We start from the raw sequence: 41,997 nt of genomic DNA, 5'->3' as shown, positions 1-41,997 counted from the left end.
TTCATCATTTAAATCTCCGTTGACCAATATTCTGCTGCCGCCCAATCCATATCGGTGCCCGTGGTCCCTAACGTATTTAGATTATTCGCAACCATGAAAAGCACCTGACATGAGCACATTAATTAACTATAAAAATTAATTAGTTAACTAAAAATTATTGAATGTATTTTCAATATAACACGATCTAGACTAAAGTCTAAACAAATTAAGGCGGGGAAGTAAGAGAAACAACTAAGATTAATCAAACATAAACATTCATTAATCAATGTTAAAACAATATGCCATTCATTTATTAATATAACAAACAAAATGCAACAATATAGGCCTCTTTCAAATAAAGATAAAAACAAAAAAACAGATAGAAATCAAATAAAAAACCTTAGACACGATAAATCTAAAAAGATAATTAAAAATAGAAAAAATAAAGAATCACCTCATACCACTAAATCTTCCAAAGTATCATATCGATAATATTCGCTAACATCTAATACATCCCGTGGTGAAACACGTTCATTAAAAAAAGTGTGCATAGGATCATCCAAACGGTGAAATAAATAATCATCACTTTCTGCATTAGTCGGCTTATAAGTCATGTCAGACTGCTGTGTTTGCCATGCGGCCCACACCTTATCAATAAAGCAGTGATGCAAGAAAAATGTTGGGTCATTGGGAGAGGTTGATAATACCATGTCCCCATACATTGGCGCATCTTGCTCGCCATCGCGCCCTCCTACAGACAAGTGAATATTATTATGTAATCGATTATCCCCTACCCAACCTTCTAGAAGATTACGAAAACTGAAAACAGACTCATTATAAGGTGGAACATCATATTGACTTTCAGAATGAATGAGCGCCCTTAATGTGGCTTTATTACCAATTTCAACATTTGGCCATTGGCCTAAAAAACGTCGCATTGGTCGACTCAATGGCCTCGGAAAAGGAGTGCTCCCAAAAGCATTTTGGTCGAGGCGAATAGCCCAACGCTCATCCATAAATTGCCCTAGATAATCTCCAGACCAAATGAGAGACTCAGACATATTATCGGCATCTTCAGACCAATCCCAATAAGGTAGTCTAAAATCTGCATCATTAATCGCTTCACCCAACATGCGTTCTAATCTTAAGAGCATATAACGATGCCAAGGTAAAAATACCGGACCACTGTGAGCCGCATTTCGTCGCATCTGCTCAGGCGGCGTCGATAACATCATGGCTCTGTGATGCCAAAATACAAAGAAGTCATACAAAGAAAATTGGCCCTCTTGACCCGGCCAAGGCGACTTATCTAAATCTTTCAATACCCAAATAGCCTCAAAATATTGCTCCGCTGCATGCGAGTCTTGTAGCACATTATGTCTTATCATGGTTCTTCCCTTTACATCTACTTGTAAACAAACACCTCAAAGCATCACTCATGTCCATGGTGAGGTTTATGTTTTTGACTCGCCATCTTCTCGAGTTGAACAGCTTTCATCTGTGAATGTTCTTCATGCTCACGATGGCCACCGGCAGAAAAAGTATCCTTATTATCAATAGAGTGAGAAGTCGAAGAGAATGCTTCAGCGTGATGATGAGAGTGCTCTGATTGAGTAGGGATCGCTTCTTTAGGGGTATTATTAATCAAAACCTTAATTAATGACTCCACCGACAGAGCCCTTGTATAAGGCGTATTGTGACATTGCAGTTGACCATCAGCGTCAAAATTGGCATGCAGCATGACCACCTGTCCGTTCACCTTCACGCTGATTTCTTCTACTATTTCGACCAACATCCCTTTATGCTCAAAGGTCTTAGTTTTTTTCAATTTTGAATGGTGGGCCTGATGCCCAGTATATTGAGGATACTGATGAGTGATCCATTCGGGTTGTGAATGCGCTTCATCAAAGGGATCGACCAAACATAAACTAGCTATCTCCCACTGACCTTCCTTAGTCCATTTATCATCCATAATGAGTGACTCCTTAACGACCTCACTGATAATTGCAAGCTTAAGTGCCAACTCGCAACAATCAACAATCAACAATCAACAATCAACAACTGCAATCATTAATGGTAGTCAACACTTCGCAAAAAATCACTTCCTTTACCCCCCCTCTTCTTTAAGTCAGCATTAAGTATCACTGGAATCCTAATCCAACAAAAATGTTAACCTTTCATCGGCTTTTGAGGGCACGATTTCTATAATCTCAGGTGTGACGATATGCTCTTTCACAAAAGGATCTTCTTGAAGTAATTTATCTAACCCCTCTCGCGTAATCTTATGTGCGATGATCCCGCCACCTAACTCAGGTTGTAGACTACCGGACACCAAAAACACGCCATTATCATAGCCTCGCTGAAGCCAATCGAGGTGTGCTGGCATAAAACGTTTGGCTTTGCTTTCTGTCTCACTATGATCTAAATTCTGCGCAAGTGAAAAAGATAACTTAATAATAAACATAACGGATCCTTATTTTATAGGGGGGATTATGGTGCTATTAATGCTCTCTCAAGGTGGTTAACTCAACATCACGCAGCTAATCGACCCCGTATTATGATCCATGTCATTTCTCAACCATTTGCCGTATAAAAACCAACGATTATCCAGTCGTTCATAACGGATCACTTCAACACCATTCACCGTTTTTTTATTGGGAAAATGTAAATTGTAAGATAAAGACAAGGTTTCATTCTGCAAAATGGCCACAGCTTGAGCATTAATCTCTTGGCCATTTAAACTATAAACCCATTTAATATCATAAGTTTGGTATCGACGACTGTTTCCAGACGTTAAAGATAACGTCAATTGTTTATTGGTATGAATTTCTTTGATGTCTTTATGATTGGTACTGATGCATTCATATTGGCCTGATAAATCAAATTCTTGTGTTAATCGCTCCTCTACCGCGTGGATCTTTCCGTGTGCGGCCATACTGGATAAACACAATAAAACGAATATCGCTCCCTTGTTCAATATCATGAATCATCCTCTATCGGTAAATGATTACTCAGCGTTTAAGCTGAGCAGTCACTTCAATCATACCGATAATCATTGACATAATGCAGTCCCCAAAAGAACTAAATCACTCAAATTTCCCCATACAGAATTGATACATTGAGACTAAGTGCATTAATACTCAGTAATACTCAGTGATGAGATTCTTTTATGCTATCAAACTGTAATTCACATAAACGTTGATACAACACTGAACTTTTCAATAACACTTGATGCGTTCCCGTAGCTACGATTTCTCCTTTATCCATCACCACGATAATATCAGCGTGAACCACAGTGGATAAACGATGAGCAATGATGAGTGTCGTTCGGTGCTGCATCAAAGTTTTTAATGCCGCTTGAACATGATATTCACTGTCTGCATCTAATGCACTCGTCGCCTCGTCAAGCAAAAGCACTTGAGGATCTTTTAAAATTGCCCGAGCAAGGGCAATCCGCTGTTTTTGTCCCCCGGATAGTCGCACCCCCTGTTCACCTAAATAGCTTTGATAGCCTTGAGGTAACCGCTCAATAAAGTCATGAGCATGCGCTTGTTTGGCTGCCATAATGACTTCCTCATCTGTGGCATCAGGCTTACCATAACGTATGTTATGCCACACATCGGTGCTAAACAGTACAGGTTGTTGTGGCACCATGCCCATGGCTTGCCTTAATGCCTCCAGTTTAAGCTCAGTCACGTCAACCCCATTAAACAGCACTTGGCCCTTTTGGGGATCATAAAAACGCTGAAAAAGTTCAAACAAGGTCGTTTTACCCGCGCCAGAGGGGCCCACAAACGCCACAACTTTACCTTGTGGTATTTGCAAATTAATCTTCTTAAGCGCGGCAATCTCTGGCTGAGAAGGATAATAAAAATCCCCATTTTTAAACTCAAGCACCGTTTTTTGCTGCGCTTTAACCAATATAGGGTTGTCCAATTCTTGAATATCGCTACTCACTTTTAATAGCTCAAGTAGCCGTGTAGCAGAGCCTGCAGCGCGTTGTAATTCCCCATACACTTCACTAATCGTGGCGACTGACATCGCCACCATAATGGCATAGAAAATGAAGGCGCCAAGCTCCCCGCCAGTCATCTGCCCAGCTAAAACATCCATTCCCCCTACCCAAAGCATCATGCTGATGGCGGCAAACGTAAAAAAAATCACCACAGCAATCAGCAAAGATCGTTGTTTCACGCGGCGTTTAGCCACATCAAATGCTTTTTCAACTTCCCGACCAAAAGCCAATTGCTCAAGACGTTCGTGGGTATAGCTTTGCACCACTTTAATATTTTGGATAATCTCACCGGCATATGTGCCAATGTCAGCAATAGCATCTTGACTGCTGGCCGCTAACGTCCTTACTTTTCGACCAAAAATCATCATAGGGACCAGAATAAGTGGCATGCAAATAATCACAAATAAAGTCAGTTTAAAGCTGGTGATCAGCAGCATGATTAACCCCCCTACGAGGATAAAAAAACTGCGCAGGGCCATGGAAAAAGACGAGCCTATAATAGATTGTAGCAATACGGTATCTGTCGTTAACCGTGACATGATCTCCCCGCTACGATTTTCTTCAAAATAACTGGGATGCAAGGTAACAATTTGATTAAAGACGGCCTTTCGAATATCACCACTGATCCGCTCTCCCAACCAAGACATTAAATAAAAACGAGTAAAGGTGCCCACAGCCAACAAACTAATCATCCCCATTAATACATAAATAGCCTGACTTAATTGCGCTTTAGAGCCTGCAATAAATCCATTATCAAGGATGAGTTTCACGCCTTGTCCTAAAGAGAGACTCACCGCCGCTGTGATTATCAAGGCTAATAAGGCAAACAAAGCCATCACTTTATAGGGACGGATAAATGCCAATATAGGCAATAAACTCCTAAAAGCGCTGGGTTTTGTTGCATTGTGTTGACTATTGTGAGTTTGATTGACGTGAATGTTTTCAGATGTACCTGTCGCCGCTACGCCTTGCTCATTCAATACGTTATGCTTATTATCCAAAGCTTACTCGATTATTTGATAAAGAGATAAAAGACATGGTTATTCATTGTCCGTAATTCAAGTCCACGGAGGTAATAATTTCAGAAATAACAAGCCAAAAGTAAGCCCACTTATTGTATAATATCGCCAATATTGAGAACAAACATAGGGCGTCACAAAGGAGTACCCATGAAGCCTAAAATTACCATTCACTACTGTGTTCTATGCCAATGGCTATTAAGAAGTGGTTGGCTCGCTCAAGAATTGCTATCCTCCTTTAGCGACGAATTGAAAGAAGTCTCATTAGCACCTGCGAGCAAAGGCACCTTTAGAATTTACTACGACGACACTCTCATTTGGTGCCGAGAACAAGATGGTGGTTTTCCTGAAGCGAAAATATTAAAACGCCGTGTCAGAGATCAACTCGATCCCGAACGGAATATGGGTCATATCGATAGTTAACGGATGCTCTACTCCTGATACGACTCCAAGGTGCAAGCGTCATAACACAATAAAGCGCTTGCTCAACAGCAGTCCTAATATAAGTTCATATAAGTTCATCGGATTATGTCGATATAACCAACCGACGAGCTCAATCGACCAATGTAATATCCAAGCTCTGTAACAGGTTCAGCGCCTCAAACCGTGAAAACTTGGCATGAGTGAGTGTATTATTCAACATATTGATATCAATGTGAACGGAATCGGTAAAATCGACAGCCCCCAACTGAGTTCGCATAAAAAGACTCTGAAATAAATCACAATTGGTTATTTTGGAATCTGTAAAATCCCCTTCACGAAAATCCACATCTCGAAGCTGACATGAGTCAAAGACTAACTCATTTAAAACAAGCCCAAAGAAAGAAGCACCGTTTAACATGCAGTGTTTAAAGGTCAATTCAGGATCTCGTCTAAATGTCGGCCAATCCGCTTGGGTCCAATCCACGCCTATTAACTTGCATTCAATAAAATTCACATCAAATAGCTCTGTATATGGCCACTTCACGACACTCATCTGACAACGGTTAAATTGACAATGAATAAATTTGCAGTCTTTAAACTGAGTCTCATTGAAATCACAATCATTAAAAGTGCAATCCTCAAACTGTATACCTGAAAAATGCTGCTGACTTATGTTTACCGCTTCAAAAAGACAATCAACATATTCACCATGACTCGCCCATTTTCCCTGGCTATTATCAGACTCGCGCATTTCATCCCCATTATTTTATCAACACGATTAATCATATCATCACCCAAGAAATATCACTGTATAAAATAACAGTAATCAATACAAGTTAAACGCATATATTTAGGTTTATCCGTTGCTTTTCTAACGAGGAAGTGAGGTCGATAATGACACAACCCCCAGTAATGTTCTTCCCACGGGGCCTTAATTGTTGAAATAACCAGATTTCATGATTTAACCGCATATGGTTATGTATACCGCCCCCTCAAACGCCATTTTACGGTACTTGTTTATGACATACTCGACTGGCATCAAAAGAAGCATACCCTTTTATCGGCGCCACAGGAACGAGAGGCTCTGAATAATACCAAACCGCATTTTCATGTACTATCCCATTCACAGTAATACTATAATAACTCGCCTCTCCCTTAATAGGGCAAAAGGTATGCAAATCGGTTCTCGTTAAATATCGGTCATTGATATCTGTTACGGGAATATACCATACAGGAGGTAATTCCCCTTTAGGCGATATTTCATTGACTATGATTGCTTGCTCGCTCTCAGCTATCACCACATCATCTACAATGAGTTGAATATGCTGACTAGCAGGAGTTATTTTGGCATAATGCTTTAGATCGCTCACAATGTTTATCCTCATTTCATCATAAAATTGATTGAATTAATTCTCACCTTCTACTTCTTTTAAAATGGACCAAAATTCATTCTGCAAGGCAAGATCATTCAACGCAGGATTCATTGGAATTTGATCCATCAATGCACCTAATGTCTTGCCTTTAGGCGCACCAATAACCTCACCATTTTTACCCACCTTTCCCAGTAAGCAATCAACAAATTTTTGCGCGCCTTGTTGAGGACTCTGCGCTTTTCCTAATAACTGCATTAGTTTGAACATGATATTTTCCATTACCCAACGCTTAACTATAGGCAAGTCCATTAACCCGTCCGTACCGTAAGTGAGCCCAGGAGAAAACCAAATAACCTCCATATTAGCTTCTTTTTTCGCAAGTGCCATCGTCCATAGCGCCCCCATAAATTTAGACACGCCTATTGCATTCATAGGATGATATTGCTCAGTATTTGATTTATTGAAAATATATTCACGCAAGGCGTTAGCAGAAGTAAAACTGGGCACTTTTATCATGCCGGGGATCCCTCTAGCCCCTTCTCCACCGGCATAAACGACTCTCACATTAGGTGCTAACTTTTGATATTTTTTCAAAAAAAATAACGTAATATGAGCACCAATGACATTTTGAAAAATCGTTTTTTCGATAACATGTCCATTCCATTTCACTGTTTCATAATCTTTAGAAAAGACGACTCCTCCTGCTTGCAGAAAAACCACATCAAATTGAATATCATCAGGCAAGGCTTTAATCGCCGCTTCAATTTTATCAGGGGCGTTCATATCAAAATCCCCTTTTGCCGCAATTAACTGAGTGGAAATGTGAGAACCTAAGGCCTGCATCTTCAACAGTTCATCACGGGCAAGAGCCGCTTTGTTCGCATCACGCGCCGCCATCACAATACTGGCCACTTCTTTTTGGCATAATAAACGTGTCACTGCTTTACCCATGCCGCCATTCGCACCGGTCATAAAAACAGATAATGCTTTATTCTCACTCATCTTTACTCTCCACACGGATCTGTTTGGTAAAAACACATCATGAACCTATTGGTACAAGAAGTCAAATACTTACAATAATGAAGAAAAAATGAGGTGAAACTCATCATTATTTAAATGATAAAACGATAAAATTGAACACAAAAAAGCCCCTTACGGGGCTTTCGTTTCTTATAATATCCTATTCAATCATCAACTGAACAAATATTGGTATAATAAAATGCCATCAACAAGGTTTATGTTTATTCTCTTTCACCTCATAATCCATTAAATTCCCTTGATTATCGAGTTGCATATGACAGCAATCATCAAAGACTTTACGCAGCTCTGAGCGCGCTTTTTTCACTCTCGACTTAATCGTTGAATAAGGAATACCCTTTTCCGCCGCATAATCCTTTTGTGACCGACCTTCAAGCTCTATCGCAGTCAACAACTGATTATTATCCTTTGACAATGCATGCACAAAAGGCTCAATACACTGGGCTAACTCTTGCTTAGTTTCCTCGTGTGTACCTTCCTGATTGTCCTTTTTTCCTGTATTTGTGACAATATCCCCTTTCACGTCGCTAAAAAAAGGGTCATCCCAATCAATATGTTTAACCTTAGCATTGCGGCGATAATAATCAGTGATGGTATGACTCGCAATTTGAAATAACCATGATTTTATCGCTTTCTCGCTGCGCACCGTATGCAAATGCTGGTGGGTCTTAATTAAAATATCTTGCAATAAATCCTCGACATCCGCCTCATTAGACACCTTAAAATGTAAAAAGGCTTTTAAACTGGTGCGATATTCATCCCATATTTTCTCTAACGTCACGCTAATTGACCTCAAATTGATCCATCTATTCATTATAAGTAAGACGCTCAAACAAGCAAAAAGACGAAAAAATGGTAATACTAAAAAATATGTCGTCTTTTTCAAATTCAGTGCGTCTTAATGGATAAATAACATTTTTAGAGACAAACCCCATGAAAGAGTTCACTCAAGAAACCCGCTTAACTCACTATTTAACCGAGCAAGACTTTAACGTAACGTTACCTACTGCTGAGTCATTGAATGAAGTCGATAACACAGCCAATGTGAGTACTACTTCGAATATAACACCCCCTCATAAACCAAGAGTATTGATGTTATATGGATCATTACGTCCACGTTCTTTTAGCCGATTAAGCGCAGAAGAAGCTGGCCACATTTTAACAGCGATGGGCGCCGAGGTACGCTTTTTTAATCCAGAAGGGTTACCTCTATTTGACGGCGGAGGTTCGGTAGATCACCCTAAAGTGCAAGAACTGCGCGAGCTCGTCATTTGGTCTGAGGCACAAGTTTGGTCATCACCCGAAATACACGGCAATATGTCCGGTTTACTGAAAACACAAATTGACTGGATCCCCTTATCTTCAGGTGCAGTCAGGCCAACACAAGGCAAAACACTCGCAGTGATGCAAGTGACAGGAGGATCACAAAGTTTTAATGCCGTGAATAATATGCGCATTTTAGGCCGCTGGATGCGCATGCTCACCATTCCCAATCAATCATCCATTGCCAAAGCGTATAATGAGTTTCATGAGGATGGCAGCATGAAAGCCTCACCTTTTCGCGATCGCATTGTCGATGTGATGGAAGAGCTGATGCGCTTTACGCATTTAACCCGAGATCACAGTGATTTTTTGGTGGATCGTTACAGCGAACGTAAAAAAGCCGCTCTGGATGAAGCAACACGTAAAGCCCAAGAGCAAACTTTCACACGGGCGGTGGGGGAATAAGGTCCCCCGCCAGACCTGTTCTCATTATCAGGCTTTATACCCAAACCACTTGAAAGTGCATGTTTTCAGAGCCCGTAAAAGGGCTTAATTCAAGGCGCATTAGTGAAAGAATGCTTATTGCCTTGTGAGATCATGCAACGCAGAAGTTAGCGTTTTTACGGACTCCCAACGGGCTGGTTTAAAACACTTTTATACTGCGTTACTGAGTATCAACTTAGAATGACTAAGCCAGAAACTCAATACCTTGCCTAAAAATGTTTTAATTCCAGCTGAATCCTGCATCTTCAATTGGTTTGGGTATAAATAGCATTCAATTAAGCACTTTTTTATCAATATGTGTCATCGATAAAATAGTGCTTATTAACTCAAGAAAAATGATTAAGTTCTCCTTGTACTTAATCTCCTCCATGCCTGCTTTAAACCTAGGGCATAAGCCATTCCAATGAATAAGCAAATTTTCAATTCGTTAGTTCAAAACGATAAGAAATACCTCACCTCTAACTTAAACGAAGCGAAAATGCATTTAAGACTGACTCACCTTGGAACACAACTTTAGTCTCAGAAACCCTCAATGTTAAAGAGGCTATCTCAAACTGACCGTCTTCTGGATGCGGTATGATTCGATGCTATATCATTCACAGCAACACAAATAGCCAAAGACTGAAACTCAACAATGACAGTATGGTCGACAGTACCACACTACTGGCCACAATATCTTGCTGCTGCTTAAGTTGCGCGGCAATAAGATATGCATTCACCCCTAAAGGTGAAGCGCTCAATAGCACCACAAGGTTTAATGATGTTGCATCCATGTGTAAAATTTCATTGCCGAAAACATACACTAAACTGGGTAAGAGTAATAGTTTAACCATACTTGCCCAGAATGCAGCCACCCACCCTTGACGGATCTGGTAGCGACAAAGGTTGGCGCCTAATACAAATAAAGCGCAAGTAAGCGCCGGTTTTGCCAACAGATCTAAGGCGGTGAATAAAAATGACCAAAGTTGGAACCCACTTAAATTTACCAACAAACCTAAACCTATACTCAACACGATATTATTGAGCAGAACACTTTTTAGAAACCCCGACCATGACATGCTGCCTTGCTGAGCATTCGCTCCACTATTCGCCTCACAAAAGTAAGTCAAGCCAAATAGCAGCGCACTGTGAAACGTCATAATCGTAAACACTCGGCCTATCATGGTCTCACCTAAGGTCGCAATAATGATCGGCAAGCCCACCAGCACAGTATTAGAATAACTGCAGGCCAAAGCATAAACCCCACTGGCAGCCATCGACGGTTTTCTTAGGAAGGGAAATGGGGTTAACCTTGTACTGTCGACAACATTATCTTGGCATGGCAGCCCTTCTTTAACCTGCCCTCGTAGGGCTTGTTGGGGGAGTCGATAAAGCATCAATCGCCACAATCCAAAGCCAATCATATACACACTCACCACAGGTACATAGAAGGCAATGACACTTTTCATGTCGAAACTGGCCTTAAGATCGGCCTGATACATGTTTAGAAATAAAAATACAGGCATACTCAAAGAGAAGGTAAAACGGCTTATCCCCGTGATTTGCGCTTTAGTCAAAAACACTTTATAGCCACAAAGGTAGCCAAGAGAGATAATAAACAACAAGGGGAAAATAACCGTAAAAATAAATGAGATCACTAACGCTTTCATCCACAATATCAAAACAAGCTACAGTATACAGCCCCATTCACGAGAGTCACAATCACGATAACAATGCCTTTTCATTGAAAGTATGACTACATATTGAACAACTCCCGATATTGGAACAGCTTTTACTTTGCGTAAGCCCTTAACTCCTCTACAATCGCCACTTTGTTAATTCCACTTTGATTTAATGTTTAGTTATGGATATAAAAAACATTCAAGCGTTATCAATTCGCTTACGTAATAATAAAATTTTTGAACTCTTTGTCGTCAGTATTATTATTCTTTCGGCCCTACTCATTGGCGCTAAAACCTATAATATGCCCAGCTTGATCGTGGGGATGGTGAAAGTGCTCGACATGGCCATTACGGTCATTTTCCTGTTTGAAATTTGTGTCCGTTTTTTAGCAGAAGAAAATAAAAAACGTTTCTTTCATAATGGCTGGAATGTCTTCGATACACTCATTGTCATCATTAGTTTAATTCCTATTGAAAATGGTGAAATGGCCATTATTGGTCGACTGGTACGCATTTTCAGAGTCTTGCGTATGATCTCCATTATTCCTGAATTGCGCCTATTATTAAACTCCCTGCTGCGCGCCTTACCGCAGCTGGGTTATGTGTTGTTGTTGATGTTTATTATTTTCTATATTTATGCTGCCGTTGGCGCCACCTTCTTTGCTGAAATAAACCCCGTGCTTTGGGGGGATATCTCCATTTCACTGCTGACCTTATTTCGGATCATGACCTTTGAAGATTGGACTGATGTCATGTATGAAACCATGGCCGTTTATGGCTTTAGCTGGATTTATTACCTCAGTTTTATTTTCCTTACCGCGTTTGCTTTTCTCAATATGGTGATCGGCATTGTGGTCAATGTATTAGAAGATGAAAATGCCAAAGCACAAGCCGAAAAAGATAAAGCCGAAGGCAAAGTCACACTCGATGAATTGGCATTAGAAATTCGTCAATTGAAGGCATTATTAGACCCCAAAGCATCAGGCAAACTTGAACCCTCAGTCCACAGGCACAATAGTCCCCAAAAAAAAGCCAGTAATTAACTTAATGGCCAACAAAAAATAGCAACCAAGCTTTTTATATTCTGTATGCTTTTTATATTCTGTATGCTTTTTATATTCTGTATAATAGCCCCATAAAAAGCTTGGTTTTTGATAAAAAATAAAGCCACTATTCCAACCATAGCCCATCAAGATACACCGGCTTGCGATCCCACTGGTAACGCCCGTAATCTTTCAAGAAAAACAGCCGTCTTCTGAGTGTTCTCTATGAGCGCCCAAGGTGCAAATTCTTTATCTGTCTGAGCAATATAAGGCCCCTCCTTGATTTCTAATGCCAATGTTCCCGCTTGTTTTGCCACATAAGTAGCCAAGTATTCGCGGGTAATAGAACCACGCGTGTTGCCGTTGAACTCATGTGTATGCGAGACAATAATTCCCCTTCGTCATTAAAAATGAGCACATCAATTTCCCCCGAAAGCAGCATAAACATTCCCCATTTATGACTGTCAACATGGCGGTGAGGGCAAATATACGTCCCAGGCTCCATCGCCATTAGCAAACGTTGTACATTGGCATTTGACGTTTCATGAAGATTGAAATGTGCCCTCTTTCGTTCAACCTAACTCGCCTTTTTTGTTAACGTATTAAAATCATCTTGTGTCACCGTATTTATCATCGCTTCCCCATACAAGCCACTGATCGTTGATTCAATGTATTGCCTTAAATAAAAACACTGTTAAATAAAAACACTGTTTTCTATCCCAATAAAACCCTGTTCTACTGTGAATTGTGAGTGATTATCACCATCAAATCACATCATTGTTAGAAAAAAGTGTTATCAAAAAGTTTTTATAATGTTATAAATAATGGTATTGATACACAATGTTAAAAGACGCAAGTTAAAAGAAAAAGACAAGCACTAAAACAAGGAAGGTTTACAAAACACAATGGAAATGCGCTTATTCAAGTCAATTGATAAGATGTTTATGAATTAGGATGTTTATGAATAAAGAATTTTTACCATTGTGCCGACCAGCGTTGGATGACAATGATATTAATGCGGTTATCGAAGTGCTTCAAAGCGGCTGGATCACAACAGGTCAGCAATGTCATGCCTTAGAAACCTTAATCACCCAACACACAGGCGCTGCCTATGCCGTCACACTGAGCAGCGCCACAGCAGGCATGCACTTAGCCTTATTGGCACTGGGAATAGGCCCAGGAGATGAAGTGATCACCCCGTCGTTAACTTGGGTATCCACCGTTAATATGATCACATTATTGGGCGCTAAGCCCGTTTTTGTTGATGTGGATCCCGATACCTTAATGACCGATGCCGAGCGAATTGGTTCACTCATTACTTCAAAGACAAAGCTCATTATTCCGGTACATTATGCCGGAGCGCCGCTGGATATTGATGCGCTTTATGCTTTATCAACACGCTATAACATTCCCATTCTTGAAGATGCTGCTCATGCCCTAGGCACATACTATAAAGATCGCCCCATAGGCCAAACTGGGCATTGTATTTTCTCCCTACACGCTATCAAAAACATTACCACCGCAGAAGGGGGCATATTCACGACACAAGATAAAGCCCTTGCCGAACGCATTCGCCGTTTGCGTTTTCATGGTTTAGGCGTCGATGCCTTTGACAGAGAGCACCAAGGACGTCGTCCACAAGCAGAGGTTATCGAACCGGGTTTTAAATACAATATGCCCGATCTCTGTGCCGTGTTAGCAATTGGTCAACTACAACGTATTGATAAAATAACTAAAAAACGTCAACAACTCGCCAAATTATATCAAGATAAGCTCCAGTCTATTACGGGGATCACACCTTTAAGTGTGCCTCATTATCCCCATACCCATTGCTGGCACCTTTTTATTGTGCGCATCGACCCCTTGACTTTCGGCCTCAATAGAGATGATTTCATTGAAGCACTCAAAACACATAACATAGGCACGGGTATCCATTTTAAAGCGTGTCACAGTCAACACTATTATCGCGAATTACACCAAAATTCGCTGAATGATATTGAGGACAGATTATCTAACACCATCATAAACAGTGAACAAATCTGCTCTTTACCCCTTTTCCCGAACATGATCCCTGATGATGTTAACCGGGTGATCAGCGCCATCATCCAGATCTCGGAGCAACACCATGAAGCATAATCAAGCTATTACATTCATCTCCATTGTTATTCCGGTATACAATGAACAAGCGTGTTTACCTGAGCTCATTCACCGCACCACCGCAACCATGAGTCAACTGAATAAAAAGTACGAAATTATCCTGATTGATGATGGCAGCCAAGATAATAGCGCCGAACTCATTGAAGCCGCCTCATCGGCACCTCACAGTCACATTGTCGGTATCATGCTTAATCGTAATTATGGTCAACACAATGCCATCATGGCAGGTTTTGAACATGTCCGTGGCGATCTGATTATTACCTTAGATGCCGATCTACAAAACCCACCAGAAGAGATCCCCAAATTAATTGCCAAAGCAGAAGAAGGCTTTGATGCCGTCGGCACCATCAGAAAAAACAGACAAGACAGTATACTGCGACGCTTTCCTTCTAAAATCATCAATCACATCGTTAAACGATCCACGGGTGTTGAAATGAATGATTACGGCTGCATGTTAAGAGCGTATCGCCATCACGTAGTGCAAGCTATGCTAGCCTGCCATGAAAGAAGTACTTTTATTCCTATTCTTGCCAATGGCTTTGCTCGCCGTACCGCTGAAATTGAAGTCGCTCATCATGAACGTATTCAAGGGGATTCAAAATATAACTTTATGGCCCTGATTAATTTAATGTTTGATTTACTCACGAGTATGACAACCGCCCCATTGAGACTGTTAAGTCTTATTGGCGGTGGCATTGCCTCCATTGGCGTATTATTCGGTTTGGGCTTATTCTTTTTGCGCTTTATCTATGGCAGTGAATGGGGCGTCGATGGCATTTTCCCCTTATTTTCCATTCTCTTTATTTTTATTGGCGCACAATTTATCGGTTTAGGATTATTAGGTGAGTACATTGGCCGCATTTACTCCGATGTGCGAGCGCGACCACGATATTATGTACAAGAGATCCTCATTGGAGAAGCGAGCCAACAAGTCAGAGAGCAAAACCAAACGGTGATCGCTATAAAACAAACTCCATAATGAAAACCATGTTCTGATGTAATAGCAAAGCCAAATAAACAAAACATAAACGAAGTCGAATATTAACCATGCGACTAATCCGCCTAGTGACATTGACCGTCACACGATGTTGGGTGACTTCACTTTTATACAAGGATGCAATATGAAAGCCGTTGTATTTGCTTACCATAATATCGGTTGCGCCGCGATTCAAAGTTTACATGAAGCGGGCATCGAAATCTTAGCTGTTTTTACTCATTTAGATAATCCCAAAGAACAGGTTTTCTTTGGATCCGTTGCTAAGCTCGCGGCCAGCTTTAATATTCCCGTGTTCGCACCGGATGATGTCAACCATCCACTGTGGGTAGAACGTATCCGTCAGCTATCACCCGATTGCCTATTCTCTTTTTATTACAGACACCTGCTCTGCCAAGATATTCTCGATGTTGCACCACAAGGCGGGTTTAATCTTCATGGATCCTTACTGCCCCGCTATCGTGGACGCGCGCCGATTAATTGGGCGCTCATTAATGGTGAAACACAAACCGGTGTGACATTACATACCATGACAAATAAGCCTGATGAGGGCGATATCGTCGCAGCCGCTTCTTTACCTATCACCCTCAGTGATACCGCAGCGAGCCTACACCAAAGAATGACACAATTGAGCAGCGAGTTATTAAGAGACGTCTTGCCTAAAATAAAGCAAAACACCCATACATTAACACCACAAGATCATAGCCAAGCCAGTTATTATGGCCGCAGAACCCCCGCTGATGGCGAAATAAAATGGGCCGAACCACCTCTTCGTATATTTAACCTTATTCGCGCAGTGACCGACCCCTTTCCCGGCGCATTTTCTTTTTTAGGCAATAACAAAGTCATTATTTGGCAAGCCAGGCCCATTAATACCCCTACAGAGGCCTCGGTCGGTACCATCATAAATACCGCGCCACTGACTGTCGCCTGCCATCAAGGCGCCCTAATTATTGAAGCGGGGCAGGCAGAAAGCGGGTTATACCTCAATGGCGATCAACTGGTCAATGATCTGCACTTAGTCAAAGGTATGCGCTTTGGCCCCCAAGCCAGCGCAATGCTATCAGCCAAAAAACGAAAAAAAGTCCTTATCATGGGCGCGAATGGCTTTATTGGTAATCATCTCACTAAACGCTTACTCGATGATGGCCAATATGAAATTTATGCCATGGATATGAGTTCAAGCCAGATAAAACAATATTTAGGGGATCCTGACTTTCATTTTGTCGAAGGTGATATCACCATACACAGTGAATGGATTGAATATCACATCAAGAAATGTGACATTGTTTTACCTTTAGTCGCCATTGCAACACCTATCGAATATACCCGTAATCCGCTGCGAGTATTTGAACTGGATTTTGAAGAAAACCTCAAGGTCGTTCGAGCCTGTGTAAAATACAACAAACGCATTATTTTCCCATCGACATCTGAAGTTTATGGCATGTGTAGCGACGAAGAGTTTAATGAAGATACCTCATCATTGGTCACAGGCCCCATTAATCGACAACGTTGGATTTATTCAGCATCAAAACAGCTACTTGATAGGATCATTTGGGCTTACGGTAAACAAGATAATTTATCATTTACCCTTTTTAGACCCTTTAATTGGATGGGCCCAAAATTAGACAGCTTAGACTCTGCTCGCATTGGTTCCAGCCGTGCCATCACCCAATTGATTTTAAATTTAGTGGAAGGCACGCCCATAAAACTCATCGACGGCGGCGAACAAAAACGATGCTTTACTGATATTTCTGAAGCTATCGAAGCCTTATTTCGAATTATTGAAAACAAAAATGCAGTCTGTAATGGACAAATCATTAATATTGGTTCCCCTGAGAATGAAGCCAGTATCAAGCAAATGGCCGAGATCTTAGTGGATAAATTTGAGCAACACCCACTTCGCAACCAATTCCCGCCTTTTGCTGGCTACAATTTAGTTGAAAGTCAGTCTTTTTATGGTGACGGCTATCAAGATGTTCAGCACAGACGACCCAGTATTCACAATGCCAAAAAACTGCTGAATTGGGAGCCCCATATAAAAATGGAGCAAACTATTGAAAAGACGTTAAATTTCTTTTTAAAGTCCGCAGTAGAAGAACAAGCTTGGATCCCTGAAATTATTCGACGTTCAGATAAAGATGCTGAATTGACATTAGTCATAGGGACGGAGTGATCATCGCCATATGCTAAAACAAGCCCCCATTAAAGTCGGTCTACGCATCGATGTGGATACCTATCGAGGAACCCGTCTGGGTGTGCCAGCATTATTAACACTGCTGGCCCAATACGGTGTGTCTGCCTCATTTTTTTTTACTGTAGGGCCTGACAATATGGGGCGTCATATTTGGCGCCTGCTTAAGCCACAATTTCTCAAAAAAATGTTACGCTCTAAGGCAGCCAGTCTTTATGGCTGGGACATTTTACTGAAGGGAACATTATGGCCCGGCCCCATTATTGGTCAAAAGCTGGGTCGCATTATCCAACAAACCCATGAAGCCCAACATGAAATTGGGCTGCATGCTTGGGATCATCACAAATGGCAATGTCATACCGATACCATGAGCCCAGACGAACTCTTTGATGAAATTGATAAAGGTTATCAACTTCTCTCGAGGCTCACCAATAATCCAATTCGTTGCAGTGCGGTGCCGGGTTGGCGCTGCAACGCATCCACATTAGCACAAAAACAACGCTTTAATTTTCATTATAACAGTGACTGTCGAGGACACTCTATTTTTAGCCCTGAAAAAGGCATGGCTCCCCAGATCCCAGTCACCCTACCGACCTATGATGAGCTCATTGGCCAAACAGGCATAACGCCACACAATTATAACGATGAAATCATTAAACGCATTAAACCTCATCAGCTCAATGTGTATACCATACATGCCGAAGTGGAAGGCATTGCATTAATTTATTTATTTGAAGACTTGCTTCAAAAAGCGCAAGCTCACAAACTTCAATTTGTTCCCCTATTTCATTTATTGGATAAGGCACCAGAACAATGGCCCATTGATACGATTCAAAACCTGTCTATTCCCGGACGTGAGGGTTGGTTAAGTTTGCAAGGTTCAAGTCCTCAACCTTTAACATGAAACTGATCCTAATGATAAGAATAGCACTTGTTATTTTTCAACACCCACAACAGTGGAGTGATTTTACCTTGATAGTGAGCGATAATTTATGATGCAAAACCCACTGGTGATCGGTGATGTTAATCTCACTTTTCCCAAAATAAACTTAGCCGTCACCATTCCACTTTTTTTCGTTTTATTGTATTTATTACCATTGGGATTAAGGGATCTTTGGTCTCCAGATGAACTCAGGCATGCTGAAATCGCGCGAGAAATGGTACAAAGTGGTGATTGGATTGTGCCAAGATTCAACAATATTCGTTATTTCGAAAAGCCCATTATGGGGCATTGGATGAATGCCACTTCACAAGTACTTTTTGGCGAAAATAACTTTTCTGTTCGCGTGGCATCGGCAATGAGTACATTAGGCAGCGCACTGTGTTTATTTTTATTAATTAGGCATTTTTACACTAATACTCATGCACTAGTTACTGCCGCTATTTTTTTAAGCCTCTTTCTTGTCACTAACTTGGGCACCTATAGCTTAGTCGATAGCATGCTCAATTTTTGGCTCACAGCCGCTTTTTGCAGTTTTTACTTTGCTTCTCAGAGCACAGCCACGTCGAAACGGTTGTTATCTTATTCTTTAGCCGGACTTTTTTGCTCCTTTGCCCTGCTCACCAAAGGCTTTATTGCCCTCGCCTTACCCGTTATTGTGGTTGTCCCCTTTATGATTTGGCAACAAAAATTGAAACAGATTATAGGTTGGGGCCTTTGGGTTATCGTTATTGCGGCGTTATTCACCTTACCTTGGGCCTTGGCCATACATCGTGCAGAGCCTGATTTTTGGCATTATTTTTTTTGGATTGAGCACATTCAACGCTTTGCTACTGATGAAGCCCAACATCATGCTCCTTTTTGGTATTATTTACCGTATTTATTACTCGCCAGTTTACCTTGGCTGTTTCTCGTTCCTAGCGCTGTTAAACATCTTTCACACCAATGGAAACAGCCTCTCATCCGCTATGCATTATTATGGGCCCTGCTGCCCCTTATCTTTTTTTCTGCCGCCAATGGGAAAATTGTCACTTATATTCTCCCTTGTATGCCTCCATTAGCCATTTTACTGAGTTTTGGTCTCATTCATGCCATTGAAAAAAAAGCACCTGGGGTTTATCTCGGCTCCATAGCCAATGCCATTACCCTAACCTTCATTCCTATTGTCATTTTAGTGCTTTATTACGCAGGTGCCTTACCCGTCAATGTCAATGAATCTCATCGCCCCTGGCTATTAGCTTTAGTCTGCTTTTATTGGGCAATATTGGCGCTCATTTCCATTAAAGTCTCTAGTCTTGACAGTAAAATCAGTTGTTACATGGTCATGCCCTTAGGCATTTTTATGCTCGCATGGGCCATAATTCCCGACATCAGCACCCACTCAAAAATGCCCGCTCAATTTATGGCTCAAATAAAGCCCTTAATCAATGATCAAACCCTCTTGATCGCCGATAATCCCGATACCATGTCAGCCTATAATTGGTATTTAAAACGACAAGATGTCTATTTGTCTCATTCAAAAGGGGAGCTTAAATATGGTCTCAACTATAAGGATGCTCAGCATCGATATATTCACCCCGAAGGCCTCACTGACTTTATTCTCCAACATCAACAAACCCATCGCATCGCTTTTTTTAGCCGCTCACGAACACAACCTAAAGGGCTACCAAAAGCGGATAACATTATTCGAAAAGGCCGATATCAATTGTTTCTTTATCATAAGTTAAATACATTATGATGGCATGGGGTTTATTTATACTGTCTGTATGCGCCAGTACATACAGTCAGTACTGGCAAAAGAAAGCCGCATTATTATTTGTCTCCAAGCCTCAATTAACTAGGCGACAAAAACTGTTCTCCCTGCCCATTATATTCAGCCTATTATTCTTAGGGCTTGCCGCTTTCAGTTGGCTGTTTGTATTACACTTCTGGGATGTTTCTCAAGCTTATCCGCTACTCAGTATCAACTTTGTCGCAATATTAATGCTGTCTCACTTTATCTTTAATGAACCCATCACTCAAAAACAACTCTTAGGCAGCGGGTTCATTATCATTGGGATCGTTTTACTAAGCGGAGGATCCCAATGAAAAGTGGTCAACACATTAATCAAGGTGCCTTGCATTTACCTTTTATCGACAGAATAAATTGGCCGATAACCATGGCGTTAAGTTGCGTTTTACTGATCTCAATCGCGCAGATCAGCATGAAATGGGGGGTCATGCAATTCAGTCACTTTCCACCTGAGTTAGTCTCACCTTGGCAGCAAAGCTCACTTTTTGAAAGTGCGTTAACCGACGTAATAACACAAAATAAACCATTATTTCAATTCTCTTTTATTCCACTGCTATTCATTTTCACAGGGTTAATGTGTTACGCATTATCCATGGCCTGTTGGATTGTTGCCCTCAAGCAGCTGCCTTTATCCATCGCCTACCCACTTTTAAGCCTCAGTTATATTATCGTTTACTTTGCCGCCATTAGCCTACCTGGGTTAAACGAGACATTTAACGGCATTAAACTGCTCGGTATTATCTGTATTCTAGTGGGACTTTATTTAATGACTCGACAAAATAACTCGTCAACGACTCAAAATACTCAATAAAAAATAACTATTGAGACATGAACATTATTCATTTAAATAAAAATTGATGCGATATAAACGATTAACCTGACTCACAATCCCACCTTTTTTTAAAACTGAAATCCAAAACACATTCTTTTCCTCATCATTAAGTATAAGCCACAAAAGTCCAATATTTTATTATAAAAAACAATAATAAAATAAGTGAGTTAAATAATACTACGGCATTAATGACAGCACAGTTTGTCTATTCATAATACAGCGTATTTAGCATTAAAAATAAGTTAAAGCTATAAAGAGAAAAATATGACAAGAGAAGTCGGTTCAATACCTGCAACAAGTACAACACAATCCATCGAACATCATGGGTCTCAAAGTTCTAGCGATACAAAAGCACTGACTCATTCAAATAGTCCTCTTAATCAAGCCCGTTGGCCTGGCACCAAGCTGATAGGTAACGTGGTGGGAGAAGTAGGCTCTACCACTAAACTCATCGGCAGTATCGCTTTAACGGGCTTGATGGCTACCGTACCCTACAAATTAGGCGTGTTAAACTCACCCGCTGCAGCCGCCTTATCCATGATGCCAGCGGCACAAAGATTCATTACAGGCTTTGACACCTCCATTAGTGGGCTTTTTAGCAGCGAAACAAAAGATCAATATCCGTTTATCACCAATATAGTGGGTAAATTACCCACTTATGCCTCTTACATACCTAATGTGGCCGCTATTGGAATGATGATAGGTCAAGTTCAACCTCTTATCATGGTCGTTGTTAACCCATTACTCATTGATTTAGTAGGAAAAGAGCTTGGTGGCGTTATCGCAGGCCACATTACAACTGGCATTCCATTTGTCACCGATTTGGCTCTGACCGCAAGTCCCTATGTAGCCTACCTTCCTCTTATTATGGCTGGGGTGGGCTCAGCTATCTGCCTATGGAAATGTTTACAAGAACTTGAAGATGGTATTCACAACATGAAAACGAATTTCAATGACTTTTGCGGATCTTTTAGCAAAAAACCTGACACTCACATTCATGTTTAACCCCTAATATCCATAGCTTCCTAGGCGCTTAGATTGATTAATGATTGATTAATAGCGCTGGGAAATCAATGCAGCCTTTATGCGTCATTTGCTCGCTGTCAGTGACTCACAGAATGGATGAACTATCTCGCGTAAAGGCTTTCCTCTTTTAAACAATAAAACAGCATCAACTTCATTTATGACAGTAAGTAATAACACATCCGTAACCGATACCTTCGATCAGCTCATTGAGCTCAGTATTGAAAAAATGGCGGAAGCAGAGCAAGCAGAACACCCTTATAAAAATGCTACTCAAATCAAAGCGCAACTGACGCAGAATGTGTCACACAGCATGCAAAAAATACAAATAAATCTCAGTCGCAGTATTGAACTATGTCAAGCTTTTCTCAGCCAAGAACATATTCAGCGGATTTTTTTACCCATACTCAAGGCTTATAACAGCTCTCCAGAAGCAATAGAGCAAGGACAAGTGACCAATGCAAAATTGACCAATGAAGAATATGAGTTAATTTTATCCATCGCAGAACAAGTTTATCAGAATCAATCTTTTGATGATGCCATTAGTGTCTGTAGCCTGCTAGAACTGCTCAAACCTGAAGATATTCGTGCTTATATTCAACATGCCTGTGCGCTTGAAGCACAAGGGGATATTGCCGCAACCACTCAGTATTACCAGAATATGACCCAAGCACTCAATAATCCCGTGCTAAATTTTCATGCCGCCCAGTATTTGTTAAATATTGGGCAAACCTTTGACGCCAAAGAAAAGCTCAACCAAGCTATTCATGCATTAAACAGTGCCAACACCGATTCACCTGAGTGCGCTGAATTCCTTATCATGCTACAAACCTTTAAAAATGAGCATCAATTGAATTAATATCCTTGCTTCAAAAAAAGCATATCACATCGAACAAGTACTGAGCAGCATAAGAATAAAACTCAATATAAAAAGTGCTTATTCCATTTTGGCAATAAGCACTGGTTCATTTGTCACCCACCCTGTTCTTTCTCGTGCACATCAGGATTAATATTGCCTGTTCCTGTTAACGCTTTTCCCAGTGGCGCCTCACTGTAAATGGCCTGTTGAGTATAAGTTGGGGCATCATCAATATAAAACACCCCTTTGACCACTTGCCAAGTCACTGCTAAACCGCCAATGATAAACACCACATCCCCTATGGTGCGAACCCACCGTAACGTTTGCAATAAATCGCTTTGCATGAAGGTTTCACTTCGCGCATACCAAAATCCATTAGAGGCGCTGGCAATGAATTGAAGCACCCCGATGGGCAATAAACTGGTAGCCAACATGAGGACTAAGCCTGTATTCATCCACCAAAAGGCCGTTTTCATCAGTTTCTCATCGAATACTAATTTAGGGCGAATATAGCGTAAAATCAAAATCACGAAGCCTAAGGCTAAGAAACCATAAACACCAAATAACGCCGCATGGGCATGAGTTGAAGTCGTATTCAGCCCTTGAATATAATAAAGTGAAACCGGTGGATTAATCATAAAGCCAAACACGCCCGCACCCAACATGTTCCAAAATGCCACAGCAACAAAGAAGAGCAAAGGCCATTTTATTTTTGCCATCCAAGGGGCTTTTTGCTGTAAGCGCCAGTGCTCAAACGCCTCATAACCCAGCACAATTAACGGCACAACTTCTAATGCACTGAAGGTTGCTCCAACCGCCATGACAGGCGTTGTGGTACCCGCAAAATACATATGATGAAAAGTCCCAGGGATCCCGCCAAGCATAAATAAGGATGCTGAGGCCAGTGATGCCGCTGTTGCCATTTTCTTAGAGACCAGTCCCATACTGCAAAAAATAAAGGCCAGTGCCGTGGTCGCAAACACTTCAAAGAAACCTTCAACCCATAAATGGACTATCCACCAGCGCCAATATTCCATGATAGAAATATGGGTACGTTCGCCATAAAAGAAACCTGCACCATAAAATAAACCAATGGCAGCAATTGAAGCGGTTAATAATGCCAGTAGATTTTTGTCACCGCCTTGACGCAGTGCTGGCACAACACCTCGTAACATCAATACTAGCCAGAGTACAATACCGGTGAACTTACCGATTTGCCATAGACGGCCTAAATCGACATATTCATATCCTTGATGCCCAATCCAAAAACTCCATTCAGGTGGCATGATCTGCGCGATGGCAAAATAGTTACCTGTAAATGAGCCAACAACCACCGCGACGAGTGCCCAAAATAAAATGTCCACTCCCAGTTTTTGGTATTTTGGATCTTTTCCTCCATTGATAATGGGCGCTAAGAACAGTCCTGCCGCTAAAAAACCTGTTGCAATCCAAAATAGCGCCGCCTGAATATGCCAAGTACGCACTAAGCTATAGGGAAACCACTGAGAGGTTTCGATACCGAAAAAGCTCTGTCCCTCGACAGTATAATGCGCTGTAAAGCCACCGATAAAAATCTGAAAAGTAAAGAGTCCAACCACCAGTAGTAAATACTTCCCTAATGCCTTTTGCGATGCCGTCAGTTGAAAGAGGGTTAATGGATCCGTCTTCGGTGCCTGCTGCTCATCTTCTTCTTTTCGTAAAAAAGCCCAAGCCCACACTAATCCACCGATCCCCGCGATCAGTAAGACAACACTCACAACAGACCAAATAATATTCTCCGCTGTAGGGACATTATTAATTAAAGGTTCATGGGGCCAATTATTGGTATAGGTCGCTCCCCCATCATGTCGCTCTGTCGCAGCAGCCCACGCGGTCCAAAAGAAAAATTCTGTTAACCGCTCGCGCCTTTGTACATTGGGCAGCGTCATTTCTTTCATTGCGTAATGTTGCCGTGTCAATTGTAACTCAGGTGAATCACCAAATAAGTCCATATAATAATCTGCCGTTAACGCCATCGCGGCCAAACGACGATCACTTAACACTAAGCTATCGGTCGTTTTATCGAATGTATTGGTTCGATAAGCTTGAGTCAGCTGATATTGCAAAGCATTTTGTTGCTCGCCCGATAACGACTCATAGGATTGAAAATACAATTCCTCTGCGGCTAGATTAAGCCAATTCATCAACTCTCTATGTAACCAATCCGCCGTCCAATCGGGCGCTTGGTATGCGCCATGGCCCCAGATACTCCCAAGCTGCATGCCACCAACCGACTGCCAGGCAGTTTGTCCATCAAGAATACTGTCTTTGGTCATCAATAACTGACCCTGCTCATTAACAACTTTGCCAGGTATGGGTGGCGCTGAGCGATAAATTTCTTGACCAAAATACCCTAATACACCAAAGGTAATACCTAAAATGATAATAAGTATCCACCATAACTTATAATACTGACGCATAACCATCCTCCAGAGAAACTGAATATCGAGCAAATAAAATATTATTTTCTATATCAATATGCTGCTGTAAATCTTCTTTCAATATGGCTATCCCTAAATACAGGCTTCGCCATTCTTGGACACTATCTTTTAAAGGAACCTCATCCTTTGGCAACGTAAACGCGTGAGTCAGTACATCTAATGTTTGTATTGATTCGATATGCTCTTCATGCCCTGCTCGCATGACATCAATCGGGCCGAGAGCCAAATGACCTTGGCCACTTTCTAACATGGGAAATAAAATATTCTCCTCTTTTTGCATATGTTGCTCTAACGTTTGCTGTAAATGGATTAAATATTCCGTTAATCCATGGGGACATAAAGGGTGAGTATCATTAAGCGCTTCAACATATTGGGCAAGGCGAATAAGTTGAGCAAGTTGCACTCTATGAACTTGATGGGATCGGATCAGAATATAAGTAATGACCTCACTATCATTGGCCTGTAGCCAATAACCTTTTGGTACCCAATGCACCTGAAGTTTGGCGAGTAATGATGTCACTTTAGTTTGATTGAGTTGACCTTTTTCTATGGCTTGCTTTAAGGTTTTTTGCTCATCCTTACAATCCACTGCATAATGTTGAAATACCCTTTTAGAACCTGAAATTTCGCGCATGATCTGGCCTATACTCGTTTCAAGAATAGACATAGTCATTCTCCCTAAATATTTTTAAGCCATTTATTTTCAAACTCTTTATTCTCAAACAACCTAAAGATGTATTTATTTTGCATCTTTAGGTTGAGTTTACTGCTCACTCAATAAGATGTAAACTATAAGCATCTTATAAATGTGATCTCGATCTAAAATTAGATTTCAAATGGCTGAAGCCATTCTCCAATGTAATAATCAATAAGGAGTTCATACTGTGCAAATCACCCGTTATACTGATTATTCATTGCGAGTACTGATTTATTTAGCCGTTAATAATAATGAGTTATCGACAATAAAAGACATTGCCAATAGTTATGACATCTCTAAGAATCATTTAATGAAAATCGTACAAGATCTCAATATCAAAGGTTATATACTGGCCACACGCGGTAAAAATGGGGGTATTAAACTCAACCGTCGCCCCGTGGATATCAATATTGGGCAGCTGGTACGACAAACAGAAAGTAAAAGTACCTTAGTGGAATGTTTCGGTAATGATAATCATTGTGTGATCACTCCCGCTTGTCAGCTCAAATCGATGTTTGCTAAAGCACAAGACAGTTTTTATAACACGTTAGACACTTTTACTTTAGCCGATCTCATTGGGAATTCGAGCGAAATAATCACTATTCAAAAATTATTGCTCCCAGATGAATGAACAGAACTATTGAACCGCGTTCTTCCATTATTTGGTCACTCTTACTCATGCTAATTGAACGAAGACTTTCACGCTCATCTGAACCTAAACTGAACCTAAACTGAATAGGTACAATTGACATATTTCGCTACAAATGAAAGGTTTTTTTATCATTAAAATCCAACTATCCTTACTGACATTCTAAACATATTGACACTTTTTATTTACCTTGTGACTTGTAGAAAGCCATTCATTAATAGAAAGTCCAGCTATTTACAAAGTCCAAAATTAAGAGAATATTGAGATATGAGTATCTATATTACCCCACATAGTGCAATTGTTAAGTCAGTTTCTGGGTTATTAAAAGTGAAAGATCATCACGGAAAGACTTTATCTCTGCATGAAACCGATTATATCAATGAAGGTGAAATGCTCTTATATAATCAAGATTCTATTTTTTCATTAACCTTGAATAATGGGCATGAGCTTTGTCATAAAAGAATAAAAACACAGCATGAGCGGCTGAACACCACTGCCAACACAGAATTAACCATTCATGACATTACAACGAACAATATCATTAATATTATTGACGCATCAAAAGATATTAACGTCTCTGGAAATGTTGAAGGAGAGATTAATCCTAATGGAAAAATAAGTATTTATATTAAGGACAATCAATACAATACCCACTTAGACCATAATGGCGATTTCAATGTCGATATTCCAGGCTTTGTCCTAGCAGAAAGTGATCATGTTATCGCCCGCTATAGCATTGAAGATAAACAAAATAATATCTTTTGCACCAGTAAAGTCAAACAATACAACGTCATGCTGGTCGGCCCTTATATTGATCTGATGTTATACCCCATTCATATTAACAAGCAGCCCCCCTCAAAATTAAAACATCATAAAATCACAGTAAAAGGCATAGCCAAATATCAATTCTCTGAAGATGATAAAGTCATTATTACTGTTAATCATCATCAATATCTAACAAGAATCACCAAGCAAGGTCACTTTTACCTTGATATTGACTATCAAGACATCCTCGCAGCAAAACGAGTCACAGCAACACTGACAAGCTATGACATCGCAGGCAATCATTCTTCAATTTCTACCAGTCAGCCTATCCATTATGTAAAAGAATACACTTAATCAGCCCAGTGACAGTGATGAATTTAACTCATCACTGTCAAATCATTATCTTGTAAACTAAGCGTATTTAAAGCAATATCAATAATATTATTAGATATTTTCGTTTCACAATCATTAACAGCAACTTCCACCTTTTGTAATTTTGCTGATACTTCATCTACGACGGTCACTCTTTGTTGAATTTCTGTCACTCCCGCTTTAACTTCCGTGATTGAAGACTTTAAGTCACTATTCACTGTTGTTACTCTATTATTAACCGCTTCAATTTGCTGAGTAATAAGCCGCATATAATCCAACATCGCTTGAAGCTCAGATGCTTTGACACTGCTATCTTCGGCGATTGCCTCAAACTTATTTGCCACAATCGCCTTAACTTCGCCCTTAAACTCCTCTTCTTGAGCAATAAATTTCCAATTTTTTAGTGTATATACATTATGCCAAATTGACGTTTCCACCCTCGGACCTAAATTAAACTCAAAGGAAGCAACAATTTTGATATCCGTTAACGAGCCTAAATTAATTTTTTGTTCACTACCAACGACCGACTTGTATTCATTTCCAAAAATTTCCCAGTAATTACTTTTTAAAACAAAGTAGCCACCATACATTTTTTCCTTAACAATATCCCCCATATCATCCTCTTTTTATTATATATTTAATTATTATTACCTTACATTATATGCATACAAACTATAAACATATAAATTATACTTATTAGTTTGATTACTTTTAAATAAAATACCAACAAAACCAATTAACCTTATGTTTTTAAAGATTAAAACCCTTCAAGGCCTGCAATAAAAATTTAAACAAATGTTACAGCAACCACATTAGGTTAAACATTAAAAAATATAAATACAAACATAAAAAACAAAATACCATACAAATATAAACAACAGAATATAAATAGTCAGTATCACAATACCCCTATTTTTTTAAATAGTTAAATCACTATATCTGCTGGTTCCAAACCGCCAACTAAAGAAAACAAGTTACAAAATAAAACAAAATGTATTCAAATATGTTTCTCTCATTGAGAAATATTTAATGAGAGCATCCAATACCTAGGTTCACTCCTTAATTTTCAACCCTAGACAATAGCTCATAGAACATCTGCATTATAATTAACCTTAGTTGTCCATTGAAGCCTTCTTAAGATATGTGTACCTACCTAAATAATGAAGTATATCTCACACACTAAAATCAAAAAGCACGTTTAGCTTTATACATTCTATCCTTAATTCAGTTAGTTCATTTTGTAAATCGTATATGGGAACAATGCCAGCCAATTCATAAAAGGAGCATCACCTCAAATGACCACTTTTTTCAACAAACAATACCGCTTCATTTTCCTCGTTTTATTCTTCCTATTAATTGCCTGTAATGGTGAAGTAAAACAAAAAGGGAGCACACATGAGACATCATATTTACTCAGTAGCTCGCTGACTCCCGCATTATTTACTGCTGATGGTTCAACGGTATCTCAATTAACCATTACAGCTGCTACATCTTTGGACACTAGCGTTTCCGTTACTCCCATTGACTCAGGAGGAAATCTGATTTTTTTGAACAATGAATTAAAACCTCATTGTCTTCTAAATATGGCAAAAAAACAGTGCAGCATGCATGTTATTGCGTCGCCCAATAGTACAGATAGCAATATTACGGGCAATATTACTTTCACAACTAGCGATAGCTCAAACATAGAAAAATTAAACTATACCATTTCGCATAACAGTTCTAACCTCATCAGCGCCTCGTTATCCCCCTCAGATTTAGCTTCGGCTCAAACAGCTGAGTTAACCATCATAACCAGTGAAACCCAAAGCTATCCACTTACCATAACGGCCTTGGATACCTATGAATTGTTAACGTTTAGCGATAGTAATACCTGTGTGATAAAAGCATTAACAGACAAATGTACGATTACTGTCAGTAGCAGCACAGTCGCAAAAACAAAAATGGGGCACCTTAGTTTCACACTCTCAGGTGACATTAACAATCGTTATACTCAGGGCATTAACGATATTAGCTATGCCGTCTATCCCATTACCAATAAAGAACCCTACACGTTGGCCTTTTGGCCTAACTATTCAGGATATAACAATAGGAATACGACTATTGAGGAAGCAAATTCAAATGCCGCCAAAGAAGATGGGAATTGCGGAAGTAAATATGTGACTAATATCTTTGATATTACAGGAAATTTCATTCCACAAGCCTCATATAATATGCCTGGAATTAAAACCAAAGCATCTAATCTCGGTGCGGATATAGGCTATCCAGCCTGCGATAAAGCAATCGAAACAACAAGCGACACCCACAACGGTTTTACCAATAACCACCATTTTACAGCACTCATAGAGCTTATTGATGCCGTATCCTATGCCTTCTTAAAACCCACAAATAACGGCTACGCTGTATTTAATGACCCTTGGACTGACTTATCAAATGACGATTTTATGGTTGATAACATGTGTCATAGTGATAGTCTTGGTCACCCTATTTGCAATGACATTGTCATTAATGGAAGTAACTGTGAAGATGAGGTCTGTTATGGCTCTTTTTCTGCATTCATTAACTTACAAAATAATGAAGGCACACTGGAAAAATGGGCAACAATCGGTGGAGAGAGCTTTAAAGACATCATGTATTATCTTGTGTCAGAAGATAACACTAATATTAGCGAACAAAATATTATCCACTTTATCAATGGATTAAAAAACCTCTCTTTACATGGTCTAGATGGAATCAATTTAAACATTGAATTTTATTCTACTGATATTTGGACCGATAACCTGTTATTTCAGGCTTTAGCAAGAAACAAAGATAATAATAATATCAGTAATGATAATGGCCGAAATTTAATTACTGAAATTATTAATCAAACAGGATTAAAAGTGTCTATCAGCCTACCAGCATTTCCTGATATGATTATGTATCTCATGGGGAATGATAGCTTAGGTCAAACTTCAGGCTTTAACTTTATTGATTCTTGGTTTGATCAAGGTTTAAGCCATCTCAATTTTATGACCTATGGGTACCACAGCGCTGCAGATTTTAGTCAAGGGGATTACTTTACCGGTTTCAACACCACCTTATTCCCTCAACCCGATAACTCTGAAGCAATCAATCCATTCAACAAATATACCGATCCTATCGATAATATCAGTTATGATTTGTCCGTCAATGCAGTAACACAATATATTAACGGTCATGATGGCGCCGCGCCATACTGGAACAAATTGGATAATATTCAACGTAGTCTGGTGCAAATCGGTCTGCCTGCTTATGCGCGGGCTTATACGGGAATAGGTGAAGCTGATAATGCCTCAGATCTTACAAGACTCGTTTCAAATAATGGCCTGTTTAACAGCATTCAATACGCCAATGTGTTGCCCGGCGATCAAGATAACTTAAAATGCACTATCAATATAAATAACTTAGGTGACAATTGTGACGGCTTATATTCATATAACTACATTCATTTAAATATGACAAGTCCGGAGTATGCATCAAATTTAACCCCACTTTGGGAGGTAACAGACTGGATATATTTTGATCCCATTGCCCAACTCACGTTTAATATCGCCACCAGCGCTTATCAGGCATCAGCCTTTACTCCTAATACAGCCTTACCCATATTTGGTACCAATGCTAACGGAGAGGAAATTACCGCATTAGATGTAAGCAGCTTCTGGAGTAAAGATAATACCCAGTATAATCACTTCCAGCACAATTTTATTTCTTATGCATCTGCAAATGTCGCTAAATCTTATGGCGCCTATTCCGCTCAAAGAGGACTGGGGGGCGCCCTGATTTGGCTAATGAGTGGTGAATTAAATATCGCCGATCCCAATCAAAGAAAGGAGGCATTAATTTATAACTTTATCGACGGATTTCAAAATGGTCTCGAATAAGATGACTAATCAAACCATGTAACAGTTTAATCAATAGTGCAGTATCAAGCACTAAACGAAATGTCATTGACTTTGATGACTTAAGAAAAGTTCATCCGCTCCTAAGCTGTACGTATCCTGCAGCTTAGGAGGAAAGAATGACAAATGAAAAATTCACATTTAAAGTATACTCTTAACGACCTTATTCGATGATTTGGCTCTGCATGTGAAAGAGCAACACCTGCCCCGCAGTCAACTTTATTCTCTTTATGTGATATTAACCGTCTTCTTCAAAGGATATTACTCTCTAGCCTTTGAAAAAAGCGACTCTGAAGACACATAAAGTTGATTCAAAGAAGGAATATGGATCTTATCGCCTTTTACCCAAATAAGCCCTTCTTGTATCATTTTTTTAATCAAACGCGAAAATGTTTCAGGCTGTATGGATAAACGTGACGCCAACATTTGTTTAGGTATATCCAACTTAATAATACCTTCACCATCGAGTTCATCTTGGTGCCATTGCTTTTCTCCATTTTGATGTACATTAGCCTGTAAAAACAATAAAAATCGATTTTGAGCATTTTCTAATGATAAAACCTCCACTTCATTCAAGTGTTTCCTGAGCCTTTTGCTCATATTAGCCATAATAGCAAAACATGCTGTAGCGTTGTTTTTTAATATTTTCAGATACACTTCACTGTCAACACTTATCAGTTCACAAGCAGAAATTGACTTTGCCGATACAGGATATCGAGCACACTTATCAAACATCAACGCTTCGGCAAATGTTTGCCCTTGCCTAACAATTTCAATCACCTTCTCTTGCCCCTGAAGGTTGGTACGGTATAGCTGTAAATGGCCTTCCATAACAAGGTAGAACCGCCGTGCTATGTCCCCTTGATAAAAAATGGGCGTCTGTTCAACAAATGACAAGTAACTTGATGGCTTTAATATTGCATTCAATTCCTCACATTCAAGTGAAGCAAAAAGGTGATGCTGAGCCATACTCGCTTTAACATGGTTATTAGTGATCATACTCACCTCCTATCAGTATTTTCAGGCAGAAATTTCAAACAAACACATGACATTGGCCAGCTTGCTTCATTCAGCTTCATTGGTTTACACAGCTTAGCTTTACAAAATCGAATGACCTGACCTCAGTTCTCTTCTTTTATGGTGTCATTGAATGCGCTTTGTGTGCTGAACTCACCGATAACTGTTTATTAACCGTGGCCTCAATTTGCTGTTTCTCTCCATTTGAAAACGTCAATATAAGCGCCACTTTATCACCTAAAGCGGGGACACCTTGATTAAAATGAGACATCATGCCATGAAATCCTCCCGGTGCCAGTTTAACTTGTGAGTGCGGTGCAATAATAATTTCATCCACGGGACTCATAGACATCACTCCATGATGTTTCAGGGTTTGATGGATCTCAACCTCCCCCCGCATCGCTGTTATACTGATCAATTTTTGTTGTTCTGATGTCGGATTATCTATCGTTAAATAAATAGGCACGACACGTGACGTCATCGGCATGGCTCGGATCCAAGCCGAACTGATCATTAATTCACTGCCTTGAGCAAGGCCACAGACAACAATAAGCACACTAAAAATAATGTTTCTCATATTCATATCCCTTTAACGGATCAATTTTTTAATTTCTTTAATAACATTAAAGCAAGCTTTCAATTTGCAACTTCATGTCATCAATCGCCGTCCCCATGTAAAAAAAACCTCTCACACGTGCCTTACCATCAAGTACAAAAATTTTAGCGCTATGGGAATATAAATAACCCCTTTGATTTTTTTCCTCTTCCTGAGGAGCCAGACTCAACTTTTTATATTCAGTCGTCACTTTCTCATTAGCCAACTTGGTATATTCAGCTTGATATAATAAAGCGACCTCATCAATTTTCTCACGTTCATCCACCAATCCAATAAAACTGGGATCAAAGTAGCTTAAATATTGATTAAGGTGCTTTGGCGTATCAAAGTCACTATCGATACTAATGAACAACACTTGAACTTGCCGGCGAATATCAGGGGATAATTGATCCATTAATTGACTGATATGGGCCATGGTTGTTGGACAGACATCGGCGCAATTGGTATAGCCAAAAAACATCATCACGACTTTTCCTTTGAAATCAGATAATGACACCACTGTTCCTTGAGAACTTTTTAAACTAAAGGGCCCCCCAATACCTTTTAATATCGGCATACTCTCAGTACTCATTCCTTGAAAGGAAAACAACAGACTAAAAATCAAAAATACCGGTAAAATAATATACTTGAACTTATTAACAAGCTGTAAACTGTTCATTTCACACTCCCTTTACTGCCTAATATAATTATCCATACATCCTATGAACTAACAGCGAATTTCTGCGCCAAGATCCGTGACTGGAGGTAAATACACTTCTTCATACTCTTTAATAACAGCACGTTTATCGACAATTTTAACCTTAAGCCTGACACCTATCTGTGCGAGCTCTTTCTCACCAAAACTGTTTAATACCATCCATTGATACTCAAAGTGAACTTGATATGTCGATGCTTCATTTTCTAATGGAATGATACGTACATTCTTGATCTCACGACGACTGAAACGGTGTCCTAAAGCCTCAAGCAAGAAAAAATAGTGATGTGGTTCAATCACATTCAGTTCTGCCCCTTGAAAATTAGCGTTAATATCAACCCATTCATCAATTGCAGCGTGAACATTCACCTCTTCAGGATGATCGAGTAAATCAGTCCATTGATAAAGTAATCCACGAATAAGATTACGCTCAGCTGATGGAATAAAACGAGAGGGATAAGCATCGAGTTCATTGATAACATTGTGGCTATCTATCACTCCTAGAGGATCTTTTTCCAAGATTAAACGTTGCACTAAATAACGGGCTGGCAAGGCTGCACTGCTTTGCCCTTGATAAGCCGTGTCTTGTGAAGATACTTGATAATAGTAATCTAGTGTCACCTCGACTTGCATTTGATGCTCATTATCATCCAACAAATTGATATTTAAAATATGATGTGCACCAGATAGACCTTGCTCAGTCTGTAAATAAGAAAAATCATTGACGCCTTTTCCTATCAAGACATCTTGTTCAGGTATCCCCGCGATATCAAGCTGACCATACCAAGCATAAACGGCACTGTAGAGCACGTAATCTTTTTTCGGCGTTTGCGCGAAAACAGTAAAAGATACATGAGACAAGATAACTAACCAAACAAGAGATAAGATTATTTTCATAAGACACTCCTTTGAACTTATGCTCGTGAAGCAGCAACATGCATATGGTCTGAATGTATAAAAGCACGTCTTTGAGAACCAAGTTATTAGAAAAAAGTAAGAGAACTTATTGTCTTCCAGAGTACTGCAGCATAAAAGTCGACTTTATACACTTTCAATGGACTTATTCTTTATGACTTATTCTGTATAAGTAATAGAGAAAAAACCTTTATGCTGCATAACTGAACGACGACAACTCAAGATCGCCTTAAGTCCCCATTTACACAATGGCCGTCGGTTTTTTTACTTGTACCATTAAATCATCGTCCCACTCACCATCAACTTTTATATGTCCAGCTGCGCCTTTTAAAAAACCCTCTATCAAGTTATGGTTCACGTAGGCGTAAAGGCCCGGTTGACGAAAAGTGTACACTGCTGCACAAGCGCTACCTCCCGCTAACATCCAAGTTTCTAAATCACGTTGTGGTTTATCTGCAAAATTACCTGCCGCCCACACATAATCACCGTGGCCCCCTATAATATGGGGCCTAGAATCACGATTCGCTTGCGAATGAATAAACATCACCGACTCACCGACTTTTGCCGTCATGGCACCACGGCCTGTGAGTGCCCCCACGGCACCATTAAATACAATATGTGACGGTATTAGGCTTTTCATCACCGTTAATACATCATTCATACTGCCCATCACAGTGTCATAAGCCTTATACCTATCTTTATTATCTTTAGGCACATAAAAATCAGCTTCACCCACATAGTAAGCTTTGCTGTAATGAATGAGGTTATTGTCGCTGTCCCGTAGCCCTTCTCTTGGTAACACCATAATCGCGCCGTGCATTCCCATTGCCACATGCCAAGGGATCATCACGCCTCCAGGGGCACAATGATAAACAAAGGTACCAGTTTTAGTGGCTTTAAACCTAAAAGTCACTTCTTCCCCCGGTGCCACTAATGTCAGCTCTCCCCCCCCTAATGCGCCCGTTGCAGCATGTAAGTCAATGTTATGCGCTAGCATATTACTTTTGGGGTTCACTAAGGTCAGCTCGACATAATCATACTGATGACACACAATCATGGGCCCTGGCACGCTACCATTAAATGCACACACCCAAGCATACGTGCCATTTTCTAACTCAATTTGTTTCTCTTCTACCGTCATACGCACTTCAACCACTTTGGGCTTACCCATAGCGACGACATCATGCTTAGGCACCGAAGGCGGCGGCAACAATGTTTGCGTAACTCTCTCCAGTTGATCGGCCTTATAATTCGACATTCTATTGGTCTTAGCCGTTCCTTGGGCAAGGGTAGCGTTGGCCATTGCCGTAGTCGATAACAACCCTGCAGCCATGCCTGCACCCACTAAGCTCGCGCCGACTGATCCACCAATAAAGTGTCGGCGATCTTCATCGATACGCTTTCCATTTTCTAAATGATTTTGTCCCATTTCATACTCCTTTAAGTGATCCACTCTTATCGACAAGCCAATACTACAGATTAAAAAAGACAGATTAAAAAAGCTTCCATAGCAATAAAGTACGTTGTTTTTTGACTGTGGAATTGACATTTATCAAGTGAGAAATAAATAACGAAGGTTTTGTATGAAAAATGTGAACTCATGCAGTATTTAGCAGGCCTTTCACTTAAACAGATCACCTTAGGCAATAAGTCAAACGCAGAATAAAAAGATAACCAATTAAAAAATAAGTTAAATAATTGACCATTTAAAGGTCAAATAAACTACGTTCAACATGATACATTATTGAAACATATTCACAGTACCGCTATACTCCCGCGTCGTAAAAAAAAGAAACATTGTATTACTCTCAATGAAAAATATTACAGCTTTAAACAGTCAAAAGGATTTGCATGAAACACGTTAAAAAATTAGCACTCGTTACTTTACTCTCCGCTCAGTATTCACACGCCCAAGAACAAGTTCCACAGTTTTCTACTCATACACTTAGTGAAAATCAACAAAAAAATCAGCAACGAACAATTCAATTAGGTGACATAAAGACTTGGCATTCAGGCACAATTAATGCACTGGATGAATTATCATCCAGTGGTCAAAAAGTACTGGGCTGGGATAAAAATCAACAATATATTGCATTATTTAGCACTGAAACTGCAACTCCAACCTTATTAACTGAAGTCAACCTTAATCGTTTAGGGCATGAATACAGCAATATCAATCAGGTTGAACTTGTTAATGAAGGCACACAAGTGCTTATTTGGGGAAGTATAAAAGTATATACCGAAGATGATGCTTATCGCACTGAGCCTAGGCTAAGTTTATTTTCATTTAATGACGCATTGAACTTAATCGAAGAGCATCACCTCACACTTAGTAATCATTATTACTCTTCCATGTTAGTATTTAATAATCATATACTTATGACAGATTACAATACAATCTTTTATATTGAAAATGATAAGCTCATCGAAAGTAATACTATTAATGACAATCTTCTTCCCGATAACATTCGTTCATCTTGTATTGATAAAGCGACAGATCACCTCTTTTTAGCAGGTCACGGTAATACTTGGAATAATCAACCTGCATTATCTGTATTTAAACTGGATGAAACTAACCATCAATTCACTCATAAGCTAAGCTACGACCCCGATAGCAATTATCATGTCACCTGTGAAGATAGCAATAATATTCTGATCCAAAGCGGCTGGACAATAACGAACTTAGCGTACAATATTAATGACAATACATTAACTGAAAAATGGCAACTTAATACTTATAATGATCTTGGCGATGATTACGATCTCGATGATTCATCACTCTATAATAATACCCTTTACTTTAATAAAAGCACTTATAACCCCAATTCAAATATGACCAGTTTCACTATCAATGATACTGGGCTAAGTTTAATTGAACAAACCAATATTGTTAATGATGATTATGGCAACCCTGCCAATCTTAAAAGTATACTCTTTCATAACGAGCAATTAATTGGGCTTGCAACGGATATGAAGGCACTGTTTGTCAGCCAAGTTAACGATAATGCCACCATCAATTCCACTCAATTGTTAAAAGATGGCACATTCAATATCCCCCAAATTGCCAATGTTGAGCATTCATTACTGTCTGCTGATGGACAGAATTTATTTTTACTTGATCACAATAATAACAAGCTGCATCTACTCATCAAAGATGATGAACAATCCTTTGTTCATGCTAAACTCATTGATCTCTCTTCTTTCAATGATAGCAATACGCTATATAACAGCCGGCTGCTTCTCACAAACGATAATCAGCTCATCATAGTCGGTGAATCTAACTACATAGTCTTTACTCTTAAGGAACAACATACATTATCATTTGTATATCAGGGAAGTTATTCAAATACCAATGATAGCTATTTAAGAACATCTGAAGTTAAGTTTAACCAAGATAATAACGTATTAATGGCATTAGATTATGATACTTTATTCTTTTTCAAGTTCAACGAACAATCAAAATTTGAATTAATCACCTCCATTGAAAGTGAGAATAATGATTTCTATAATACAAAATTGAAGACATTAGGCCAATATTTCTACGCAATAAATGATGATGCTATCACGACATTTATTTATGATGCTCAATCAAATACCTTGAGTCAAACAGCCCAAATGGCCATTCCTTATGGCACGCGTGATCTTCTATTAACGGAAAATAACCTGTATTTTTATAATTACAGTAGCCGATCTATACAAGCTTATAGAAAACAAGATAATGGTGAACTCACATTATTATCTTTATCTCCCCTTGAACAAAATGATCGTAACTTTACCTTAATGAGCCCCTATTTGGCTGCATCATTGAACAATTATACTGACAGTATTCATTTTTATCATATCAACCCTAAAACAGGTATATGGTCAGCAAGCGAACAACAGTTACCACTACCTTCAAAAAATGGTCTTGGCTTTATCCCTGCTAATCATCACTTTTTAAAGCATATTAACTTACTGCAAAACAGTACAGTTAAAGAAGTCTATCAGTTACCGATTAAACGTGCACCGCTGATCCGTAGCCAGAAAGATAAATATACATTTTTAACTGGCAGTCACATTTCTCTTGACCTATCAAGTCTATTTATTGAAGAAGATACTGATGATACCTTAACCTTTAATGTGGAAGGTATGCCTCAAGAATTGAGCCTAAATGAACATAATCATATTGTGGGTGTCGTCACGCAAGCAACGTCAGGCATCTTAACCATCACGGCAACCGATAAAGATGAGTTGACCACAGACTTCACCTTTGAGTATGACATTCAAAACTCTGCTTTTAGCGCAGACTTGAACACACTTGTCGTTAATCCAAATCAAGCCATCTCACTTGATTTAGTGACACATTTGTTTGGTGAAGACAGCAACTTAAATACCAGTGAAATGACATTTACATTGCTTTCTAATGAAACAATGACTGAAAGCGATACGATAACTAACCCATTAACTTTAACTGAAAATGGATTATTAACGGGCGCATTAATCGATACAGGGCTTCACAGCATGATGATTGCCGCCACATTAGATGAAGGCATTCAGCATATCGTCACCCTTGACATTCAAGTGAATGCCGCTCCCACTGTATTAGAAAATAATCATTTTTCTTTTCAATCATCACAGGCAGTTGAAATTGATTTAAATACGGTGTTTAGCGATCCTGATGGCAGCGCACTCACCTTTGAAACGTCAAGCTTACCCAGTGGACTAACCTTATCAGCCGCAGGGATAATCAGTGGTTCAGTCAAACAATCAGGGCATTATAGTTTTACCGTGAAAGCCATTGATGAAATGACACTAAGCACAGAGGCCAGCATCAGTCTCGATATCGAGTCTGATACTGATTCAGGTGGTAGTTTAGGATTGATATCACTATTGCTTTTATCTCTTTTTGGGTACAGCCGTAAAAAGACAATACTTCGTTAATACGACTTCTATCAAAAATGATCTTTAACATAACTCAGTCCTTGAAGGGCTGAGTTATGTTTTCATCAAAAAACCTACATAGCCATGAATATTATTATCTAATCAAGCGACTTCTTAAAGCGGATCGACGCAACAATCAAACCTAAAATAGTAAAGCCTAATAACCATAAACTGTCATTCATCATTCCTAATACATCCGCATCACGCAGAACCACTCCTCGGACTAATCGCATAAAATGGGTCGCTGGTAATGCTTCAGCAATCCACTGCGCAGCCACAGGCATACCTTCATAAGGAAACATAAAACCCGACAATAATATGGACGGTAGCATAAGAAAAAAAGTCAGTTGCATGGCCTGCATCTGGGTTTTTGCAATGGTTGATAAAATAAGGCCCAATACTAAACTGGCAGCAATAAACAACAAGGTGACCAGTAATAACTGCCATATACTGCCATTGATAGGCACATTAAAAAATAAATGTCCTGCGCCAATAATAATCCCCATTTGTATTAACCCTACGAAAATATAAGGAATAATTTTACCTATCATCAATTCTATTGAACGAATGGGGGTCGTTATCAACAGTTCTAAATTACCTTTTTCTTGCTCCCTGACAATAGAAATAGACGTAAACATAATCATGGTCATGGTTAAAATAATCCCCACAATACCTGGAACAATATTCACCGCAGAACGCTGCTCTGGATTATAAAATTGCACCACTTCAAAGGTCGCAGCGGTTTGATTTTTGGGGTAATCCGTTAAATTAATCATGGGCATGTTTCTAAGCTGTTTAATGGTACTCGCAATGGTCGTATCCGAACCATCCACCACCCATTGCCCAATAGGGCGATTCAATGAATATTCAAATTGGGGTGTTTCACCTTGCTGTGATGCCGCCACTAATTTCTTGGCATAACGATTGGTTAAATCACTTGGAATAATCAATGCAGCTCGCACTTTACCATCAGTGATCGCTTGCATCGCTTCCTCGGGAGTCAAATATTTTTCAGTAAAATCAACAACTTGAGTTGCTGATATAGAATCTATTAATAAATGTGAAAACGCAGAACTGGCTTGGTCGACCACCGCAACAGGAATATGCCTAACCGTGGTATTAATGGCATAGCCAAATAATATCAACTGCACTAAAGGCAACATCACCACCATGCCAAAAGTCACTCTGTCACGAATAAGCTCAATGCACTCTTTGTACGTTACCGCTTTAATACGATTCAACATCTTCATTGGCGGCCCTCCCCCGTACAATTAACAAACACATCTTCAAGACTTGGCCGAACTAATTTTATATCACGTGAGTGCATTTGTTCTGGCACTTGTTCTCTTAACCATGTTATCGGGTCTACAATCGTATTTTTGATTAACACTCGCAAGTGCACCCCTTGCTGGGCGACAGAAATCACGGATCCAAGTTTTGTAAGCAATTCTTTTAACTGTCTTAGTCCTTCACCGCCTACCTCCACTATTATAGCGCCCATATCTTGCATTAACTGCTCTGGCGAGCCATCTGCACGCAAACACCCCGCTTCTAAAATGGCCAAAGAATGGCAACGCTCAGCCTCATCCATATAATGCGTTGAAACTAAAATTGTTGAACCTGTATCGCAAATATCAAATAGTCGCTCCCAAAACTCACGTCTATTTTGTGGATCAACAGCGGAAGTCGGCTCATCGAGAAACAGTAACTCTGGTTTATGTAATGTGGCTGCCGCCAGCGCTAATCGCTGCTTTTGCCCACCACTTAAACTCCCCGCTCTTTGCTTTCGACGTTTATCCAACTCGTAAATACTCAGTAACTCTTCAACTCGCTTACGCTCATC

The 41,997-nt window shown here is 39.8% G+C and carries 37 protein-coding genes and 1 pseudogene (1 of these 38 only partly in view); 16 read left to right on the top strand and 22 right to left on the bottom strand.

What is annotated here, in order from left to right; translation table 11 throughout:
* Positions 1–434 precede the first annotated feature (434 nt).
* The 5 genes from Q0779_RS05200 to Q0779_RS05180 form a co-directional block, all read right to left on the bottom strand.
* Positions 435–1,367 carry a tyrosinase family protein gene (locus Q0779_RS05200; RefSeq protein WP_298770214.1) on the bottom strand — a complete coding sequence of 311 codons (933 nt, stop codon included), beginning with the start codon at positions 1,365–1,367 and terminating at the stop codon, positions 435–437.
* A 44-nt stretch (positions 1,368–1,411) separates the two neighbouring features.
* Positions 1,412–1,951: a hypothetical protein gene (locus Q0779_RS05195; RefSeq protein WP_298770212.1), complete on the bottom strand. Its 540-nt coding sequence runs from the start codon at positions 1,949–1,951 to the stop codon at positions 1,412–1,414.
* 180 nt (positions 1,952–2,131) lie between these two features.
* Positions 2,132–2,443 carry a YciI family protein gene (locus tag Q0779_RS05190; protein ID WP_298770210.1) on the bottom strand — a complete coding sequence of 104 codons (312 nt, stop codon included), beginning with the start codon at positions 2,441–2,443 and terminating at the stop codon, positions 2,132–2,134.
* 57 nt (positions 2,444–2,500) lie between these two features.
* Positions 2,501–2,962 (bottom strand): hypothetical protein, encoded by a 462-nt coding sequence (locus tag Q0779_RS05185; protein WP_298770208.1) that lies wholly within the window; start codon positions 2,960–2,962, stop codon positions 2,501–2,503.
* A gap of 167 nt (positions 2,963–3,129) precedes the next feature.
* Positions 3,130–4,932, bottom strand: a complete 1,803-nt coding sequence (locus tag Q0779_RS05180) for an ABC transporter transmembrane domain-containing protein (RefSeq protein WP_298770228.1) — start codon at positions 4,930–4,932, stop codon at positions 3,130–3,132.
* Positions 4,933–5,163: 231 nt separating this feature from the next.
* Between Q0779_RS05180 and Q0779_RS05175 the strand changes: the two genes are divergently transcribed.
* On the top strand, positions 5,164–5,436 hold the full coding sequence (locus tag Q0779_RS05175) for a SelT/SelW/SelH family protein (RefSeq protein ID WP_298770206.1): 273 nt from the start codon (positions 5,164–5,166) through the stop codon (positions 5,434–5,436).
* 130 nt (positions 5,437–5,566) lie between these two features.
* Here the strand turns inward: Q0779_RS05175 and Q0779_RS05170 are convergent, their stop codons facing one another.
* The 4 genes from Q0779_RS05170 to sigZ form a co-directional block, all read right to left on the bottom strand.
* Positions 5,567–6,187, bottom strand: a complete 621-nt coding sequence (locus tag Q0779_RS05170) for a pentapeptide repeat-containing protein (RefSeq protein ID WP_298770205.1) — start codon at positions 6,185–6,187, stop codon at positions 5,567–5,569.
* Positions 6,188–6,440: 253 nt separating this feature from the next.
* The gene (locus tag Q0779_RS05165) at positions 6,441–6,806 is read right to left on the bottom strand and encodes a DUF427 domain-containing protein (protein WP_298770203.1); all 366 of its coding nucleotides are present in this window, start codon (positions 6,804–6,806) and stop codon (positions 6,441–6,443) included.
* A 36-nt stretch (positions 6,807–6,842) separates the two neighbouring features.
* The gene (locus Q0779_RS05160; protein ID WP_298770200.1) at positions 6,843–7,811 is read right to left on the bottom strand and encodes an NAD-dependent epimerase/dehydratase family protein; all 969 of its coding nucleotides are present in this window, start codon (positions 7,809–7,811) and stop codon (positions 6,843–6,845) included.
* Positions 7,812–8,034: 223 nt separating this feature from the next.
* Positions 8,035–8,643 (bottom strand): RNA polymerase sigma factor SigZ, encoded by a 609-nt coding sequence (gene sigZ / locus Q0779_RS05155; protein ID WP_298770198.1) that lies wholly within the window; start codon positions 8,641–8,643, stop codon positions 8,035–8,037.
* Positions 8,644–8,780: 137 nt separating this feature from the next.
* Between sigZ and arsH the strand changes: the two genes are divergently transcribed.
* Positions 8,781–9,575: an arsenical resistance protein ArsH gene (arsH, locus tag Q0779_RS05150; protein ID WP_298770196.1), complete on the top strand. Its 795-nt coding sequence runs from the start codon at positions 8,781–8,783 to the stop codon at positions 9,573–9,575.
* A gap of 635 nt (positions 9,576–10,210) precedes the next feature.
* On the opposite strand, the gene Q0779_RS05145 is transcribed toward arsH, so the two are convergent.
* The gene (locus tag Q0779_RS05145; RefSeq protein ID WP_298770194.1) at positions 10,211–11,263 is read right to left on the bottom strand and encodes an AEC family transporter; all 1,053 of its coding nucleotides are present in this window, start codon (positions 11,261–11,263) and stop codon (positions 10,211–10,213) included.
* Between the two features lie 194 nt (positions 11,264–11,457).
* Here Q0779_RS05145 and Q0779_RS05140 point away from each other — a divergent pair, with 194 nt between their 5' ends.
* A complete protein-coding gene (locus Q0779_RS05140) occupies positions 11,458–12,318 on the top strand; it encodes an ion transporter (protein ID WP_298770192.1) in 861 nt (286 codons plus the stop codon).
* A 146-nt stretch (positions 12,319–12,464) separates the two neighbouring features.
* On the opposite strand, the gene Q0779_RS05135 is transcribed toward Q0779_RS05140, so the two are convergent.
* Together Q0779_RS05135 and Q0779_RS05130 are read right to left on the bottom strand one after the other, a co-directional pair.
* Positions 12,465–12,635, bottom strand: coding sequence for a hypothetical protein (locus tag Q0779_RS05135; protein ID WP_298770190.1), 171 nt, complete (start codon positions 12,633–12,635; stop codon positions 12,465–12,467).
* Positions 12,605–12,880: pseudogene (locus Q0779_RS05130) on the bottom strand (WbuC family cupin fold metalloprotein); the annotation flags it as partial. The pseudogene Q0779_RS05130 and the gene Q0779_RS05135, both read right to left, overlap by 31 nt.
* Before the next feature lie 398 nt (positions 12,881–13,278).
* On the opposite strand from Q0779_RS05130, the gene Q0779_RS05125 reads away from it, so the two are divergent.
* The 9 genes from Q0779_RS05125 (at position 13,279) to Q0779_RS05085 (ending at position 23,109) form a co-directional block, all read left to right on the top strand.
* Complete coding sequence (locus Q0779_RS05125; protein WP_298770188.1) at positions 13,279–14,454, top strand: aminotransferase class I/II-fold pyridoxal phosphate-dependent enzyme; 1,176 nt, start codon at positions 13,279–13,281, stop codon at positions 14,452–14,454.
* On the top strand, positions 14,444–15,454 hold the full coding sequence (locus Q0779_RS05120; RefSeq protein ID WP_298770186.1) for a glycosyltransferase: 1,011 nt from the start codon (positions 14,444–14,446) through the stop codon (positions 15,452–15,454). The genes Q0779_RS05125 and Q0779_RS05120 overlap by 11 nt, the downstream gene beginning before the upstream one ends.
* A gap of 142 nt (positions 15,455–15,596) precedes the next feature.
* Positions 15,597–17,645: a bifunctional UDP-4-amino-4-deoxy-L-arabinose formyltransferase/UDP-glucuronic acid oxidase ArnA gene (arnA, locus tag Q0779_RS05115; protein WP_298770184.1), complete on the top strand. Its 2,049-nt coding sequence runs from the start codon at positions 15,597–15,599 to the stop codon at positions 17,643–17,645.
* A 10-nt stretch (positions 17,646–17,655) separates the two neighbouring features.
* The gene (gene arnD / locus Q0779_RS05110; RefSeq protein ID WP_298770182.1) at positions 17,656–18,567 is read left to right on the top strand and encodes a 4-deoxy-4-formamido-L-arabinose-phosphoundecaprenol deformylase; all 912 of its coding nucleotides are present in this window, start codon (positions 17,656–17,658) and stop codon (positions 18,565–18,567) included.
* A gap of 88 nt (positions 18,568–18,655) precedes the next feature.
* Complete coding sequence (gene arnT / locus Q0779_RS05105; RefSeq protein ID WP_298770180.1) at positions 18,656–20,341, top strand: lipid IV(A) 4-amino-4-deoxy-L-arabinosyltransferase; 1,686 nt, start codon at positions 18,656–18,658, stop codon at positions 20,339–20,341.
* Complete coding sequence (locus tag Q0779_RS05100; RefSeq protein WP_298770177.1) at positions 20,338–20,691, top strand: EamA family transporter; 354 nt, start codon at positions 20,338–20,340, stop codon at positions 20,689–20,691. The genes arnT and Q0779_RS05100 overlap by 4 nt, the downstream gene beginning before the upstream one ends.
* The gene (gene arnF, locus Q0779_RS05095; protein ID WP_298770175.1) at positions 20,688–21,206 is read left to right on the top strand and encodes a 4-amino-4-deoxy-L-arabinose-phosphoundecaprenol flippase subunit ArnF; all 519 of its coding nucleotides are present in this window, start codon (positions 20,688–20,690) and stop codon (positions 21,204–21,206) included. Before Q0779_RS05100 ends, arnF begins: the two co-directional genes overlap by 4 nt.
* A gap of 285 nt (positions 21,207–21,491) precedes the next feature.
* Entirely contained in the window at positions 21,492–22,232 is a 741-nt protein-coding gene (locus Q0779_RS05090) for a hypothetical protein (protein ID WP_298770173.1), read from the top strand.
* A 178-nt stretch (positions 22,233–22,410) separates the two neighbouring features.
* Positions 22,411–23,109, top strand: coding sequence for a hypothetical protein (locus tag Q0779_RS05085; RefSeq protein ID WP_298770170.1), 699 nt, complete (start codon positions 22,411–22,413; stop codon positions 23,107–23,109).
* 113 nt (positions 23,110–23,222) lie between these two features.
* Here Q0779_RS05085 and Q0779_RS05080 read toward each other — a convergent pair whose 3' ends face one another.
* Entirely contained in the window at positions 23,223–25,568 is a 2,346-nt protein-coding gene (locus tag Q0779_RS05080) for a nitric-oxide reductase large subunit (protein WP_298770169.1), read from the bottom strand.
* Positions 25,552–26,256 carry a hemerythrin domain-containing protein gene (locus tag Q0779_RS05075; RefSeq protein ID WP_298770168.1) on the bottom strand — a complete coding sequence of 235 codons (705 nt, stop codon included), beginning with the start codon at positions 26,254–26,256 and terminating at the stop codon, positions 25,552–25,554. Before Q0779_RS05075 ends, Q0779_RS05080 begins: the two co-directional genes overlap by 17 nt.
* Positions 26,257–26,473: 217 nt before the next feature.
* On the opposite strand from Q0779_RS05075, the gene Q0779_RS05070 reads away from it, so the two are divergent.
* Positions 26,474–26,917: an Rrf2 family transcriptional regulator gene (locus Q0779_RS05070; RefSeq protein ID WP_298770166.1), complete on the top strand. Its 444-nt coding sequence runs from the start codon at positions 26,474–26,476 to the stop codon at positions 26,915–26,917.
* 285 nt (positions 26,918–27,202) lie between these two features.
* The gene (locus tag Q0779_RS05065) at positions 27,203–28,054 is read left to right on the top strand and encodes an Ig-like domain-containing protein (RefSeq protein WP_298770164.1); all 852 of its coding nucleotides are present in this window, start codon (positions 27,203–27,205) and stop codon (positions 28,052–28,054) included.
* Positions 28,055–28,077: 23 nt separating this feature from the next.
* On the opposite strand, the gene Q0779_RS05060 is transcribed toward Q0779_RS05065, so the two are convergent.
* Positions 28,078–28,686 (bottom strand): hypothetical protein, encoded by a 609-nt coding sequence (locus Q0779_RS05060; RefSeq protein WP_298770163.1) that lies wholly within the window; start codon positions 28,684–28,686, stop codon positions 28,078–28,080.
* Positions 28,687–29,367: 681 nt separating this feature from the next.
* Between Q0779_RS05060 and Q0779_RS05055 the strand changes: the two genes are divergently transcribed.
* Positions 29,368–31,974 (top strand): glycosyl hydrolase family 18 protein, encoded by a 2,607-nt coding sequence (locus Q0779_RS05055; protein WP_298770161.1) that lies wholly within the window; start codon positions 29,368–29,370, stop codon positions 31,972–31,974.
* Positions 31,975–32,253: 279 nt separating this feature from the next.
* On the opposite strand, the gene Q0779_RS05050 is transcribed toward Q0779_RS05055, so the two are convergent.
* The 5 genes from Q0779_RS05050 to nirK all read right to left on the bottom strand — a co-directional run bounded on the left by Q0779_RS05050 (position 32,254) and on the right by nirK (position 36,663).
* The gene (locus Q0779_RS05050) at positions 32,254–32,991 is read right to left on the bottom strand and encodes a Crp/Fnr family transcriptional regulator (RefSeq protein ID WP_298770159.1); all 738 of its coding nucleotides are present in this window, start codon (positions 32,989–32,991) and stop codon (positions 32,254–32,256) included.
* 136 nt (positions 32,992–33,127) lie between these two features.
* Entirely contained in the window at positions 33,128–33,586 is a 459-nt protein-coding gene (locus tag Q0779_RS05045) for a copper chaperone PCu(A)C (protein WP_298770157.1), read from the bottom strand.
* Between the two features lie 46 nt (positions 33,587–33,632).
* Positions 33,633–34,283, bottom strand: a complete 651-nt coding sequence (locus tag Q0779_RS05040; protein WP_298770156.1) for an SCO family protein — start codon at positions 34,281–34,283, stop codon at positions 33,633–33,635.
* Positions 34,284–34,331: 48 nt separating this feature from the next.
* On the bottom strand, positions 34,332–35,216 hold the full coding sequence (locus tag Q0779_RS05035) for a hypothetical protein (protein WP_298770154.1): 885 nt from the start codon (positions 35,214–35,216) through the stop codon (positions 34,332–34,334).
* A gap of 259 nt (positions 35,217–35,475) precedes the next feature.
* The gene (gene nirK, locus Q0779_RS05030) at positions 35,476–36,663 is read right to left on the bottom strand and encodes a copper-containing nitrite reductase (RefSeq protein ID WP_298770152.1); all 1,188 of its coding nucleotides are present in this window, start codon (positions 36,661–36,663) and stop codon (positions 35,476–35,478) included.
* A 422-nt stretch (positions 36,664–37,085) separates the two neighbouring features.
* Here nirK and Q0779_RS05025 point away from each other — a divergent pair, with 422 nt between their 5' ends.
* A complete protein-coding gene (locus tag Q0779_RS05025) occupies positions 37,086–40,154 on the top strand; it encodes a putative Ig domain-containing protein (protein WP_298770151.1) in 3,069 nt (1,022 codons plus the stop codon).
* Between the two features lie 98 nt (positions 40,155–40,252).
* Here the strand turns inward: Q0779_RS05025 and Q0779_RS05020 are convergent, their stop codons facing one another.
* Together Q0779_RS05020 and Q0779_RS05015 are read right to left on the bottom strand one after the other, a co-directional pair.
* Positions 40,253–41,404: an ABC transporter permease gene (locus Q0779_RS05020; RefSeq protein ID WP_298770150.1), complete on the bottom strand. Its 1,152-nt coding sequence runs from the start codon at positions 41,402–41,404 to the stop codon at positions 40,253–40,255.
* Positions 41,401–41,997, bottom strand: the 3' portion of a protein-coding gene (locus Q0779_RS05015; protein ID WP_298770149.1) for an ABC transporter ATP-binding protein. Its footprint extends 333 nt past the window's final position; only the last 597 of its 930 coding nucleotides appear in the window; the start codon falls outside the window, past its right edge; its stop codon occupies positions 41,401–41,403. Before Q0779_RS05015 ends, Q0779_RS05020 begins: the two co-directional genes overlap by 4 nt.

This window comes from uncultured Shewanella sp. (assembly GCF_947491715.1).
Classification (GTDB): Bacteria; Pseudomonadota; Gammaproteobacteria; order Enterobacterales; family Shewanellaceae; genus Shewanella.
This window is presented reverse-complemented; position numbering and strand designations above follow the sequence as displayed.

Bases quoted from the DNA above. Each gene is read 5' to 3' on its own strand.
- arnT (WP_298770180.1), top strand. From the start codon at position 18,656: ATGATGCAAAACCCACTGGTGATCGGTGATGTTAATCTCACTTTTCCC.
- Q0779_RS05170 (WP_298770205.1), bottom strand. From the start codon at position 6,187: ATGCGCGAGTCTGATAATAGCCAGGGAAAATGGGCGAGTCATGGTGAA.
- arnF (WP_298770175.1), top strand. From the start codon at position 20,688: ATGAAAAGTGGTCAACACATTAATCAAGGTGCCTTGCATTTACCTTTT.
- Q0779_RS05025 (WP_298770151.1), top strand. From the start codon at position 37,086: ATGAAACACGTTAAAAAATTAGCACTCGTTACTTTACTCTCCGCTCAG.
- Q0779_RS05145 (WP_298770194.1), bottom strand. From the start codon at position 11,263: ATGAAAGCGTTAGTGATCTCATTTATTTTTACGGTTATTTTCCCCTTG.
- Q0779_RS05045 (WP_298770157.1), bottom strand. From the start codon at position 33,586: ATGAGAAACATTATTTTTAGTGTGCTTATTGTTGTCTGTGGCCTTGCT.
- Q0779_RS05175 (WP_298770206.1), top strand. From the start codon at position 5,164: ATGAAGCCTAAAATTACCATTCACTACTGTGTTCTATGCCAATGGCTA.
- Q0779_RS05140 (WP_298770192.1), top strand. From the start codon at position 11,458: ATGGATATAAAAAACATTCAAGCGTTATCAATTCGCTTACGTAATAAT.
- Q0779_RS05055 (WP_298770161.1), top strand. From the start codon at position 29,368: ATGACCACTTTTTTCAACAAACAATACCGCTTCATTTTCCTCGTTTTA.
- Q0779_RS05020 (WP_298770150.1), bottom strand. From the start codon at position 41,404: ATGAAGATGTTGAATCGTATTAAAGCGGTAACGTACAAAGAGTGCATT.
- Q0779_RS05040 (WP_298770156.1), bottom strand. From the start codon at position 34,283: ATGAACAGTTTACAGCTTGTTAATAAGTTCAAGTATATTATTTTACCG.
- Q0779_RS05125 (WP_298770188.1), top strand. From the start codon at position 13,279: ATGAATAAAGAATTTTTACCATTGTGCCGACCAGCGTTGGATGACAAT.
- Q0779_RS05120 (WP_298770186.1), top strand. From the start codon at position 14,444: ATGAAGCATAATCAAGCTATTACATTCATCTCCATTGTTATTCCGGTA.
- Q0779_RS05200 (WP_298770214.1), bottom strand. From the start codon at position 1,367: ATGATAAGACATAATGTGCTACAAGACTCGCATGCAGCGGAGCAATAT.
- arnD (WP_298770182.1), top strand. From the start codon at position 17,656: ATGCTAAAACAAGCCCCCATTAAAGTCGGTCTACGCATCGATGTGGAT.
- Q0779_RS05050 (WP_298770159.1), bottom strand. From the start codon at position 32,991: ATGATCACTAATAACCATGTTAAAGCGAGTATGGCTCAGCATCACCTT.
- arsH (WP_298770196.1), top strand. From the start codon at position 8,781: ATGAAAGAGTTCACTCAAGAAACCCGCTTAACTCACTATTTAACCGAG.
- Q0779_RS05100 (WP_298770177.1), top strand. From the start codon at position 20,338: ATGATGGCATGGGGTTTATTTATACTGTCTGTATGCGCCAGTACATAC.
- Q0779_RS05195 (WP_298770212.1), bottom strand. From the start codon at position 1,951: ATGGATGATAAATGGACTAAGGAAGGTCAGTGGGAGATAGCTAGTTTA.
- nirK (WP_298770152.1), bottom strand. From the start codon at position 36,663: ATGGGACAAAATCATTTAGAAAATGGAAAGCGTATCGATGAAGATCGC.
- Q0779_RS05060 (WP_298770163.1), bottom strand. From the start codon at position 28,686: ATGGGGGATATTGTTAAGGAAAAAATGTATGGTGGCTACTTTGTTTTA.
- Q0779_RS05075 (WP_298770168.1), bottom strand. From the start codon at position 26,256: ATGTCTATTCTTGAAACGAGTATAGGCCAGATCATGCGCGAAATTTCA.
- Q0779_RS05190 (WP_298770210.1), bottom strand. From the start codon at position 2,443: ATGTTTATTATTAAGTTATCTTTTTCACTTGCGCAGAATTTAGATCAT.
- Q0779_RS05035 (WP_298770154.1), bottom strand. From the start codon at position 35,216: ATGAAAATAATCTTATCTCTTGTTTGGTTAGTTATCTTGTCTCATGTA.
- Q0779_RS05185 (WP_298770208.1), bottom strand. From the start codon at position 2,962: ATGATATTGAACAAGGGAGCGATATTCGTTTTATTGTGTTTATCCAGT.
- Q0779_RS05085 (WP_298770170.1), top strand. From the start codon at position 22,411: ATGACAGTAAGTAATAACACATCCGTAACCGATACCTTCGATCAGCTC.
- Q0779_RS05160 (WP_298770200.1), bottom strand. From the start codon at position 7,811: ATGAGTGAGAATAAAGCATTATCTGTTTTTATGACCGGTGCGAATGGC.
- Q0779_RS05090 (WP_298770173.1), top strand. From the start codon at position 21,492: ATGACAAGAGAAGTCGGTTCAATACCTGCAACAAGTACAACACAATCC.
- arnA (WP_298770184.1), top strand. From the start codon at position 15,597: ATGAAAGCCGTTGTATTTGCTTACCATAATATCGGTTGCGCCGCGATT.
- Q0779_RS05080 (WP_298770169.1), bottom strand. From the start codon at position 25,568: ATGCGTCAGTATTATAAGTTATGGTGGATACTTATTATCATTTTAGGT.
- Q0779_RS05065 (WP_298770164.1), top strand. From the start codon at position 27,203: ATGAGTATCTATATTACCCCACATAGTGCAATTGTTAAGTCAGTTTCT.